At 40.3% G+C, this 57,671-nt stretch carries 53 protein-coding genes (2 of these 53 only partly in view); 29 read left to right on the forward strand and 24 right to left on the reverse strand.

What is annotated here, in order from left to right; all coding sequences use genetic code 11:
- From MKI85_RS01145 to proB, 4 genes are all read left to right on the forward strand, one after another.
- Positions 1–218: the 3' end of a hypothetical protein gene (locus tag MKI85_RS01145; RefSeq protein WP_241624176.1), read on the forward strand. 457 nt of this gene lie to the left of the window's left edge; the window shows 218 of its 675 coding nt (coding positions 458–675); its start codon lies beyond the left edge, outside the window; the stop codon is at positions 216–218.
- 165 nt (positions 219–383) lie between these two features.
- Positions 384–758 (forward strand): winged helix-turn-helix transcriptional regulator, encoded by a 375-nt coding sequence (locus tag MKI85_RS01150; protein WP_241624178.1) that lies wholly within the window; start codon positions 384–386, stop codon positions 756–758.
- A gap of 259 nt (positions 759–1,017) precedes the next feature.
- On the forward strand, positions 1,018–2,238 hold the full coding sequence (gene cgtA / locus MKI85_RS01155) for an Obg family GTPase CgtA (protein WP_241624180.1): 1,221 nt from the start codon (positions 1,018–1,020) through the stop codon (positions 2,236–2,238).
- 33 nt (positions 2,239–2,271) lie between these two features.
- The gene (proB, locus tag MKI85_RS01160; protein WP_241624182.1) at positions 2,272–3,405 is read left to right on the forward strand and encodes a glutamate 5-kinase; all 1,134 of its coding nucleotides are present in this window, start codon (positions 2,272–2,274) and stop codon (positions 3,403–3,405) included.
- A gap of 54 nt (positions 3,406–3,459) precedes the next feature.
- Here the strand turns inward: proB and MKI85_RS01165 are convergent, their stop codons facing one another.
- The 3 genes from MKI85_RS01165 to MKI85_RS01175 form a co-directional block, all read right to left on the reverse strand.
- The gene (locus MKI85_RS01165; RefSeq protein WP_241624184.1) at positions 3,460–4,056 is read right to left on the reverse strand and encodes a phosphatase PAP2 family protein; all 597 of its coding nucleotides are present in this window, start codon (positions 4,054–4,056) and stop codon (positions 3,460–3,462) included.
- 128 nt (positions 4,057–4,184) lie between these two features.
- Positions 4,185–6,398, reverse strand: a complete 2,214-nt coding sequence (locus tag MKI85_RS01170; protein ID WP_241624186.1) for a TonB-dependent receptor family protein — start codon at positions 6,396–6,398, stop codon at positions 4,185–4,187.
- A gap of 187 nt (positions 6,399–6,585) precedes the next feature.
- The gene (locus MKI85_RS01175; RefSeq protein WP_241624188.1) at positions 6,586–7,290 is read right to left on the reverse strand and encodes an SIMPL domain-containing protein; all 705 of its coding nucleotides are present in this window, start codon (positions 7,288–7,290) and stop codon (positions 6,586–6,588) included.
- 473 nt (positions 7,291–7,763) lie between these two features.
- Here MKI85_RS01175 and MKI85_RS01180 point away from each other — a divergent pair, with 473 nt between their 5' ends.
- Positions 7,764–9,140, forward strand: a complete 1,377-nt coding sequence (locus tag MKI85_RS01180) for a diaminobutyrate--2-oxoglutarate transaminase (RefSeq protein ID WP_142768242.1) — start codon at positions 7,764–7,766, stop codon at positions 9,138–9,140.
- Positions 9,140–10,672, forward strand: coding sequence for a pyridoxal phosphate-dependent decarboxylase family protein (locus tag MKI85_RS01185; RefSeq protein WP_241624191.1), 1,533 nt, complete (start codon positions 9,140–9,142; stop codon positions 10,670–10,672). Before MKI85_RS01180 ends, MKI85_RS01185 begins: the two co-directional genes overlap by 1 nt.
- 72 nt (positions 10,673–10,744) lie before the next feature.
- On the opposite strand, the gene MKI85_RS01190 is transcribed toward MKI85_RS01185, so the two are convergent.
- Complete coding sequence (locus MKI85_RS01190; RefSeq protein WP_100241289.1) at positions 10,745–11,236, reverse strand: Lrp/AsnC family transcriptional regulator; 492 nt, start codon at positions 11,234–11,236, stop codon at positions 10,745–10,747.
- Positions 11,237–11,370: 134 nt separating this feature from the next.
- On the opposite strand from MKI85_RS01190, the gene MKI85_RS01195 reads away from it, so the two are divergent.
- The 7 genes from MKI85_RS01195 (at position 11,371) to sohB (ending at position 21,062) form a co-directional block, all read left to right on the forward strand.
- A complete protein-coding gene (locus tag MKI85_RS01195; RefSeq protein WP_241624193.1) occupies positions 11,371–13,092 on the forward strand; it encodes an alpha-keto acid decarboxylase family protein in 1,722 nt (573 codons plus the stop codon).
- A gap of 136 nt (positions 13,093–13,228) precedes the next feature.
- Complete coding sequence (locus MKI85_RS01200) at positions 13,229–14,608, forward strand: amino acid permease (protein WP_241624195.1); 1,380 nt, start codon at positions 13,229–13,231, stop codon at positions 14,606–14,608.
- A gap of 473 nt (positions 14,609–15,081) precedes the next feature.
- Positions 15,082–16,107 (forward strand): substrate-binding domain-containing protein, encoded by a 1,026-nt coding sequence (locus MKI85_RS01205; RefSeq protein ID WP_241624197.1) that lies wholly within the window; start codon positions 15,082–15,084, stop codon positions 16,105–16,107.
- Positions 16,108–16,206: 99 nt separating this feature from the next.
- Positions 16,207–17,586, forward strand: coding sequence for a phosphate ABC transporter permease subunit PstC (gene pstC / locus MKI85_RS01210; RefSeq protein ID WP_241624198.1), 1,380 nt, complete (start codon positions 16,207–16,209; stop codon positions 17,584–17,586).
- On the forward strand, positions 17,583–18,974 hold the full coding sequence (gene pstA / locus MKI85_RS01215; RefSeq protein WP_241624201.1) for a phosphate ABC transporter permease PstA: 1,392 nt from the start codon (positions 17,583–17,585) through the stop codon (positions 18,972–18,974). The genes pstC and pstA overlap by 4 nt, the downstream gene beginning before the upstream one ends.
- Before the next feature lie 13 nt (positions 18,975–18,987).
- Positions 18,988–19,899 (forward strand): phosphate ABC transporter ATP-binding protein PstB, encoded by a 912-nt coding sequence (gene pstB / locus MKI85_RS01220; protein ID WP_241624202.1) that lies wholly within the window; start codon positions 18,988–18,990, stop codon positions 19,897–19,899.
- A gap of 200 nt (positions 19,900–20,099) precedes the next feature.
- On the forward strand, positions 20,100–21,062 hold the full coding sequence (gene sohB, locus MKI85_RS01225) for a protease SohB (RefSeq protein ID WP_241624204.1): 963 nt from the start codon (positions 20,100–20,102) through the stop codon (positions 21,060–21,062).
- A 281-nt stretch (positions 21,063–21,343) separates the two neighbouring features.
- Here the strand turns inward: sohB and MKI85_RS01230 are convergent, their stop codons facing one another.
- From MKI85_RS01230 to MKI85_RS01250, 5 genes are all read right to left on the reverse strand, one after another.
- Entirely contained in the window at positions 21,344–21,979 is a 636-nt protein-coding gene (locus MKI85_RS01230; protein ID WP_241624206.1) for a DUF2238 domain-containing protein, read from the reverse strand.
- A 78-nt stretch (positions 21,980–22,057) separates the two neighbouring features.
- Complete coding sequence (purB, locus tag MKI85_RS01235; RefSeq protein ID WP_241624208.1) at positions 22,058–23,446, reverse strand: adenylosuccinate lyase; 1,389 nt, start codon at positions 23,444–23,446, stop codon at positions 22,058–22,060.
- A 57-nt stretch (positions 23,447–23,503) separates the two neighbouring features.
- On the reverse strand, positions 23,504–24,238 hold the full coding sequence (hflD, locus tag MKI85_RS01240) for a high frequency lysogenization protein HflD (protein WP_241624210.1): 735 nt from the start codon (positions 24,236–24,238) through the stop codon (positions 23,504–23,506).
- 13 nt (positions 24,239–24,251) lie between these two features.
- A complete protein-coding gene (mnmA, locus tag MKI85_RS01245; RefSeq protein ID WP_241624212.1) occupies positions 24,252–25,388 on the reverse strand; it encodes a tRNA 2-thiouridine(34) synthase MnmA in 1,137 nt (378 codons plus the stop codon).
- 4 nt (positions 25,389–25,392) lie between these two features.
- Entirely contained in the window at positions 25,393–25,878 is a 486-nt protein-coding gene (locus tag MKI85_RS01250) for an NUDIX hydrolase (protein ID WP_241624214.1), read from the reverse strand.
- Between the two features lie 199 nt (positions 25,879–26,077).
- On the opposite strand from MKI85_RS01250, the gene MKI85_RS01255 reads away from it, so the two are divergent.
- The 3 genes from MKI85_RS01255 to acuI all read left to right on the forward strand — a co-directional run bounded on the left by MKI85_RS01255 (position 26,078) and on the right by acuI (position 28,822).
- The gene (locus MKI85_RS01255) at positions 26,078–26,869 is read left to right on the forward strand and encodes a hypothetical protein (protein ID WP_241624215.1); all 792 of its coding nucleotides are present in this window, start codon (positions 26,078–26,080) and stop codon (positions 26,867–26,869) included.
- Between the two features lie 249 nt (positions 26,870–27,118).
- The gene (locus MKI85_RS01260; protein WP_241624217.1) at positions 27,119–27,763 is read left to right on the forward strand and encodes a TetR/AcrR family transcriptional regulator; all 645 of its coding nucleotides are present in this window, start codon (positions 27,119–27,121) and stop codon (positions 27,761–27,763) included.
- Positions 27,764–27,844: 81 nt separating this feature from the next.
- Positions 27,845–28,822: an acrylyl-CoA reductase (NADPH) gene (gene acuI / locus MKI85_RS01265; RefSeq protein WP_241624219.1), complete on the forward strand. Its 978-nt coding sequence runs from the start codon at positions 27,845–27,847 to the stop codon at positions 28,820–28,822.
- Between the two features lie 187 nt (positions 28,823–29,009).
- On the opposite strand, the gene MKI85_RS01270 is transcribed toward acuI, so the two are convergent.
- From MKI85_RS01270 to MKI85_RS01285, 4 genes are all read right to left on the reverse strand, one after another.
- Entirely contained in the window at positions 29,010–29,549 is a 540-nt protein-coding gene (locus MKI85_RS01270; RefSeq protein ID WP_241624222.1) for a gamma carbonic anhydrase family protein, read from the reverse strand.
- A 100-nt stretch (positions 29,550–29,649) separates the two neighbouring features.
- Positions 29,650–30,798 (reverse strand): D-alanyl-D-alanine carboxypeptidase PBP5/6, encoded by a 1,149-nt coding sequence (gene dacC / locus MKI85_RS01275; protein ID WP_100242918.1) that lies wholly within the window; start codon positions 30,796–30,798, stop codon positions 29,650–29,652.
- Positions 30,799–30,916: 118 nt separating this feature from the next.
- Positions 30,917–31,300, reverse strand: a complete 384-nt coding sequence (locus MKI85_RS01280) for an MCR_0457 family protein (protein WP_241624223.1) — start codon at positions 31,298–31,300, stop codon at positions 30,917–30,919.
- Positions 31,301–31,478: 178 nt separating this feature from the next.
- Positions 31,479–31,853 carry an MCR_0457 family protein gene (locus MKI85_RS01285; protein WP_241624225.1) on the reverse strand — a complete coding sequence of 125 codons (375 nt, stop codon included), beginning with the start codon at positions 31,851–31,853 and terminating at the stop codon, positions 31,479–31,481.
- Positions 31,854–31,957: 104 nt separating this feature from the next.
- Here MKI85_RS01285 and surE point away from each other — a divergent pair, with 104 nt between their 5' ends.
- From surE to MKI85_RS01300, 3 genes are all read left to right on the forward strand, one after another.
- The gene (gene surE, locus MKI85_RS01290) at positions 31,958–32,725 is read left to right on the forward strand and encodes a 5'/3'-nucleotidase SurE (RefSeq protein WP_241624227.1); all 768 of its coding nucleotides are present in this window, start codon (positions 31,958–31,960) and stop codon (positions 32,723–32,725) included.
- A gap of 116 nt (positions 32,726–32,841) precedes the next feature.
- Entirely contained in the window at positions 32,842–33,651 is an 810-nt protein-coding gene (locus tag MKI85_RS01295) for a peptidoglycan DD-metalloendopeptidase family protein (protein ID WP_241624229.1), read from the forward strand.
- 95 nt (positions 33,652–33,746) lie between these two features.
- A complete protein-coding gene (locus MKI85_RS01300; protein WP_241624231.1) occupies positions 33,747–34,676 on the forward strand; it encodes a LysR family transcriptional regulator in 930 nt (309 codons plus the stop codon).
- 75 nt (positions 34,677–34,751) lie between these two features.
- Here MKI85_RS01300 and MKI85_RS01305 read toward each other — a convergent pair whose 3' ends face one another.
- Positions 34,752–35,963 (reverse strand): aspartate aminotransferase family protein, encoded by a 1,212-nt coding sequence (locus tag MKI85_RS01305; RefSeq protein WP_241624233.1) that lies wholly within the window; start codon positions 35,961–35,963, stop codon positions 34,752–34,754.
- A gap of 239 nt (positions 35,964–36,202) precedes the next feature.
- Between MKI85_RS01305 and grxD the strand changes: the two genes are divergently transcribed.
- On the forward strand, positions 36,203–36,544 hold the full coding sequence (gene grxD, locus MKI85_RS01310) for a Grx4 family monothiol glutaredoxin (protein ID WP_016166729.1): 342 nt from the start codon (positions 36,203–36,205) through the stop codon (positions 36,542–36,544).
- A gap of 79 nt (positions 36,545–36,623) precedes the next feature.
- On the opposite strand, the gene MKI85_RS01315 is transcribed toward grxD, so the two are convergent.
- A complete protein-coding gene (locus MKI85_RS01315; protein WP_241624235.1) occupies positions 36,624–37,271 on the reverse strand; it encodes an HAD-IB family hydrolase in 648 nt (215 codons plus the stop codon).
- Entirely contained in the window at positions 37,238–38,452 is a 1,215-nt protein-coding gene (locus tag MKI85_RS01320; protein WP_241624237.1) for a DUF1615 family protein, read from the reverse strand. Before MKI85_RS01320 ends, MKI85_RS01315 begins: the two co-directional genes overlap by 34 nt.
- A gap of 81 nt (positions 38,453–38,533) precedes the next feature.
- Between MKI85_RS01320 and dusB the strand changes: the two genes are divergently transcribed.
- Positions 38,534–39,556 (forward strand): tRNA dihydrouridine synthase DusB, encoded by a 1,023-nt coding sequence (dusB, locus tag MKI85_RS01325; protein ID WP_241624239.1) that lies wholly within the window; start codon positions 38,534–38,536, stop codon positions 39,554–39,556.
- A 44-nt stretch (positions 39,557–39,600) separates the two neighbouring features.
- Here dusB and MKI85_RS01330 read toward each other — a convergent pair whose 3' ends face one another.
- Entirely contained in the window at positions 39,601–40,647 is a 1,047-nt protein-coding gene (locus tag MKI85_RS01330; protein ID WP_241624241.1) for an NAD(P)H-dependent flavin oxidoreductase, read from the reverse strand.
- 198 nt (positions 40,648–40,845) lie between these two features.
- Complete coding sequence (locus MKI85_RS01335) at positions 40,846–41,190, reverse strand: hypothetical protein (RefSeq protein ID WP_241624243.1); 345 nt, start codon at positions 41,188–41,190, stop codon at positions 40,846–40,848.
- 576 nt (positions 41,191–41,766) lie between these two features.
- Here MKI85_RS01335 and MKI85_RS01340 point away from each other — a divergent pair.
- The 4 genes from MKI85_RS01340 (at position 41,767) to MKI85_RS01355 (ending at position 44,226) form a co-directional block, all read left to right on the forward strand.
- The gene (locus MKI85_RS01340; protein WP_241624245.1) at positions 41,767–42,309 is read left to right on the forward strand and encodes a GTP-binding protein; all 543 of its coding nucleotides are present in this window, start codon (positions 41,767–41,769) and stop codon (positions 42,307–42,309) included.
- 11 nt (positions 42,310–42,320) lie between these two features.
- Entirely contained in the window at positions 42,321–42,740 is a 420-nt protein-coding gene (locus MKI85_RS01345) for a roadblock/LC7 domain-containing protein (protein WP_241624247.1), read from the forward strand.
- An 82-nt stretch (positions 42,741–42,822) separates the two neighbouring features.
- Entirely contained in the window at positions 42,823–43,809 is a 987-nt protein-coding gene (locus MKI85_RS01350) for a hypothetical protein (protein ID WP_241624249.1), read from the forward strand.
- Between the two features lie 60 nt (positions 43,810–43,869).
- On the forward strand, positions 43,870–44,226 hold the full coding sequence (locus MKI85_RS01355; protein ID WP_241624251.1) for a roadblock/LC7 domain-containing protein: 357 nt from the start codon (positions 43,870–43,872) through the stop codon (positions 44,224–44,226).
- Between the two features lie 58 nt (positions 44,227–44,284).
- On the opposite strand, the gene MKI85_RS01360 is transcribed toward MKI85_RS01355, so the two are convergent.
- The 3 genes from MKI85_RS01360 to MKI85_RS01370 form a co-directional block, all read right to left on the reverse strand.
- A complete protein-coding gene (locus tag MKI85_RS01360; protein ID WP_241624253.1) occupies positions 44,285–45,160 on the reverse strand; it encodes an arginase family protein in 876 nt (291 codons plus the stop codon).
- A gap of 4 nt (positions 45,161–45,164) precedes the next feature.
- Positions 45,165–46,124 carry a hypothetical protein gene (locus MKI85_RS01365; RefSeq protein ID WP_241624255.1) on the reverse strand — a complete coding sequence of 320 codons (960 nt, stop codon included), beginning with the start codon at positions 46,122–46,124 and terminating at the stop codon, positions 45,165–45,167.
- 234 nt (positions 46,125–46,358) lie between these two features.
- The gene (locus MKI85_RS01370; protein ID WP_241624257.1) at positions 46,359–49,001 is read right to left on the reverse strand and encodes a Lon protease family protein; all 2,643 of its coding nucleotides are present in this window, start codon (positions 48,999–49,001) and stop codon (positions 46,359–46,361) included.
- A 183-nt stretch (positions 49,002–49,184) separates the two neighbouring features.
- Between MKI85_RS01370 and MKI85_RS01375 the strand changes: the two genes are divergently transcribed.
- From MKI85_RS01375 to rpmE, 4 genes are all read left to right on the forward strand, one after another.
- The gene (locus MKI85_RS01375) at positions 49,185–51,344 is read left to right on the forward strand and encodes an AmpG family muropeptide MFS transporter (RefSeq protein WP_241624259.1); all 2,160 of its coding nucleotides are present in this window, start codon (positions 49,185–49,187) and stop codon (positions 51,342–51,344) included.
- A 1-nt stretch (position 51,345) separates the two neighbouring features.
- On the forward strand, positions 51,346–51,747 hold the full coding sequence (gloA, locus tag MKI85_RS01380) for a lactoylglutathione lyase (RefSeq protein ID WP_100242898.1): 402 nt from the start codon (positions 51,346–51,348) through the stop codon (positions 51,745–51,747).
- A gap of 160 nt (positions 51,748–51,907) precedes the next feature.
- Positions 51,908–52,885: a bile acid:sodium symporter family protein gene (locus MKI85_RS01385; protein ID WP_241624261.1), complete on the forward strand. Its 978-nt coding sequence runs from the start codon at positions 51,908–51,910 to the stop codon at positions 52,883–52,885.
- Positions 52,886–53,091: 206 nt separating this feature from the next.
- Positions 53,092–53,319, forward strand: a complete 228-nt coding sequence (rpmE, locus tag MKI85_RS01390; RefSeq protein WP_241624263.1) for a 50S ribosomal protein L31 — start codon at positions 53,092–53,094, stop codon at positions 53,317–53,319.
- An 88-nt stretch (positions 53,320–53,407) separates the two neighbouring features.
- Here the strand turns inward: rpmE and MKI85_RS01395 are convergent, their stop codons facing one another.
- The 3 genes in view from MKI85_RS01395 to epmB are tightly spaced (at most 14 nt apart) and all read right to left on the reverse strand, a layout consistent with a single transcriptional unit that may run on beyond the window.
- Positions 53,408–55,522 carry an EAL domain-containing protein gene (locus MKI85_RS01395; protein WP_241624265.1) on the reverse strand — a complete coding sequence of 705 codons (2,115 nt, stop codon included), beginning with the start codon at positions 55,520–55,522 and terminating at the stop codon, positions 53,408–53,410.
- Positions 55,504–57,249 (reverse strand): GTPase, encoded by a 1,746-nt coding sequence (locus MKI85_RS01400; RefSeq protein ID WP_241624267.1) that lies wholly within the window; start codon positions 57,247–57,249, stop codon positions 55,504–55,506. The genes MKI85_RS01395 and MKI85_RS01400 overlap by 19 nt, the downstream gene beginning before the upstream one ends.
- Before the next feature lie 14 nt (positions 57,250–57,263).
- Positions 57,264–57,671, reverse strand: the 3' end of a protein-coding gene (gene epmB, locus MKI85_RS01405; protein WP_241624269.1) for an EF-P beta-lysylation protein EpmB. It continues 609 nt past the right edge of the window; the window shows 408 of its 1,017 coding nt (coding positions 610–1,017); its start codon lies off the right edge, out of view; it ends in the stop codon at positions 57,264–57,266.

The raw sequence follows: 57,671 nt of genomic DNA on the forward strand, positions 1-57,671 counted from the left end.
CTGTGAAGATTCTATTTGATGGACCTGTTTATTTTGAGTTCGATGAACGCGTAGGCTTGCATGTGGTGCATCGCTTTGCACCGAAATTACATTTGAATGATCCAATGAAAATGGATCGAATTGCTAGTTTTGATGCCACGATGTTAAATGCTGTACGACAAACATCTGCGAATTTGCAGATGAATATGCATTTACCTGTAAGAAATATTCATCCCTAATTCAGAACCTTGTTTGTATGAGGTTGAATTGACGTATTTAGATTGGGGGCTTAGTGGTTTAGGGAAAGAATGAATCGGTTTCTTGATGGTTAAAGATTAATCTGATAGCTTACCGAATGAAAGTACAGATAAGAAAAGTAAGCAGCTACTGCACAGGGGGAGTTTATGAGTACATATGCAACAAGCCATTTATTGGGGCAAGTTTTATCGACAGCTTGTCCTTCTCGCGAAATACTCGAACATCTGTCCAGTAAATGGTCGCTGTTGGTGTTGCATTGTCTAAGTGAGGGTGTGCATCGCTTTAGTGAGCTTAAAGCAAAAATTGAAGGGATTAGTGAAAAAATGTTGTCGCAAACACTGAAAACTTTGGAACAAGATGGCTTTATTTTGCGGACTGTATATCCAATTGTTCCACCGAAAGTGGAATATCAACTAACGATTTTGGGTTCGCAGGCGGCAACTAAGGTCAATGAGCTCATTTCTTGGATTGAAAGAAACATCCCTGAAATTTTGGCGAATAAGCCGAAGATAGATCTTTAAATACTTAAATTAGCAGAGTTCTGATTTTAAGTTTCCTGCAAGTAGCTGAGAACTTGAGCAATGACTTAAATGTTGAAGTATTCAATTTTATTTCTTCTATCAAATAATGTTAGCTTCTAAAAACCTAAAACAAGAATAAAAATAGGGTGATACAGAATAATAATGAGCGATTTTAATATTTAGTTGAATAATTCTATTCGAGAAATGCTTTAAAATGTGGCAGAATAAGCGGTTTTAAAGATTTTAGAGGATTGGCAGTATGCGCTTTGTTGATGAAGCAGTCATTACCGTAGAGGCTGGCGACGGTGGCAATGGCGTAGCCAGTTTTCGCCGTGAAAAATTTGTACCATTTGGTGGTCCCGATGGTGGTGATGGTGGTCGTGGCGGTAGTGTATATGTTGAGGCTGATGAAAATACCAGTACTCTTGTAGACTACCGTTATACTCGTCGCTTCCGAGCAGAACGTGCTAAAAATGGTCGTGGTGCAAACTGCGCAGGTCGTGGCGGTGAAGACACTATATTAAAGGTTCCTGTAGGTACAACCATTGTTGATACAGACTCTGGCGATATCATCGGTGACTTAGTTGAAAATGGTCAGCGTGTGCTTGTCGCTGCGGGTGGTGATGGTGGTTTGGGAAATACCCACTTTAAATCATCGACTAACCGTACACCGCGTAAATGTACTCATGGCTTTAAAGGTGAATTCCGCGAAATTCGTTTAGAGCTGAAAGTATTGGCAGACGTAGGTCTATTGGGTATGCCAAATGCAGGTAAATCAACGTTTATTCGTGCGGTTTCAGCAGCTAAACCAAAAGTTGCAGACTACCCGTTCACCACCATGGTACCAAACCTAGGTGTGGTCGATGCAGACAGCCATCGTTCATTTGTGATGGCGGATATTCCTGGTCTGATTGAAGGGGCTTCTGAAGGTGCCGGTCTTGGTATTCGTTTCCTCAAGCATTTGGCGCGTACGCGTATTTTATTGCACATTGTTGATGTGCAGCCTATTGATGGCTCAGACCCTGCCTATAATGCTAAAGCGATCTTGGCTGAGTTGAAGAAATTCTCTCCGACACTTTCAAAACTGCCAATTGTTCTTGTTTTAAACAAAGTCGATCAACTTGCAGAAGATACGCGTGATGAATGGTGTCAGCATATCTTAGATGAAATGCAGTGGGATGGACCTGTATTTAAAACTTCAGGTTTAATGTCTGAAGGGACTAAAGCTGTTGTATATCACCTGATGGATCAAATTGAACAACAACGTGAACGTGAAGTTGAAGATCCTGAATATGCAGCAGAAGTGAAAGCATTCCGTGAGCAGCTAGAAGCTGAAACACGTGAACAAACCATTGCCGCTAAAGAAGCTTATCGTGAAATGCGTCGTCAACAGCGTCTTGCTGGTTTGTTGGGCGATGATGATGAAGACGATGAAGATGGCGACGACGACAGCGATATGGAAGTGATTTACGTTCGTTAATTTCCAAGCGAACAACATGTAACTGAGGACAAGATGATAGAAGTGGTAGATGGGCAACGTCAGCTCAAGGCTTTAAAACGTATCGTTGTTAAAATCGGATCATCTTTACTCACAGCAAATGGGCAAGGTTTAGATTTAGAGGCAATTTCGCATTGGGCGAAACAAATCGCGGATCTACACAAAGCAGGGCATGAAATCATCCTTGTGTCGTCTGGTGCTGTGGCTGAAGGTATGGTTCGTATGAAGCTAGAGCATCGACCCACCGATCTACCCAGTCTTCAGGCATGTGCTGCCATTGGTCAAATGGGTTTAATCCATACTTGGTCCAGTGTATTAGAGCGACATAGCATTCAAACCGCACAAATTTTATTAACACATGATGATCTAGCAGATCGTCGTCGTTATTTAAACTCATGTGATGCTTTGCAAAATTTAATCGATTGGCGTGTCATTCCTGTGATTAACGAGAATGACACAGTTTCAACCGATGAAATTCGTTTTGGCGACAATGACACGCTAGCAGCAATGGTCGCAGGTCAGGTGCAGGCAGATTTGTTAATCATCTTAACGGATCAGCAAGGTATGTTTGATTCTGACCCGCGTTCGAATCCTAATGCGAAACTGTTCCATACCGTGCGTGCTTTAGATGAAAGCCTGTTTGATATGGCAGGTGGTGGCGGTAAATTTGGTCGTGGTGGTATGTTGACCAAAGTTCGTGCTGCACGTTTAGCCGCGAAGTCTGGCTGTCCAACCCTTATTGCCAGTGGCGAGAGTGATCAGGTACTTGCTCGTCTAATGGCGGGTGAGATGCTTGGGACATTGTTTATTACCGACAATGACCGCATTACAGCCCATCAGCAATGGTTGGCAGCACACTTACAAACTGCAGGTCGTTTGGTTTTGGACGATGGTGCGGTGAAAGCGATTAAAGACAATCACCGTAGTTTGCTACCTGTGGGGGTAAAAGCGGTTGAAGGTCATTTTGACCGTGGTGATGTGGTGGAATGTGTTGATCCATCGGGTTATCGTGTTGCGGTAGGACGTGTAAATTTTAGTTCGCGTTCTGCAGAGCTGGTTAAGGGGCTATCTTCGGATAAAGTGTATCAAGTCTTGGGTGAAGCGCGTTCACTGGAAATGATTCACCGTGACCACATGGCGATTTACTAAATTGCTGAATAAAAAATCCCGCTTTTGAGCGGGATTTTTATGTCTATAAGGATATTATTTAATATAGCCTCTTTGAATCAAAGGCTTAAATAGATAGAAGTGAACAGTCAGCACCCATTGCATCAGTTTCTCTTTGTAATGGTTCCAAAGGGTTAGACCAAACAAGTTCAGTGCGCAGGCAATCATAAATGCGCCAAGCATATCTAAGGGGAAATGTACGCCAACATAAATACGTGACCATGCGACTAGCCAAGCCATCATGAGCATGAAAATACCGAGTTTACGTTGTGCTGAGAAAAAGTATGAGAATGCAATGCTGCTAAAGATCAGCATATGGTCACTCGGGAACGAACCATTAGGTGCATGTTCAATCAGAGTTCGACCAATGCCCATGACAAATGGACGTGGGTGATAAAAAATATGGGAAATACACTGACTAATCAATAGGGCAATACTGGTAAAGATAAATGCCTTTAAGATTTGTTTTTTAATTTCATAATCACCACGTAACCAGAACCATGCAAAAAGCGCAATCATGCAATACAGCAGATCATTAGCAATAAAAATTGCAAAGTGCATGGTGCTGTTGCTAGCCTCAGGCGAGGCATTGATCAAAGAGAAAAGGGTGAGATTGAATTCTGAAAGAGACATGAAGGCGTATTGTGTATGCAAAGTGCATAGAGTGTAATAATTCTGTCATTTTGTTGAAATAAAAAAAGACTACAGAATTGTAGTCTTTTTTTAAGTCTCAAATGATGTGCGGTTACGTATTCTTCATTTTAGAAATCAAACGAAGTTTGCAGGTAGAAAGTACGCGGTTGTCCGACATATTTTCCGGCAGTTGCTGTATCGGTAGAACGAGTGAAATATTGCTTATCAAACACATTCTTGATACCACCTCCAATTTTTAAACCATGGAATTGTTCACCAAAGTCATAAGCTGTACGGACGGCAAAAGTCGAGTAACCTGGAATATCTCCATATTCACCATATTCTGATTCTACAGTTTGATAAACTCCTGATTCTTGGCTGCCTGGGGAACGCTGTTTAGATTGCGCAAACATATCGGCATTTACCGTCCATTGATTGACTTTATAACCTAAACCAACGTTAGCAGTGTGACGTGAATAGAATGGCAGGTCTTTGTCTTTAAAGTTACCTGCTTCAGCAACAGCTTTAGTGAAGGTGTAATTGCTATAAACTTTGAGACCTGCTAAAGCATCCATGAGGTAGCCAAAGTCATAGGCCAAACCTAGTTCAACACCTTTGTGGCTGGTTGTCCCTAAGTTTGTCCAATAACCATTTTTTAATGCATCACGTTCTAAAATAAGTTCTTTATCAAAATCTAAATAGAATGCGGTTAATTCAGCATTTAAACCATTTCCTAGATATTTTGTCCCGATTTCATAGTTGTTAGATTTTTCTGGTGAAAGACCATCTAAGGTCGAAATTGCAATGCCTGTTTTTATATTAGTCGTTGCTAATTGGTTGTATTGCTGGGGACCAAAAGACACGCCTGCATTGGCAAAAATATTCCAATTGTCTGTCGCTTTATACATCACAGATAGGCTTGGTAAGAATTCATCGGAGTCAATTTTTGGTGCAACAGTGTTAACGAATTTACCTTGGTTATAGGCTGTGAAGTTGTTATGTGTTTCGATGGATTCGAAGCGTACCCCTGGAGTAATCACCCATTGGCCTAAATCAAAACGGTTGTCCACATAGACTGCATGCGCTTTAGTGCCACCCTCACTTGATGTGCGCGCTTTAATTTCAGAAACAGGTGCATTAAATGCATAGGCAGAAGAGCGACCGGCATATTCAGAGCTATCCTCATCTAAATAGCGATAACCAATGGTAAATTCGCTATTAGAATTACCTAATTGGTAAGCGCGGGAGAAACGTGGCTCAATAGCAAAGACTTGGTACTCACGAGGTGAAATATCCATGCGTTTAGTTGTGGCACTGAGGTCTGTTTCTAAATTGCTGGTACGGAATGAATCGATATAATACGTAAGTAATTCGAAATTATTGTGCTCATCTTGGTGGGTGTAGCGGAAGGACACATCCGAGCGGCGCCCTGCAAAATAATTGCGAAGCTGATTGGATTGGTAAGGATTTTCCGCATATTGCTCGGGAGTTAGACCTTCGGGTATTTCACCACGACCTTCGTAATGATGCAGATTTAAAGTGATCTCGTCGGCATCGGTGAACTGATAAGCCGTTTTTAACATTACATCATCAATATCTGTCTTGTTGTTTGCTTCGCGATAACCATTACCTTTGGTGCCTGAATAGAGCAGGGCAAGACCTAAGCCATTATCTAAAGTTCCACCGACAAATAAACTTGGACTCAATTTGGTTTGATCAGTGCCAGATGCATATTCAGTGGTTAAGCTGACATTACCAGCAAAATCTTTCGGAATAGCACGAGTTGCGAAATTGATAATACCGCCCACGTTTTGTGGTCCAAAGCGTACAGAACCGGCACCACGGACTACATCAACAGATTCGATATTACCCAGTGAAACAGGGGCAAGTGAAAGCTGCGGTTGACCATAAGGCGCAAAAGATAAAGGTACACCATCCAGTAATACAGTTGAACGTGGAGATAGACGTGAAGTTAAACCGCGAACACCAATATTCAAAGAGACATCACTACCACCAGTACCATTATTCTCTTGGACTTGTACACCTGGAACTTGCTTGAGTGCATCTTTAATAGAAGTTGCAGCAACTTCATCAAGGCGTTTACGGTCAATAATAGTTCGTGCACCTGCATGCTTTTGTACTTTTTCTGCATTGGCATTTTCTAACCAGTTACCTTGAGCTTGTAAGGTAATGGTTTGTAGCGTGCTGACAGCATTGCTATCTGATTCTGCTGCAAAAGCGCTCTGCGTAGCAAGACATGCTAATGCAAGCTGAACAGCTAAAGTTAAAGGCGAAATTTTTGTGGGCTTGTAAGTGCCAGATTGAATCAAGTGATTTGACATGGGAAATAAGATTTGCGAATTTGGCAGTATCTTATAGGGTCTATGCAAATAATTGAATAATAATGGTTATCATTAATTACCATTATTTTTTAATATCATTGTAATATTTCGATCTTAAATATGACGTAAATCAAAATAAAATGAAAAAAACCGTGTCAAGAACACGGTTTTAGTCCGCTACTACAAATTATTTAAACTGCACAGTTCCGTTTGCATTCACGGTAATCTTAGATTCTCCAGCAGCAACATCAGGAACTGGTGCGGCTTCAACATCGGCAAATTTCGCCATCGTGTTGCGCATCATTACAGGTTGAGGATAAGAGTTGCTTGTATTGAGGTTTAGGTTGACGAGACTGTATCCAGATTTATTCCAAGATTGGCTCAGCAGTTGTGCGCGTTGCTGGAAGTTTTTCGAGGCTTCAACCATGAGCTCATTTTCAACTTTTTTACGTTGAGCATCCGACACAGTGAAGTTGATAGATTGGGTTTGGAAGTTTTGCTGCAATTCACTGATGAGCTGGCTCGTGGCTTTAAAATCAGTGCTTTCAATTTGAATTTCTGCACGACCACGCCATTCTTTTAATTTACGGCTATCGTTGTCATAAATTGGGTAAGTGGTTTGTGAACCTGTTTCAACTTTGACATTCGGGTATTTGCGTGAAGTGGCAATCGCCTGATTCATCAATTGTGTAATTTGGCTTGCCAGTTCAGCAGGTTGTTTGTTGCTTTTTTCAATATAAAGTACAGCATGCATTTCGTCATTGGAAACTTGACGTGATGCTTCGGCTTGGACATTAACTAAATTGTAGTTTAAAGCTTCTGTTTGCTGTGCAAAAACATTACTGCTGAATAAGCCACCCAAGAGCAGCGAAGAAAGTACAATATGACGCATAAGAAGTAACCTTTATTTGAATTTTCAAATTAATTTAATTCTGTTTATGGTAAAGGGGCTTCATGTGAAACTTTTGCAGGAATTGTGGTGAGTTTGTAATTTTTTAGAGTGAAACCGCACATAGAATAATTCAATAAAAATATATTAAATCAGTAGGTTAATTTTAAAATAATTTACTGGTAAGCGAGGGGATACATGAAATCTAAAAAAAGTTAAAAAAATCATATTTTCTTGCGCTTGTCACAATGTAAGATGATAATAGATGAACAAGTTAACAGTAGATTTTTTTTCGATAAAATTAGGGCGGAAATTTGCTAAAAGTTGTTTATTTTCCTGAAAAATTCGGTATCATGCCGCACCTAGTTTTTAAATAGATACACACTGTCTAACTAGATTCTATAAAGCACCGAGTCAAAGGACCGCAAGTCACCAGACTTATTTCTTTCAACCCATATCAGAGATGGTAATTCGATATGAGCGTTTCTTCTGTAAACCCTGCCACTAATTCTACTAACGAATACTATTTGACTCGCCAAAGTCAGATGGAATCCAATGTTCGTAGCTATCCACGTAAATTACCGTTAGCGATAGCCAAAGCATTAGGTTGCTGGGTTACTGATGTTGAAGGTACAGAGTACCTTGATTGTTTAGCTGGGGCAGGAACATTGGCATTGGGCCATAATCATCCTGCGGTCGTTCAAAGTATTCAAGATACACTTACAAGTGGTATTCCATTACATACTTTAGATTTAACCACACCGTTGAAAGATGCTTTCACGGAAGCTTTGCTTTCGTATCTTCCAGGTGGAAAAGAAGAGTACTGCTTACAGTTCTGTGGTCCATCTGGTGCAGATGCGACTGAAGCAGCGATTAAACTGGCGAAGACATATACAGGTCGTAGCTCAGTCATCAGCTTCTCTGGTGGTTATCACGGTATGACTCACGGTTCTTTAGCAATGACAGGTAACTTGTCTGCTAAAAATGCGGTGAATAGTTTAATGCCAGGCGTACAGTTTATGCCTTATCCGCATGAATACCGTTGCCCACTTGGTTTAGGTGGTGAGGCTGGTGTTGATGCATTAACTTACTTCTTTGAAAACTTCATTGAAGATGTTGAAAGCGGTGTAACTAAGCCTGCTGCGGTGATTCTTGAAGCGATTCAAGGTGAAGGCGGTGTCGTAACTGCTCCAACCAAATGGTTGAAGAAAATCCGTGAAGTCACTGAAAAGCACAACATCGTATTAATTCTTGACGAAGTTCAAGCGGGCTTTGCACGTTCGGGTAAAATGTTTGCCTTTGAACATGCGGGTATCGAGCCAGATGTTGTTGTAATGTCTAAAGCTGTTGGTGGTGGCTTACCACTTGCTGTACTTGGTATTAAACGTAAGTTTGATGCATGGCAACCAGCGGGTCACACGGGTACTTTCCGTGGTAACCAATTGGCAATGGGTACTGGTCTAGTGGTATTAAAAACCATTACTGAACAGAACTTGGCACAAAATGCGCAAGAGCGTGGTGATTTCTTACAAGCTGAATTTAAAAAATTAGCGCAAGAATTCCCATGTATCGGTAACGTTCGTGGTCGTGGCTTAATGATCGGCGTTGAAATCGTTGATGAGCGTAAACCAGCGGATCATATGGGTTCTTTACCTGCTGATGGTCAATTGGCTGCAGCGATCCAAGCGGCATGTTTTGATAACAAGTTATTGTTAGAAAAAGGTGGTCGTAACGGTACAGTGATTCGTTTACTTTGCCCATTAATCATCAAGCAAGAAGAATGTGTGGAAGTGATTGCTCGCTTTAAGAAAGCAATTGCTGAAGCGCTTGTTGCTGTGCGAGGCGCTCAATAATGGTTGATTTTGCAGAACACCGTAAAGCGTTACTCTGCAATGATGCCCAATCTATTGCTGACTACGAGTCAGCAATGGAACAAGCTACCAAAGCGGTAGCGGCATGGTTGCAAAATGACAAAATGTACACAGGCGGCAGCATCAAAGATTTACGTGATGCGATTGCTTTTCACCCGAGTAAAGAAGGTTTAGGTGTACAAAAGTCATTAGATCGTATGGTTGAGCTTTTCTTAAATAAAAGCTTGAAAGTACATCACCCTCACTCGTTAGCACATTTGCATTGCCCAACTATGGTTGCAAGCCAAATTGCTGAAGTTTTGATTAATGCAACCAACCAATCTATGGACTCTTGGGATCAAAGCCCAGCGGGTTCGTTGATGGAAGTTCAATTGATTGATTGGCTTCGTCAAAAAGTCGGTTATGGTGCAGGTCAAGCAGGCGTGTTCACTTCAGGTGGTACACAATCTAACTTGATGGGTGTGCTCCTTGCGCGTGATGCTTGCATCTCGAAAAACTGGAAAGATGAAAACGGTAATCCGTGGTCTGTTCAGCGCGATGGTATTCCTGCGGAAGCTATGAAAAACGTTAAAGTCATTTGTTCTGAAAATGCACACTTCTCTGTGCAAAAGAACATGGCAATGATGGGTATGGGCTTCCAGTCAGTAGTCACTGTGCCTGTGAACGAAAATGCTCAAATGGATGTTGATGCCCTAGAAAAAACTATGGTGCATTTACAGTCAGAAGGCAAAATCGTGGCATGTGTGGTTGCAACTGCGGGTACAACCGATGCGGGTGCAATTGATCCATTGAAGAAAATTCGTGAAATCACCAACAAGTTTGGCGCGTGGATGCATATCGATGCGGCATGGGGTGGTGCACTGATTTTATCGAATGATTACCGTTCGATGTTAGATGGTATTGAGTTGTCTGACTCGATCACGCTTGACTTCCATAAGCACTATTTCCAAACCATTTCATGTGGTGCGTTCTTACTGAAAGATGAAGCGAACTATCGTTTCATGCACTATGAAGCTGAATACTTAAACTCAGCTTATGATGAAGAACATGGTGTTCCAAACCTTGTATCGAAGTCTTTGCAAACTACGCGTCGTTTTGATGCGTTGAAATTGTGGATGACGGTTGAAGCATTAGGTGAAGAGCTGTATGGTTCAATGATCGATCACGGTGTTAAATTAACACGTGATGTTGCGGATTATATTAAAGCAACTGATGGTCTTGAGCTTTTGGTTGAGCCGCAATTTGCTTCTGTCTTGTTCCGTGTAGTACCAGCAGGCTACCCTGTAGAGTTGTTGGATACATTGAACCAAAACGTTGCAGACGAATTGTTTGCACGTGGTGAAGCGAATATTGGTGTAACCAAGGTTGGACAAGTGCAATCATTGAAAATGACGACACTGAGCCCTGTAGCTACATTAGAAAACGTACAGAACTTGTTGTCGCTTGTTCTTGCTGAAGCAGACCGTATCAAAGGTCCAATTCAAGCAGGCACGTATACGCCAGCAATTGACTAATCGTCATGTTGTTCGAAAAAGCCTGGAAATTTCCAGGCTTTTTTTATTGTTGAATTTTGATGGATGAAACACTTAAGCGGAATGGGCATGATGATAGTTGAACCCTTTGGGTTTCAGCAGAAAATGATTCTGTTCCTTCACTTTTTTCAAAACGATGTAAGATTTAATATGTCCAATAAATGGGTAAGTCAGTAAACGTTCCGTTACAAAATGCGAAAGCTGTTCTAAGTTTTCAGCCACAACCTTCAAAATAAAATCTGCATCCCCGCTAATAGAAAAAGCATCCTGAATATTGTCTTCGGCTTCAATGAGCTCTTGGAATGCTGTTTGAGATGTTGCTTCATGGGTTCTTAAATTAATGTGAATCATCGCAGTGACTTCCATGCCTAAGGCTTGTTGCTGAATTCTTGCGGTATAACCTAAGATGATGCCTTTTTGTTCCAGTAATTGGCGTCGTCTGGAACATTGCGATGCTGATAAACCAATTAAATCTCCAATCTCCTGATTGGTGAGACGTCCATTTTTTTGTAGTGCCTGTATGATTTGCCAGTCGAACTTATCCATGCATAAAATCCTTTTGTGATACACAAATCTTGTATTTTTATTCAAATTCGTTTTCATTATGCACGAAATTCACCCGTCAAATGAAATATTATTTTTTCTATGGAATAAAAATTGGTCTCAAAGGATTTCGAGCAATGTTCATGGAAATTGGTGAATTTTTAAATCTTCGTTTAAAGCAAATAGGTATACAGCATCTGTTTGGTGTCCCTGGTGATTTTAACCTGTCTTATCTTGAGCAAGTCGAAGCAGATGCTCAGCTTGAATTTATTGGCAATTGTAATGAGTTAAATGCAGCCTATGCAGCCGATGGCTATGCACGCATTAACGGTTTTGCCGCACTAGCGACCACCTATGGCGTAGGTGATTTAAGTGCGATCAATGGTATTGCAGGCGCTTATGCGGAAAATGTGCCGATGGTACATATTTCAGGCATTCCACCTTTGCATGTGGTACAAAAAGGCATTTTGGTACATCACACGTTGGTGGATGGCAACTACGACAACATTATGAACTGCATGAAGGAGTTCACCGTTGCACAGACTCGCTTAACGCCAGCCAATGCAGCATCTGAAATTGATCGTGTGTTACGTCAGTGTTTTATCGAGCGTCGTCCTGTACATATTCAACTGGCATCAGATATTACCCATGTGAAAATTGAGGTAGATACTCGTCCTCTTGAGCTTCGTTATCCAGCTGTTGAGCCAGATTTACTGCGTAGTGTGGTTGATCAACTGTGCTGCATTCTTGCCAAAGCCAAAAGCCCCGCATTGTTGATTGATAATGAAGCTGCGGTATTTGGCGTAACGGCTCTACTGCATGATCTATCGAACAAATGCTCGATTCCTTTTGCCAGTATGAATACCGCAAAAAACATTATGGATGAGGGTTCACCGCGTTATGTCGGAACCTATGTAGGCGGGGCAAGTCAGCCGCATGTAAAAAATGTGATTGAACAATCGGACTGTTTAATTGGTATTGGGGTGCGTTTTACCGATGTAGGCTCAGCAGTTTTTACCCACCAAATTGCGACTAAAAATTATATTGAAATTAAACCTTATGGTTTGAATATATTTGGTCAGGATGTACCGGGTATTGAAATCGGGCAATTATTGGCTGAGTTAAATAAAAAAGTCGCTCCACGCAAAGCTCCACAACCAGTTTTGACCCAGCAGCCTGTCCAACGTATCGAAGTGCCTGAACAGCAGAAACTTAGTCAAGAACTACTTTGGAATGCGATTGCAGGATTTTTAAAAGAGCATGATGTGATTATTGGGGAAGTGGGAACATCAAATTCTGCATTGTCTGGATTAAAACTGCCTGCGTCTGCTAAATATATTGCACAACCACTTTGGGGTTCTATCGGTTATACCTTACCAGCCTTGTTAGGCAGCTTGCTCGCTGCACCTGAACGTCGACAAATTTTGTTTATTGGCGATGGTTCATTCCAATTAACGGTACAAGAACTGTCGACCATTATCCGTCATGGCTTAAAGCCAATTATCTTCTTGTTGAATAATGGCGGTTATACCATTGAACGCTTAATTATGGGTGAAAATGCTGCCTATAACGATATTCAAAACTGGAACTATGCTGAAATTCCAGCAGTGTTTAATGGAAGCAAAGCTTATCAATCGCATGTGGTTGAAACGATTGGGCAACTGAAACAGGTGTTGGAAAATGTACAGCAGCAAGATGGACTAACTTTTGTGGAGTTAAAACTCCCAGCTATGGATGCCCCTATGAGTTTGAAAAAATTTGCCAACGTGATTGCGCGTTTTGATTATGGCGATCGTGGCTATGACATTTTAACTCAGCGTTCCCAAGCCATTGAATGTAAGAATGCAAGTTCATTTTAAGCAGAAACAGGATCTATCTGCTTAAAAGATAAAAGGAATGAATTAAAGCAAATTTAGTCTGAAGGTCGATTGTGACCTTCAGTGCAGTTGCTGAATAAAGGTGTACAGGAAGTGACACCAATAACGGAGAAAATGTATGGATGAACACAATCAGCATGCTTTGAAGCAGGGCTTATCCAATCGGCATATTCAGCTGATCGCCTTAGGTGGCGCGATTGGGACAGGATTATTTTTAGGTCTCTCACAAACCATTAAACTTGCAGGTCCCTCAATCTTATTGGGATATGCGATTGCAGGGATCATCGCATTTTTAATTATGCGCCAGTTGGGGGAGATGGTAGTGGAAGAGCCTGTCAGTGGTTCATTTAGTCATTTTGCTAATAAGTATTGGGGCAAAATGGCAGGCTTTATGTCGGGCTGGAACTATTGGGTACTGTATGTACTGGTCAGTATGGCAGAATTAAGTGCGATAGGGACCTTTATTCAGTTCTGGTGGCCCGAAATCCCGACATGGATGACAGCACTATTCTTCTTCATCTTAATGAACGGCATTAATTTAGTGAATGTCCGCTTTTTCGGTGAATCAGAGTTTATCTTTTCCTGTATTAAAATTATTGCCATTCTGAGTATGATTGGTTTTGGTGCTTATTTACTGTTCTCAGGTTCAGCTGGTCCGCAAGCAGGCATTGCCAACTTATGGCAGCATGGTGGCTTTTTCCCACATGGTTTGCATGGTTTTGTTATGGCATTGGCGGTAATTATGTTTGCCTTTGGTGGTCTGGAATTGATCGGGATTACAGCGGCTGAAACCAAACAACCTGAGACCACCATTCCGAAAGCGGTCAATCAAATTGTCTATCGCATCCTGATTTTCTATATTGGTGCGATTGGTATTTTACTTTGTCTGTATCCGTGGAATATGGTGGCAGAAGGCGGTAGCCCATTTGTGTTAATTTTCCAGTCATTAAATAGTAATGGTGTTGCTAATGTTTTGAACTTTGTGGTGTTGATTGCTGCCATTTCAGTATATAACAGCTGTATTTACTGTAATAGCCGTATGCTGCATGGCTTGGCAGAACAGGGTAATGCACCTGCGATCTTGAAGAAAGTCAACAGCCGCGGTATTCCAATGACTGCTGCGATGGTTTCAGCAGGCATAACTGCGGTGTGTGTACTGGTGAATTATCTTATTCCGGGGCAAGCTTTCCAGTTATTTATGATGTTGGTGGTTGCTGCCTTGGTGATTAACTGGCTGATGATTTCAGTCACGCATTTGAAATTTAGTAAAGCCATGAAACTGCAAGGACGTCAGACCAAGTTTCAAAGTATTCTGAGTCCGTGGACCAACTACTTAACTATCGCTTTTGTCTGCATGATTCTGATTATTATGGCATTGACACCAGATATGCGTTTGGCTGTGATTTTAGGTCCAATCTGGATGGTGGCTTTAGCCATTTTATATGTGCTCAAATATCGGAAAAAAATGTCGGTATTGCCTGAAGCACAATCGAATTAATCGCTTAAAAGTTTCATCATTTGGAGGCTACCTAACGAACGTGAGGTAGCCTTTTTGTATTTAAGATTGGTTCGCTAAAATAAAAGTTGATGTCATTTCTACAGGGAGGCGTATCTTTTGATGTTGAAAGTCAGGATTAAAATACAATTTATTCGAAACAAAAGACGAATGTTTATACGATAGCAAAGCACAGGTTGGTGCGCTTTATAGCGTATTAAAATGACATCAGGATGAATTGTTACACTTTAACTCTAGGAATCAAATCATAAAAATAAGAATATAATTTATGTTACATGTTGAATATAAAAGAATTTTAAATAAATCATCAATCAATATTCAAATATCATAAAAGCGTCATATTGCTGTAACTTATTTGTCATATTTTAAAATCAAAATGCATATATCGAAAAAAGTACAAAACTGAATAAAAAAGTGGCGTACTTCACATTGCATACATATTAAGAGAGATGAGCATGCGCTTAAACCACATCGCACTTGCATTGGCAGTAACAGGGGCAGCTGTAGCAACAACTGCAAATGCAGCACGTGACACAATCCAAATCGCTGGTTCTTCAACAGTATTGCCATATGCAAGTATTGTGGCTGAAGAGTTTGGTAATACTTTCCCTCAATTCAAAACTCCAGTTGTGGGTTCTGGTGGTACTTCTGGTGGTTTAAAACAGTTCTGTGCGGGTGTTGGTGACAATACGATTGATGTAGCAAATGCATCTCGTAAAATTAAAGATTCTGAATTAGCTGCTTGTAAAAAAGCAGGCGTAAACAAAATTCAAGAAATTAAAATTGGTTATGACGGTATTGTTTTTGCTTCAAATTCAAACAAAGCTGCATTTAAATTAAAGCCTTACCATGTATTTGCTGCTTTGGCTGAAAAATTACCATCAAATGGCAAATTAGTTCCGAACCCGTATACTCGTTGGAACCAAATTGACAAAACACTTCCAAACGAACCAATTACTTTAGTGATTCCTGCATCTAACCACGGTACACGTGAAGTGTTCCAAGAGAAAATGGTTGAAGCGGGTTGTGAATCTTACGATTACTTCAAGAAGTTAGATAAAGATGCTCAAAAGAAAGCATGTTCAACTTTCCGTAAAGATGGCAAAGTGATCGAAATTTCTGGTGACTACACTGAAACTTTAGCTCGCTTGAAAACTTCGCCAAGCGCTGTTGGTGTATTTGGTTTAGGTTTCTATGACCAAAACCGTGACAAATTACGTGTAGCAACAGTAAACAACGTAGCACCATCTGAGAAAACAATTTTGAATGGTTCTTACCCTGTATCACGCCCATTGTTTTTCTACGTGAAAGGTGAACACCTTCAATCAATCAAAGGCTTACAACAATACACAGAATATTTCTTGAGCAAGAAAGTATCTGGTAAAGGTTCTAAGTTAGAAAAAGTAGGCTTGATTTCTATGTCAGACAAAGAGCGTGCAAAAATCCTTGCTGACTTTAAAGCAGGCAAAGCGGTTAAGTAATTCAGTGAAATAGGCGAATGGTGGGATCTCCCACCATTGGCTTTTTGTACTTAGTGAGTTTTTTCAAAGAATGAAAATTGAAAAAACGGTGGAGAATACATGAATCTGCTACTTATAGGCGTGTTACTGGCTTTAATTGCGATAGCCTACCAAATTGGTCTCGCAAAAAGTCGTAACTTAGCAGGTAAGGGAAATAACTCAGCAATGCTACATTCGCGCCCAGGTTATTATGGGGCATTGGTTGCGCTGTGGTGTGGTATCCCTGCTTTTTTAATTTTGATTGTTTGGAATATTGTTGAACCAAATATTTTGCGTCACATTGTGATGAACAATGTACCAGCAAATATTTTAAATGGTTTAGATGCAGCTGGCGTTGAAGTGCTGATTGATCGTGTACAAGCACTCGCTTCAGGATTTGGGGTAAGTGACCAAGCTGCACCATATGAAATTGCAGCGGCACAGCAATTGGCAAAGATAGAAAGTATTGGTTCTTTTGCAAAACTGGCGGTCGTAATTTGTGTAGCTTTAGCTGGTTTGGTTTGGGCGAAAAAACGTATTGAAGGTCAGTACCGTGCACGTAATCAGGTCGAAAAAATTATCAATGTGGGGCTAGCATTGTGTTCGGGCGTTGCTATTTTGACAACAGTCGGCATTGTCATGTCAATGTTCAGTGAAGCGGTACATTTTTTCCATTTTGTTAATCCAATGGATTTCTTCTTTGGTACAGAATGGAACCCTGGCTTTAGCACATCAGGGACTGCAGAAGGGAACTATGGCTTACTTCCATTAATCTGGGGCACGCTCATGGTGAGTGGTATTGCCTTATTGGTTGCCGTTCCTGTGGGTTTGATGATTGCAATTTACCTTGCTGAATATGCATCCTCTGGGTTCCGTTCTTGGGCAAAGCCTGCCATTGAAGTCCTCGCAGGGATCCCGACCATCGTTTACGGCGTATTTGCCTTAATGGTGATTGGTCCCTTCTTCAAAATGCTTGGTGATTCTATTGGCCTCAACATTAATGCAACCAGTGCCTTAACAGCCGGTTTTGTCATGGGGGTGATGATCATCCCATTTGTATCTTCATTGTCGGATGACATCATTACTCAAGTTCCTCGTGCTTTACGTGATGGTTCTTTAGGGCTTGGCGCAACAAAATCAGAAACCATTCGTCAGGTGGTTATCCCAGCGGCATTACCAGGCATCATCGGGGCATTCTTGTTGGCGGCTTCGCGTGCAATTGGTGAAACCATGATTGTGGTTTTAGCAGCGGGGAATAGCCCTTTATTACACATGAACCCTTTAGAAGCTGTTTCTACGGTGACAGTAACGATTGTGAACCAGTTGACGGGTGATACAGACTTTGCGAGTCCACAAGCATTGGTCGCCTTTGCATTGGGTCTGACGCTGTTTGTTATTACATTAGGTCTGAACATTGTTGCACTGTACATCGTGCGTAAATATCGCGAGCAATACGAATGAGTAGATCAAATATTTCTCCTATAGATCAAAATTTTGACGCACAAGCTGCTGCTGAATTACGCGAAAAACGTAAAAAGACAATTGAAAATTCATTGGCTAAACGTCATCGCAAAGAAAATACATTCCGTATTTTTGGTTTTGCCGCAGTCATTTCAGGTCTATTTTTTGTAGTATTGCTGTTCGGTAGTATCTTAATAAAAGGTCTACCTGCATTCTGGCAAACCAGTATTACTGTTCCTGTGTTTTTTGATCCTAGTATTATTAATGCAGGTCCAAAACCAGTGCAGCGTGCAGGTGAATCTCCAGCACAGTTTCAAGAACGTTATGTGGCTTGGCAAACTGAAATGGGCATGGTGGATTGGGATGCACTGATTGTAAATGGCATGATTAAGAAAGATCCAAATCTTGCTGCACAGCGCGATGATTTAACCAGTATCTACACAGGTTCTGAATCATACAGACTACGTGACATGGTCTTTGCTAATCCAGCTTTGGTGGGCAAAACTGAAGACATTAAAATCTTGACTGAAGCGAATGTTGACGTGTGGTTAGCTGGAAATATTGATCGTGATCTCCCAGATGATCAACAACAGCTAAGCCCTGAAGTTCGTCAACTCGCTGATTCTATGGAAGCGAAGGGTATTATTGAAAATACGTTCAACACTAAAATTTTCACCAATCCAGACTCACGTAGTGCACCAGCAACAGCCGGTTTAGCAGGTGCGTTCATGGGATCATTATTCATGATGATGATTGTGATTTTTATCTCGATTCCAATCGGGGTAGCATCAGCCATCTATCTGGAAGAATTTGCACCCAAAAATATCCTTACCGATATTATTGAAGTGAACATTAACAACCTTGCTGCTGTACCTTCAATTGTATTTGGTTTGTTAGGCGCTGCAATCTTTATTGGTTGGATGCATTTACCAATTTCAGCACCTGTTGTAGGTGGTTTGGTTCTGAGCTTAATGACCTTACCTACCGTAATTATTACGACACGTGCTTCTTTAAAAGCTGTTCCACCTTCGATCCGTCAAGCGGCATTAGGTTTGGGCGCATCACGTGTGCAAACTGTTTTCCATCATGTATTGCCATTGGCTTTACCAGGGATTTTAACAGGTGCAATTATTGGTGTTGCACAAGCTTTAGGTGAAACTGCACCATTATTATTGATTGGTATGAGTGCCTTCGTTGCCAGTGTACCAACAACTCCATTAGATCAATCGACCGCCTTACCTGTGCAAATTTTCTTATGGCAGGGTAATGAGTTGCGTAACTTCTTTGAAGGGCGTACTGCGGCAGCCATTATCGTACTTCTTGCATTAATGATTGGATTAAACAGTCTTGCAATTTGGTTACGTAAGAAATTTGAAGTCCGTTGGTAATTGAGGGCAATATATGAATACTGTAGTAAATAACTCTTTAGAGCAGGGCAAGTCAGTGAATCCACAACAGACTCAATTTACATCTCCTGAAGCTGATTCCAAGCGCCAAACTTCATTTATTTCACAGTTTGATACGCAGGCTTCTGCAAAAAAAGAAAATGAAACTGCCAAAGTAAAACTTAGCACCTCTGATGTTCATGTCTACTATGGTGAAGCTGAAGCGATTAAAGGGATTGATTTACAAATTTACCAAAATGAAGTGATCGCCTTTATTGGTCCTTCAGGTTGTGGTAAATCAACCTTTTTGCGTACCTTAAACCGCATGAATGATACAATTGATACTTGCCGTGTAACTGGTAAAGTTCTACTAGACAATCAGGATATTTATGATCCGAACCTAGATGTAGTGTTACTGCGTGCGCAAGTGGGTATGGTATTCCAAAAGCCAAACCCATTTCCGAAGTCTATTTTTGACAACGTTGCCTATGGTCCGAAATTACATGGATTGGCACGTGATAAATACGACTTGGAAGAAATTGTTGAAAACAGCTTACGTAAAGCAGGTCTATGGGATGAAGTCAAAGATCGTTTGAATCAACCAGGTACAGGTTTATCGGGTGGTCAGCAACAACGATTATGTATTGCGCGTACCATTGCAGTCAGCCCTGAAGTGATCTTGATGGATGAGCCATGTTCGGCACTCGATCCAATTGCGACAGCAAAAGTGGAAGAGTTGATTTCTGAGCTTTCAACGCAATATACCATTGCCATTGTGACTCACTCGATGCAACAAGCTGCGCGTGTTTCAGATCGTACCGCTTACTTCCATTTGGGTGACTTGATTGAAGTGAACTCGACTGAAAAAGTCTTTACTCAGCCTGATCATCAATTAACTGAAGCTTACATTACAGGTCGTTTTGGTTAATCAAAGCTACTGTACGCAAACCGCAAATTTGAATTTGCGGTTTTTTTTGCCTTGAATGATTTGTGCTTACTTTAAGTGAAGAAAGTGAATGATTTTAAGGCAATTTTTTATCTTTATATTCTTGCAAAAACCATATTGAATTTTTGCGATAAAAGCCCCATCTTATAGTCAGTCTAAACAAAATTGAGAATTACTTACATATGTTATTTCAATTGCCGAAGTTGCCTGCGGAAATACGAGTTAGTCACTTAAACGCACGCGTAAATGAACAAAGAAAAAAAATTGCGCAAACCACTGCTTCAAAGTTAGAGTTTTTACAGCTTACGCAACAATTGGCGAAAGAAGCGCGTGCACGTAAAAAGAACAATCAAAAAGTCTATGTCTTGGACTTTAAAGGCGATACCGCAGCATCTGCGGTGGATAATATCCGTGAAGAAATCACCCTCATTTTAGCAACCGCTAAGGCAGGTCGTGACCGTGTTGTTGTGCGACTTGAAAGCCCTGGTGGCATGGTACATGGTTATGGTCTAGCTGCGGCACAACTTGTGCGTTTACGCGATGCAGGCTTTCATTTGACCATTTGTGTAGATAAGGTTGCTGCGAGCGGTGGCTATATGATGGCATGTATTGGCAGTGAAATTATTGCTGCACCTTTTGCTGTGGTCGGTTCAATAGGTGTGGTGGCGCAAGTACCAAACTTTAACCGCTTATTGAAAGAACATCATGTGGATTTTGACTTGTATACCGCGGGTCAATTCAAACGCACGGTGACCATGTTTGGTGAAAATACCCCTGAAGGTAAAGCGAAGTTTGAAGAAGAACTGCAACAAACGCATGAATTGTTTAAGCACTTTGTAGAGAAATATCGCCCACAACTGAATATGGAAAAGGTTGCGACAGGCGAGCACTGGTATGGTCGTGATGCACTTAGCTTAAACTTGGTGGATAAGTTGCAAACTTCAGACGAGTACTTGCTGGGTTTGTTGCCACAGCATGATATTTATGTGATTCAAACTCGTCGTAAGCCAACCTTAGGTGAGAAGATTGGATTGCAAGCAGCTCAAATTGCTGACCAACTGGTTCCAACTGTGATGAACAAAGTGATGGAAAGTTTGAGTAAGGCTAATGCCAATCTCGTCCAAATGCGCGATCCTAAGTTATAGGATTGTATAAAGATATGCATGGATAAGCTCACTTTGGTGGGCTTTTTTATTGCTATAAAACACTATATTGGTTTACGTGGATCACAACACCTTGACCTTGGTTAAATGAACTTATTTTATAAAATAGATGCGATCAAACATGATCATTTTGAGCGCATAACCATTCAATGTGAGCCTTCTTAATATAGTCGACATCTATGATTTGATAAAAAATGCTCAGAAAATTCAAAGAAGAATATGTAAGCTTTAAATATTTGGATAAGTTGAAATATCATAAATGCTTAGTCTTGAGTTTTAGCTGGTTGTATTAAATAAATAAAACCTGTAATTAAGGTACCAGCCGTTGCCAGCAGCATGTCCATGTGTGCATCCCAAATATCACCTTGCTGCCCATTGTAATTCTCTGCATCTTCAGGGGAAAGCTGGATAGCAATGAGCCATTCTACCCATTCATAAATGAGACTGGTTGCCATTACAAACTGAATGACCAATAGAAACAGTACATAGGGCTTGAGCTTAGGTATCCAGATCTGAAAGAGGCGATAGAAAAATGGATATAGAAATAGTCCATAGACCAAATGAACCAATCGATCATACATATTCCGTGTCCAACCCATTAATTGGTTCAAATCGAAATTGAAAAGTTGTTGTATCCATTCGTTATAAGGCACATAAGAATATAAATAATGTGCAGCTAGAACATGAATCAGCAGAAAACTTAAATACAAAGCAAAAGTGATAAAGTCTAATCCTATCTTTTTTAATGTAATTATTAGAGTAATCAGCATAAATACAGTGCCTGCTTGATGCAGTAGATAGGACTCGAATTCTAGGGGTTGAATACTGGCGATGATAATGGCGACGGTAATGAGTGCAAGACAAATCCAGTGTTTAAACGTCAGTTGATATTCAATCATGTTGTTATATTCGTATCTGTTATAAAGCAGGGCATAAAAAAGCGAAGCCTAAGCTTCGCCTTTCAAATTAACAGCTAATTAGATTTTAGCAATTAAATCTTTAATTTGTTTTGCTTGTTCTGCTGCATTACCAGTATAGCTAGCAGGTGTCATTTCAGCTAAACGAGCACGATCAGCTGCAGGTACAGCTTCAAGTTCAGTTCCGTTTACGAAGTCAACCATCATGTCACGTGTCATTGCTTGACCACGAGTAAGGGCTTTCAATTTTTCGTATGGTTTTTCGATGTTATAACGACGCATAACAGTTTGAATAGGTTCTGCTAATACTTCTTGAGCATTGTCTAAATCTTCAAGAATACGTGCAGCATTCAGTTCAAGTTTACCAATACCTTTTAAGCAAGCTTCAAAAGCAATTAAGCTTTGCGCAAAACCGACACCCATGTTACGAAGAACAGTTGAGTCAGTTAAGTCACGCTGCCAGCGAGAAACTGGTAATTTTTCACCCAAGTGCGCCAATACTGCATTAGCAAGTCCTAAATTACCTTCTGAGTTTTCGAAGTCAATCGGATTCACTTTGTGCGGCATAGTTGAAGAACCGACTTCACCATCTTTCAGTTTTTGCTTGAAGAAACCTAAAGAGATGTAGCCCCATACGTCACGGTTAAAATCGATCAAAATCGTGTTGTAACGACGTAACGCATCAAAAAGTTCCGCCATATAGTCATGTGGTTCAATTTGCGTGGTGTACGGGTTAAAGTCTAAACCTAAAGATTCCACAAAAGCTTGTGAATGCGCAGGCCAGTTGATGTCTGGGTAAGCTGACAAGTGTGCGTTGTAGTTACCCACAGCACCATTGATTTTGCCCAGTAATTCCACATTTTGGAATTGCTTGATTTGGCGTGCTAAACGGTACGCCACATTTGCCATTTCTTTACCCAAAGTAGTTGGGCTTGCAGTTTGACCGTGGGTACGAGAAAGCATTGGTTGTTCAGCATGCTTTTCAGCCAATGCCACAATCGCGTCAATAATTTGCTGCATAGAAGCAACCAATACATCACGACCATTTTTCAACATTAATGCATGTGACAAGTTGTTGATGTCTTCAGATGTACATGCAAAGTGAATGAATTCACCTGCATTTTTTAGTTCATCAATGTTGGCAATTTTTTCTTTTAAGAAATATTCAACCGCTTTTACGTCATGGTTGGTTGTACGTTCAATTTCTTTAATGCGATTCGCATCTTCTTCAGAAAATTGAGCAACGATAGCATCTAAAGCTGCATTTGTTTCAGCGGTAAATGCTGGAACTTCAACAATTTCAGGGTGGTTCGCAAGCGCTTGCAACCAACGCACTTCAACAGTCACACGAGCATGGATTAAACCAAACTCAGAGAGGAAAGGACGCAAAGCATCACATTTGCTAGCGTAACGTCCATCTAATGGAGAAAGTGCAGTTAAAGCGTTCATGGTGATTCCTTAAACTTTGGAATAAAACGTAAAACGAAAGTTTCGTGCAACATCAGGTTAGACCACCTGATACTGCAAACGAGCGAGATCTTGAATATCTTGGAGCAGTTTGCGTTTGCTAAAAATCATGCCCCAAGAACTTCCTCCTAGCTGACGCCACAAATGTGCCATTTGTAGCCCAGTAAAGAGGGCAGCGCGAATGCGGTTGGTATGAGCTGCATCTTTAAAAGCTTCTGCATTGCCACGTACCATAATCCGAGGATTGATTTGTCCTGCGGTATCGACATAGGTTTGGGCTAAGTTGGCGAGAATGCTTGGATGCGTATAGTTATTATCGAAAAATGAGAGTTGTTTCAGAATTTTTTGTTGTGATTTTTCAATAATTTCCACAAATTTGGGATTGCTATAGACTTTCTTTTCTAATTGTAATAATGCCATGGCATAAGACATGGGAAGCTTGGCATTGGAAAGTTTAGGTAAACGAGACTTGGGTGCTGGATTAAACGGTTGGGTAATACTACTTTCCAGTGTTTTTAATCCTAAGGAGATATCCGCGAGCTGATTAAAAAAATCTAAAGTTTGACAAGAATGGTTAGAGGTCGGACGGATATTCAGGCTGGCTTTAATGAGCTGCTCTAAATAGAAATTCCCGCTATCTCCGATGCTTTGTCGCCCAGAAATAGCGGTCATATGGGTAAGTTGTGTAGCCTGAAACACAGCCGCAAGTGCCAAAGCTCGATTTTGGCGTTGGCTCAAAGTTTGATGAGGCTGTTGAAACGGTAACTCAACCATACCGAACAATCCTTTATTCAATAAAATCTGGCTTAGGGGCATTGGTATGATGAATCACGCCACCACCTAAACACACATCATCTAGATAAAACACAACACTTTGACCAGGGGTTACAGCACGTTGCGCTTCATCAAACTCAACCCGAACACCATTTGGCATCGAGTCATCTTTATATAATACGCAAGCTTGGTCGGGTTGGCGATAACGGGTCTTTGCTGTACAGCGGAAACCTGTTTCTGGAATTTCTTGTTCACCTGCAACCCAGTCAATTGCTTCACTCCAAAGCATAGTGCTTTGGATTAATGGGTGATCATGACCTTGACCGACCACGAGGCGGTTATTTTCAATATCTTTGTGTAATACGAACCAAGCACCTTCTTCAGCACCTTTCATACCACCAATGCCAATACCGCCACGCTGACCGAGCGTATAGTACATTAAGCCGTGATGTTCACCAACCTCTTTCCCGTTATCGAGGACAATTTTCCCAGGTTGAGCAGGTAAGTATTGCTTCAAGAAGTCATTAAAACGACGTTCGCCAATAAAACAAATGCCTGTTGAGTCTTTTTTCTTCGCCGTGATTAAACCTAGTTCTTCAGCAATGCGACGAACTTCAGGCTTTTCAATTTCACCAACAGGGAATAAGGTTTTATTAATTTCACGTCCATGTACGGCATGTAAGAAATAGGTTTGGTCTTTGTTCTGATCTAAACCACGCAGCAGAGGTGCGTATTCTTCACCACGAGAATTGGTCATGGTTTCACCACGACGGCAATAATGACCCGTCGCAATAAAGTCTGCGCCTAAATTCACAGCATGGTCGAGGAAAGCGCGGAATTTAATTTCTTTATTACACAGGATATCTGGGTTTGGGGTACGACCTGCGGCATATTCAGCAAGAAAGTGCTCAAACACACGATCCCAATATTCCATCGCGAAATTGGCGGTATGTAATTTAATCCCGATTTTATCGCAGACAGCTTGAGCATCAGCCAAATCTTCCATGGCAGTGCAGTATTCCGTGCCGTCATCCTCTTCCCAGTTTTTCATGAAAAGTCCTTCAACCTGATATCCTTGTTGAAGAAGAAGCGCTGCAGATACAGATGAATCTACACCACCAGACATACCGACGATGACACGTTGTTGCATAGGATTAAGCATCCAGATTTGAAATTAAAGGAGAGTTTTGGTGCTCATAAATGAGCGATAACGGGTATTGCTGCCCAGCAAGCGCATCTTTCACCGCTTTAATCACTAAAGGGCTTCGTGCGCGAGCGGTTTCTTGAAGTTCATCAAAGGTCATCCATTTTGGACCGACAATCCCTTGATCGAGTTCAGCTTCAGGAAAATACTCTAAGACATGCGCTAAAAAACAAAATCTAAAATAAGTACGGTCAGGGAACATAGGCGGGGTGTAGGTATAAATACCTAACAAGGCGTCTACTTCAACCGCATGACCTGTTTCTTCCATGGTTTCACGAACTGCTGCTTGAATAATACTTTCACCACATTCAACATGCCCAGCTGGTTGGTTAAACACGGTATGTGCCATACCTTCGCTGTGTTCTTCGACAAACAGAAATTTTCCGTCTTTTTCAACGACAGTGGCTACGGTGACATGAGCTGCCCAAGCGGTCATAAAAAAGTACCATGGAGTAAAAGGCATATTCTACAAAATTTAGGGGGGGATGGCTATGTTGACAGGCAGTTTTCTTTGGGGTAGCTATTTCACAATTTCTTTCATCCTAAGATTTATTTTTTTAAGCGGTATTGTGTTAATTTTAGAAAAAATAAATTGATTGAAACTAAAAAAATAAGATTAATCAAAGATAAGATTAATGCCAAAAACGATAGTGATTTCTTTATGTTTGATTTTCCTCACAGGATGTTTCCAGCGAGAGGAACCAGTGCTTCCCCAAGAGGGAGAGATTGTGACATGGAAACAAAATGATCATTTAGTTGTTAAAGCTAAATTAGGTGAAAGACGAAAACATATAGTTGATACACATTGTAGACGATGTGAGGCTGAATTTTATCAACCAGAGCATGAGCATTATTTGGGACAGTTTCCAATAGATTATGTTCCTGAGACATTTCCACCTATTAGTAAAAAAGAAGCAGATAGTCTCCCGATCCCTCTTGCAATTAATCAACTTGAATTTAATTTAGTTTTAAATGGTTCAATTATGCAAGCAATAGATGAATCAATTTATGTTGAGGATGGTTTAGATGGTGAAGATCAAGTAAAAGTCATGGTTTTTAATGAAATAATAAAAAATAGAACAAGTAAAATTTATGAATATTCTCAAAAATCTAATTATTCTGATTTTGAATTTTCAGATGCTAAAAAATGGAAGAATAAATATGGATTAGATTGTTGGTTATTTTTAAAAACAAATAGTATTCATTGTTACGGGAAGTCTAGTTATGACAAATCAACCGGAGTTTTGTTGAAGCAAATGAATGCAAATTGGATATTTGCAGAATCATTTGAACCAATATATGGAGGGATACGAGTAATATGGAGAGTTGATAAACGTAATTTACACCATTGGCGTGAAATAGACTCGGCAATTTGGCGCTTGTTAGAAACGTGGAATGTCTCTCCAATTTCGGTTTCACGTCAGTAAATTAGTTCATTAAAAGCCTTACCAATGTGCAAAATTATGAGTTGTCTTGTTAAATAATTTTAGTAAGTGAAATGTTGATTCTCTTATATCGGTATTTAGTATTGATTTAAAAACTAAATTTCTGAAAGAGAAAGTTATTGATTCTTGGGAAAATGACTGGTCTTATATTCCCCAAATTTACATATGCTAGAAAAACAATTCGAATTTAACACTCTTGCTATTTCTAGATGCTAAGTCTATTTTCATTATATGAATTATTCTTCTTTACCGAAACGACCTCGCGGCAGACCAACCAAACATGGTGGTAACTATGCAGACACGAAAGATGTGTTAATCCGCAGAGGGATCGAGTTACTGACTGAACGTGGTATGAATGCCATGAGCTTGGACGATCTGATGAAATCAGTCCAAGTGCCTAAAGGGTCTTTCTACCATTATTTTGCAAATAAAGAGGCTTTTATTTTAGAAGTCTTAAATGCGTATGAGCTTTATTTTGTGAAGCGATTAAAGCAGTTCTTAAGCCAACCCGATCTTTCTCCATTAGAAAGGCTGCAAAATTTTGTAAAAGATGCTGGTGAAAAACTGCAAAAATACGATTTTAAACGCGGTTGTATTTTAGGCAACTTAGGGCAAGAAGTTTCGTATTTACCACCTGAGATTATCGCCCGAATCGAAAGTATCTTTAAGGTCTGGGAGAAATTAGTTTCAGATTGTTTGTATCAGTCAGATGCAAAATATAGCGTAGTTGATTGTGATGAGGCTGCTTATCAGTTTTGGATTGGGTGGGAAGGCGCGGTACTGAGAGCACGCTTGGTCAAATCTACTAGTCCTTTAGATGCATTTTATCGCTTGTTTGCGGTCGGTGTAGAGCAACTAACTCATGTTCAAAATTAAGTAAAAAATAAATGCAGATGTATGCATTTATTTTTTACTTAATTCTAGGCAAGTGGTCTAATTAAATAAAGAGGAAGTTTTATGTACAAGGGTATTCAAATCACTAAAGATGATGCGGGTTACAGCTCAAAAATTACAGAGATTGCCGTAAAACCTTTGCAAGAAGGAGAGGTTAGAGTCGAAGTAAAGTATTCAACATTAAATTATAAAGATGCATTGGCGATTACTGGGCGTTCTCCAGTGGTGCGTAGCTTTCCGTTGACCCCGGGCATCGATTTTTCAGGTGTCGTAATTGAATCAACACATCCAGCATGGACAGAGGGAGATGAGGTTATATTGAATGGTTGGGGCGTGGGTGAAAAATATTCTGGAGGACTGGCTGAGCAAGTGACGGTTTCAGGTGATTGGCTTATCAGAAAACCTTCAGCCTTTTCTTTTAAGGATACGATGATTATTGGCACAGCAGGTTATACCGCTATGCTATGTGTTATGGCTTTACAAAAGCACGGTATCCAGCCGAGTGATGGAAAAATTTTAGTGACGGGTGCAAATGGCGGCGTGGGTAGTATCGCTATTATGCTTTTGAAGCATCTTGGTTATGAGATAACCGCTTCAACAGGTCGACCTCAAGAATCAGAATATTTAACCTATTTGGGTGCGAGTGAAATTATTGATCGTGCTGAATTATCTTCGTCAGGAAAGCCATTGAGCAAAGAAGTTTGGGCTGGTGTGATTGATACTGTCGGTAGCCATACTTTGGCAAATGCGTGTGCTGGAACCCAATATCGCGGTGCTGTTGCTGCGTGTGGTTTAGCTGGTGGTATGGATTTCCCTGCTACAGTTGCTCCGTTTATTTTGAGAGGAATCACGTTATATGGAATTGATAGTGTGATGGCCCCAATTGAATTAAGAAAAGAAGCTTGGCAGCGTTTGGCTAAAGAATTAGATCAAACAAAATTGGAAACAGTAACGACTGAAATTCAGTTAACGGATGCTATCAATATTTCAAATGATATTTTAGATGGAAAAGTCAGAGGTCGAGTCGTTGTAAAACTATAATCTGAAAAATTCATCCATAAGGACTTATTTATGAATAAGACTGACAGATAAATATGAATACGCGTTTTGGTAAAGGGGTATCATTTTAGTCCTCTAGAGCCACCTTTCTTAATCATAATGGTTCATCTGTAAAGCATAAAAAAGCCCCAATTTAAGGGGCTATTTAAAATAAACTTTATGCTGAATATTAATCTTGTTCTCGGTAATTGTTTGCTACTTTCACATAATGGCGCGCAGAGTATGTTAGAAACTCTTTTTCTTTCTCGGTTAATGGGCGTGCTTTTTGGACTGGGCTACCAACATAGAGAAAGCCACTTTCAAGACGTTTACGCGGCGGCACAAGACTACCAGCGCCAATCATTACGTCATCTTCGATAATTACATCATCCAATACAATACTATTAATTCCGACCAAAACACGATTGCCAATCGTACAACCATGCAAAGTTACATGATGTCCAATGGTGACATCTTCCCCGATAATAAGGGGAGAGCCATTTGGTTTGGCATCATTTTTATGGCTCACATGCAGCATACAGTGATCTTGCACATTGCTGTATTTACCAATGCGAATACTATTCACATCACCGCGAATTACGGCAAAAGGCCAGACGGAAACATGATCAGCCAGAACGACGTCTCCAATTACAACAGAGGCATCATCAACATAGCAGCTCGCATCAATCTTTGGTTTGCTATCGAGATAAGGTCGGATATTTTTTTTCATGTTGTTACAGCATCATTCAGCAATTTACATCAGAGTATAAAAGAAAAAAGCACTCGTATTTGCATACGAATGCTTTAACTTTAGTTTAAGCAGTTAAGGCTTAAAATAAGTTTGCGAAGAATTGTTTAATATGGTCGATTAAACGAGAGAAGAAACCCGCTTCTTCAACTGCTTGTAATGCAACCAATGGTTTTTCAGAAATTACTTTGCCGTCTAAGCTTGCAACGTATTTACCAATCACTTGACCTTTTTGTAACGGTGCAGTGAGTTTAGGCTGAACGACCAATTGAGTTTTGATGGCATCAGCTTTGCCTTTAGGCATTGTCACGTTGAAGTTTTCAGCCAAGCCAATTTGAACTTCGTTTTCTTTACCAAAATAAACTTTTGCTTTCGCCAAAACTTGGTTCGCAGGTTGAACTTTAACAGTTTCGAAGTTTGCAAAGCCCCATGCCAATAAAGTACGTGTTTGGGTTGCACGCTCTTGGATAGTTGGTGTGCCAAATACCACAGAGATCAAACGCATTGGACCACGTTTTGAAGACGTCGTGACACAGTAACCTGCTTCTTCAGTATGACCAGTTTTTAAACCGTCAACACTTGGGTCTGTATACAACAGGGCATTACGGTTGCCTTGTTTAATGCCATTGAAGGTAAATTCTTTTTCAGAATAGATTGGGTAGTATTTTGAACTGTCATGAATGATATGTTGCGCAAGCATTGCCATATCTTTGGCAGTTGAATAGTGACCGTCTGCAGGCATACCTGTTGAGTTAATGAAGTGGGTGTTGGTCATCCCCATACGCTTCGCTTCTTCATTCATCATGTAAGCGAAAGTGCCCTCATTACCTGCAATGTGTTCTGCCATTGCTTTAGATGCATCGTTACCAGACTGAATAATAATACCACGCAACATTTCTAAAGCAGTCGCAGTACCATTTAAAGGAACATACATACATGATTCTGTGCTACTACCACGACACCATGCAGATTCGTTCATGCGGACTTTTTCATCTTCAGTCAGCTCGCCCTTCAACAGTTTTTGTTCAATGATGTAACTGGTCATCATTTTTGTCATTGAAGCAGGTGCTAACTTTTCATTTTCATTTTTTGCTGCAAGGATTTGCCCCGTCTCATAGTCCATCAAAACATAAGATTTATTATTGAGTTCTGGTGGCGTAGATAAGACAGTTGCTGCGAAAGAGAAACTTGGTAATAGTAATGTTGCAGCAAGGGCGCTTTTACGGATCATTTCTAGCGGGTTCCAATATCTTGATGTAAGCACAAAGAGCTTAGCATTCTAGGATAAAGCATAGCCGACTTCTACCTGTGAAATCGGCTTATTTCAAAAGTATTGTAACCAATTTGTTTCAATTGCTATAGGTGGTCAATTCTTGACAGATTTCTTTATTTTTATCATCGCCAGCACTTTTAGCATCAGATTTTGCTTCAGCTAAAATAGGTTTAAAGTTTTTAGATTTACTTAATTTCATTAAAGCACTTACTGCATCTTTTTCTTCAGGAAGATGTTCTTGTGCCAACTTGCTATAGCCTTGTTCAAAGCCATCTTTATTGTCGACTAACTTTGGGCAAATCTCTGACAAAACATAAATAGCAGCAAGTTCTTGTTGAGTAACCGTCTGGTTTGGTGTGACTTCAATATTTTCATCTTTACTTTCATCAGCATGAGCGAAAGAAAAAGTCAAAGCAGTTAGTATAGCTAATGATGTTGTTTTTAAAGCGGCAAATTTCATAAACAATAAACTCAAAAAAGATCAATCGACTTGAGCTAAGGTTAACTCGATTGAGCAGAAATGGAAGAGGGGAAATGTATATAAATGGTTGAAAGGATGAAGAAGATATGCATGTTGGTATAATTAATGAAGTGCTTACGAATGACTTAATATAAAGTCATTCGTAAGCGTTTTAGAATTATGCTTGATATTCAGCAACATCCACACACACGGTGTGTTGCTCTTCTTTACTGGTTTCTTGAGCAGCTTTGCGTGTTTCTTGCAAAATTGATTTGTATTCTGGATCGGCTTGTAATTTATCTAAAGTCATCGATGCATCAGAATATTCTTTTAAATACATCTGCGTTAGTGTTTGAACATTCGCATCGAGTTTTGCATTTTTACCAATCACAGCAGGACAAACTTCAGCCATAATTTGGGTAGAGGCAATTTCTTCTTTTATGATGCTGTTGGCTTCTTCTTGGGTTAAGCCTTCGTTGGCACTGACTGCTTGAGCAAATAAAACTGCAAAACCCAACCCCAAAACACGACGAAATGATAAAGTTTTAATCATTGTAAGATACTCATTTAATGATAGATATTGTGCGCTAATATATATAATTTCACATATAATTCAATGAAATGTTCTAGTCAGTCACTTTTAAAAGCGAGTTTTTTGTGAATATTCTAATTGCCAATGATGACGGTGTTTTCGCGCCAGGGATACAAGCTTTAGCACGTGCGTTAAAACCATTGGGTCGTGTTGTCATTGTGGCTCCTGAAAGTGAGCGAAGTGGTTTTTCAAGTGCTTTAACTTTAGACCGTCCTTTGCGACCAATCTCGATTGCACCAGATGTCTGGGCGGTGAATGGAACGCCAGCAGATTGTGTTTATTTGTCTATGAATGGTCTGTTTGATTTTGAGTTTGATTTGGTTGTAAGCGGCATTAATAGCGGTGCTAATTTGGGTGATGACGTGCTGTATTCAGGTACCGTGGGTGCCGCATTTGAAGGACGTCTCATGAAACAGCCAGCAATTGCTGTGTCTTTAGCTGGCAGTAATGTACGTAGCTATGATCACCCAGACGATTATGCTGTAGCGGCACAATGGGTACATGATTTTATTCAGGCTGGGCTACCAGCATTACCGCCACGTCATATTTTTAATATTAATATTCCAGATGTAGCTGAACTTCAGGGGCAGAAAATTACCTATCAAGGTCGCCGTCATCAATCTAAACCAATTACCAGTCATGTTGATCCGCGTGGACGCCAAGTGTATTGGATTGGGCTCTCTGGGGAGGCGGTCTCTGAGCCTCAACGAGGTCTGATGGGGATTGAATCTGACTTTTTTGCGGTTGCGAATGGTTTTGTCAGCATTACTCCCATTCAAATGGATGCGACCAATTATGAAATTTTGCAGAGTTTGCATGAACAGTGCCGCTAAATGCCTAGTAAATGTTGTAACTTTGTGAAAAAGTCCGTGAATGCGGATTTTTTCAAAATATTTTTGCTACTCTTACGCGCATGAAAACCAATAAAGACATATAGAGAGGAAGATTAATGCCTGCGATGTCGCAAAATCGGATCTTTGCTACGCCAACAGCATTGTTGAAAACCCTAGTGATCTCAACTGCTATTGTTACCACGGTCATTTTAAGTGGATGTGCATCCAAACCCCAAATTAATAATCCGACCCGTTACGCGACGGCACCTGACTATTACACTGTTCGTTCAGGTGATACTTTAAGTGGAATTGCGGCACGTTACGGGTTGAGTTATATCAGCATTGCTGACATGAATGATATTGCACCGCCGTATCGTATTTATGTGGGGCAGTCAATTAAACTGAGAGGTTCTGGTAATAAACGTACGGCAACTACACAGGCAGTCACACAAGCTGCGCCGATTCAACGTCAGGCGATTACTTTACCAAGCACTCCTGCAGTGACAGCAACGACCACGACTACAAATACTGCACCAGTTACTCCGACTCAAGCCAGTGCTTTACGTTGGGTGAAGCCGTCGAATGGGGCAGTAATCGAAAACTTCAATTTGACCAATAATGTCAAAGGTATTCGCTATGGTGGTAATGTAGGCGATGCAATTTTTGCTGCCGCCAATGGTCAAGTGGTATATGCTGCTGATGGTCTAAAAGAATATGGCAATCTTATTCTGGTGAAGCATATTAGTGGCTATATCACTGCGTATGCGCATAACAGCAAGATGTTGGTGAAAAGCGGAGATAATGTAACGGCTGGTCAAAAAATTGCAGAGATGGGTTCATCAGGTGCAAGCCGTACCATGCTTGAGTTTCAGGTACGCTTAAATGGTAAACCAATCAATCCGACGAATGTTTTACCAATAAATTAAATTAAGATCATTACAACTTTTAAATTTCACCGTATAATCCAATGAGTTGCTTTTATCGAAAGGTAGGAGCATCTCATAAGTTTAGAGGGAAATTTATGTTAGATCAACTTCGAGCAATGGGAGTGTTTGCTTGTGTTGTGGAAAAATGTTCGTTTAGCGGAGCCGCACGAGAGTTAGGAATTACTACAAGTGCTGTAAGCCAGCAGATTCGTTCTTTAGAACAAGAGATGGAAGTGATCCTTCTGCATCGTTCGACACGAAAATTGAGTTTGACTGAAGCTGGACAAGCTTTTTTTCATAGCTGCCAAGAGATGCTTGCTGCTGCAGAACGTGGGAAAATTCGTCTTAACGAGTTACGTGATGATCTAGTCGGAGAGTTGCGTATAGCAACCACTCCTGAATTAGGTGCAAATCATGTTATTCCTGCATTATCACATTGGATATCGGCCCATCGAGGTTTAGCTGTTCATTTGGAAGCGGATAATCATTATATTGATTTGATTGAAGGTCGAATTGATATTGCGCTACGCATGAGTCCGAAAATTGAAGATCAGAGTTTATATGCGGTTCCATTGGCCCGCGTAGAACAAGTGTTAGTTGCTTCGCCTAGTTATTTAAATCAGACGGCACCGATTTCGCGTCCAGAAGATTTAAAGAATCATGATCTGATTCCCGTTAACTTAATGAAAAACTATGAAAGTTTTGCTTTCCAACATGGCATGTCTGGCGAAACGGTGAGTATAGAAATGAACTCGCGTTTAACCACCAATAATGTGTTGGTTGCCAAGTCTTTATGTCTGCAAGGACATGGAATTTCTCGAATTTTATATCTAGATGTTCAAAAAGATTTAGTCAATGGTGCATTGGTAGAGGTCTTACCAGAGTGGAAATTACCTAATTTCTATTTATATGCTATTACATCTAAGCGTGAACAACAGCCTATGAAAATTCACCGCTGTTTAGATGCATTGAAACAATATTTCTGCCAATTACCCGGTGGTAGAATTTATCAAGAAGCTTCATAAAAAGCTGAAATAAAAAAGCCGCTAAACGCGGCTTTTTTTGTTAAGCGATGTAATGAGTATTACATCGCGCTGTGCTTAAGCAAGGTAAACTTGAATCATAGTCACTAAGCGTTGAATCAATTGATCTGCTTGCTCTTGAGTGATGTTTAACGGTGGTAATAAACGTACTACTGAACCTGCAGTGACATTAATAATTAACTGATGTTCATCACGTGCAATATGCACTAATTCAGCACACGGTTTTGGCAAATCAATACCAATCATTAAACCAAAACCACGAACTGCAACTTTTTGATCAGATAATTTCTGTGCCAATTGCTGCACAATATAGCTACCCATTTTCGCAGCATTTTCGACCAGATTTTCTTTCTGAATCACGTCAATGACTGTGTATACCACACGTGAACCTAAAGCTGTACCACTATATGTTGAACCATGGTTTCCAGCAGTAAGTACACCCACAGCACGACCTTGAGTCATTACTGCACCAATAGGGAAGCCATTGCCCAAGCCTTTTGCTGTTGTCAGTACATCAGGCACAATATTGGTGTGTTGATAAGCAAAGAATTGACCTGTACGACCATTCCCTGTTTGAACTTCGTCTAGCATCATCAACCAGTTGTGTTGGTTACAAAGACGACGAATATCTTCTAAATAGCTAAAGCCTTGTGGTGCAGTATTAACACCACCTTCACCTTGAATCGGTTCAACGAGAATAGCCACAATATCAGGATGCTGAATAGCCGCTTCTTCAATTGCTTCAATATCACCAAAAGGGACGCGAATAAAACCTTCGACCAAAGGTTCAAATCCTTCTTGGACCTTTTTATTGCCTGTTGCAGAGAGTGTCGCTAAGGTACGACCATGAAAAGAGTGGTCTGCAACGATAATTTTGGGTGTGCTAATGCCTTGCAAATGCGCGAATTTACGTGCAATTTTAATAGCACCTTCATTTGATTCGGCTCCACTATTGGAGAAAAAAACTTCTTCCATGCCTGCAACTTGTGCCAATTTTTGAGCAGCGGCAGTTTGCCAAGGCACTTCAAATAAATTACTGGTGTGAATCAGTGTTCCAGCCTGCTCAGCAATAGCTTGAGTAATTTCAGGATGTGAATGACCTAAGCCACAAACGGCAATCCCTGTTAATGCATCTAAATATTCAGTTCCGTCTGCGGTATATAAATACGCACCTCGGCCTCGGACAAAGCTGATCGGCTGACGGCCAAATACAGGCATCAAATGAGATGGTTGATCAGTTTGTATTGGGGCTTGAGTAAAGGTATTCATAACTAACTCGTATTTGAAAAGAAATAATAGACTTCACTAGCATCGGCTTACCGAAAGTAGGGGGACGATAGTGGATTGATTTTACAATTCTAGGTAGAACTACAAAACAAACCCTATATAAGCAAAATCTCATCTAGAATTAAAGCCTGAATGTAAATAAAACTGGAAATATTGCTTTAACCATACTGTTTTGTTGTGTTTTGGGTATAATGCAAGGCAGATTAGTTGAGGATTCATCAATGACTGAACAAACACGCGATACAGAAGCGTTAATTCGTGACCAGATTGCTAAACACGCAGTTCTTCTTTACATGAAAGGCACTCCGCAATTTCCACAGTGTGGTTTTTCTGCTCGTGCGGTAGAAGCACTCAGTCAAATTGGTCGTCCGTTTGCTTACGTTAATATTCTAGAAAATCCAGATATTCGTGCAACATTACCGCGTATTGCGAACTGGCCAACATTCCCGCAATTGTGGATTAACGGTGAGTTAATCGGTGGTAGCGATATTATGCTAGATATGTTCCAAAAAGGTGAGTTAAAGCCTTTAGTTGAACAATATAGCCCTGCACCAGAAGCTTAATTTGTTTCTGCTGTAAGTAAAAAAGCCAACATGATGTTGGCTTTTTTTTATGCTTGAAAATTAAAACTGATATTAGACCTTAAGCCATTTTTAAATGAGCTGGCAAAGCTGGAAGTTTCTGGTCTTTTCCCACCATGTACGTGTATTGGGCAAGGCTAAACATTTCTAGATCTTCTTCACTATTGCCATAGGCATAGATTGTGGAGTAATTGGCTATAGGGTACTGCTCACTCACGCGAATTTTCTTTTCCATTCGGCTGCAGTCGGCAGATTGATAATATCCTGTGAGTCGACCATCGCGAATTTCAGTTTTGGTACAAATGAGATCAATCTCTAATAATTGACACAGTGGTTTTAAATACAAATCGACTGAGGCAGAAACTAACACCACATCATGACCTAAGTCTTTATGTTGTCGTAGTTGCTCGATAAATTTTGGGTCTAAGTCATGGATCAGACGCTGTGCATATTCTTCAGCAATATGCTGAATTTCCGTGAAATCCGTGTCTTTAAACATGCCATAAAACAGTTTTGGTCGCATGGCATGAGCAGGATAGACATTGAAATAGTAGGCTTGAATCCATGGCAGGAGTTTCAAGCCCTGTTTGACAATATGTCGCTTTGATAGTGCATAAAAAATGAAGCCAGTAAAACTGTCTTTTTTACACAAAGTGCCATCAAAGTCGAATAATGCTAGATTTTTATGCGTTTCGCCCGTTGCATACATGTTTCATAACGTCCATTCACGCGGCTGGCAAACCAGTTGGTATTATAATCACGGCTTAATTTCGGTCCTGAAATGACCACTTGAGGCATCATGGCATAGAATGCCTTTTTGCCTGATTTTTCTTCATAGAGTTTTGTTACTGCACGATAAGTTGCAGTATCTTCAAAATCTTTCTCTTTTTCTTTCTTCAAGTCACTACGAATTTGGCGAGGGGTGACTAAAACATTATTTTGAGCAAATACATTAATTAATTCACGTTCAGACTCGCTCTTTGCTGAACGAATAGAGCCATCTTTATTATAAAGCAACAAGTCGCCATCAAGGCTAAGATCGGCTGCCGTCAAATCATTCAGCATGCTTTGGAAGGCTGCATTACGGCTTGAATACATACCCGAATTATAATCTGCAAAACGATAAATGGCTTTGTCATACTCGGTTGAGTACATCATTAATCGGTGTATACCGTAATACAAACCACCATATTGACTATATAAATCGGTGCGTAATTCAGCAATACTGCCGCCTTGGCGTTTATGGGCTTTGGCATAGCCAATATGTACTTGCATAGAACCCAAAGTCGTAATTGGATTCATTTTCTCACCGACATCTTGCCCAACCAGTTTGGCTGCACCCGTTAATGCGCTGACATGGTAATGCTTCGCCATATAGTCGAAAATTTCACGATAAAGTTCATCCAATTGTCGCTCAGTTTGCACGCGGCGCATTTGGCTTAAGTAGTTATCTTCTGGGCTAGGCTGAGTTTTTAGAACTTCCTCAAAATAACCTGCCACTGTGCCGCCAATGGTTTCACCCAATTTATCGGTAAATTTTTCAGTCAGTCGATCTTGAACCTCTTTGACTGCTTTCTCACCTAAACCAGGGACTTTTGGATCGGCAACAAAATTTGACTCTTGATCAACCACGGCAACAATACTGCAAATATTGTCTTTGGTTTGCGGAATGCCGAGCTGCTCGGTAATGTCAAAAATATCTTTTGCCCATGAACTGCGATCATTCACGCGAGACGGAATAACACGTTTAATTTGATCACTGTCTAAGGTTGGCTCATCATCTTTCCACCACGAATGATCCCCACACGCAACAAGGCTGAATGAGAGTGCTAATACGCTGAATGGTTTGAGTGATTGAATTAGGGATGCAGGAAAAGCAGTTTTTCTCATAGTCTCGGGGCAATAGGTAAGGGATGAGCAAATAGAGCAGATGCAGTATACTATGCTGGTGATTAAAAGTTATGAATATATATGTATATTGGTCCCTATCAACTGTCAAATAATTTAATCGTTGCACCTATGGCAGGTGTGACAGATCGTCCATTTCGTACACTGTGTAAATACTTTGGTGCTGGTCATGCAGTCAGTGAAATGATGACGTCTGATAAAACCTTACGTATGAGTAAAAAAAGCTTGTATCGGGCGAATTTTGATGGGGAACTGGCACCAATTTCTGCGCAAATTGCAGGATCTGATCCGAAAGATTTGGCTGAGGCTGCACGTTATCAAGTCGCCAATGGGGCACAAATTGTCGATATTAATATGGGCTGTCCTGCCAAGAAAGTCTGTAATAAGCTCGCGGGTTCCGCTTTGCTACAAGATGAAGACTTGGTCGCACGCATTTTAGATGAGGTTGTTGCTGCGGTTGATGTGCCTGTCACACTGAAAACACGGTTAGGTTTCTTAAACGGGCATGAAAATATTATGCGTGTGGCACAAAGAGCAGAGCAGGCGGGAATTGCAGCTTTGGCTTTACATGGGCGTACCCGTGAGGATATGTATTTAAATACTGCACGTTATGGCTTAATTAAAGAAGTTAAACAGCTACTTAGTATTCCAGTCATTGCCAATGGTGATATTGATAGCCCAGAGAAAGCCAAATACGTATTGGACTATACGGGTGCAGATGCCATTATGATTGGGCGAGCTGCGCAGGGTCGACCTTGGATTTTTAGAGAAATCGCACATTATTTAACAACGGGGCAGCACATGGCTGCGCCACAAATTGCTGAAGTTAAAGAGGTTCTACTCGGACATTTAGCGGAACTATATCAGTTTTACGGTGAATATTCGGGTTGCCGAATTGCGCGTAAACATATTGCTTGGTACACCAAAGGTCTACGTGCGAGCAATGAGTTTCGTCAAAATATGTACAAAGTTGAAACCACAGCAGCACAGGCAAAAGTGGTTGAAGAGTATTTCAATCTACTCTTAAGCGAAGGGCAAACCATGCATGATGTGCAAATCGAGCAAATCAATTTACTTGATGTTTAAACGTTATCACATATTCAAAGCCCAGCAATTGCTGGGCTTTTTCTTTATTGAGTCTGGCTTAATTCTAATGCCAGTTGATTGATAAGATCAGCCGCTTCCAGTTCACGAATTTGCGCCACATTAGAGCCTGCCCAATATGCGCCATAGCCATGTTCGCCTTGTTGGCTGGCAGCAGCATGTAATTGTTTGGCAAGATCATAGGTATATGGATAGGCAGGTACAGCAGGGCGAAGTGGTAGATCAATTTCGGTATGCCATTGATTAATTAAGCCACGTGCAGGACGACCTGAAATACTGTCCGTAATTTGGGTAATTGGCGAATTAAAAAGAGCTTTGCGATATGCAGCATTGGCATTTGAACTTTTACATTGTACAAAGGCTGTACCTAGTTGTACGGCTTGAGCACCAAGTTGTAACATTTGACGGGCTTGAACACCAGTCATAATTCCACCCGCGGCAATAACGGGAATATCACATTTTTTGCTGAGCAATTGAACCAGATCTGAAGTTTTAATTGCACTGTCGATATGCTGATTGAAAATTCCACGATGCCCACCCGCCTCAATCCCTTGGGCAATAATCATGTCTATGCCAGCAGCTTCAATGGCTTGTGCTTCAGGTAAGTTGGTGGCAGAAACCATAGTCAGAATACCTGCCGCTTTTAAGGTCGTAATTTGATGAGCATTTGGAATACCGAAATGAAAGCTCACAGCTTTCGGGCGGGTTTCAAGAACGAGATTTAAAAAATCATCATTGTCTAAAAAACTTGGGTATATACATTCGAGCTCTGCTGGAACTGATACATTGAAGCGCTCAAATTGCGGGGCTAAGTAGTCAAGCCATTGTGCTGTAATTTCACGATCTAATTTTTGACTGTCGTGACAGAAAAAGTTGACTTGGAAAGGTGCATCCGTCAAAGCTTGAGTGGCGAGTATCTGCCCGCGTGCTGCAGTAATGCTACTTGCACCTAAGCCTAAAGAACCCAATCCGCCTTGGTTAGAAACCTCTGCTGCGAGTGCAGGAGTAGAAACGCCTGCCATAGGGGCTAAAAAAAACGGATGTTTAATTTCTAGTCGTTCTAATAAAGACATCATCAGGCTCCTTATGTTTATTTTACTGTGCCTAAGTGCTTCAAAATATGCAAATAATATTCATTATTTAATCGAGAAATATGTCTCAATATTATCTAAGTTCGAAGTATGAAATTATCTTTCCATACTTTTCTTTTTGTTTTCAAATTTTAAATACTAAAAAACACCCTGATCAGGGTGTTTTTTAGATCAGTAGACTTACTGTTGTGCTTTTTCTTTCACATCGCCAGCACCTTGTTCAACAGCGCCCGCTACATGTGCTGTTGCATCTTTAGCTGCATCTTTTACATCATTCGCAGCTGCTTCCGTTTTGGCAGCAGCTTCGTCTGTAGCGGCATCAATTTTATTCGCAGCTTCATTTGCAGCAGCTTCAGTTTGTGCGGCAGCCTCACTCGCAGCATTTTGCATGTCATGACCTGCTTGTTCAGCGGCATTTTCTAAATGTTCACCTGTGGTGGCACCCGTTTCAGGTGGTTTTTCTTTACTACATCCAACTAGAGTAACAGCAGCAGCAAGACCTAAAGCAACAAGTAATTTATTCATAAGAAGTTTCCTTTTAGTTGTTTTATCCACATCGGGATAGACAAAATATAAAGTAAAAATGAATAAATAATGATCTTAAAATGTTAAGTATATGTAATTGTTGGTAAAAAAATTATATGAAAGTGCAATTAAAACTTGAGAAATTAAAGTACGCACATTTGATGAACTTAAAAATTTTAAAATAGGATTCGATGCCGAGGTGGACTTTAAAATGTGTTGAGATGGAAGTAGGTTTTAAGTTGGTTGAATAATAGTTTAATAAAGATAAATAATTTCATTTATATTTTAATCCATCTAATAAATGCAGTAGCTTAAATTTGATAGATGCCAAATGAGCAATAATGCCAATTGCTTATAACCTTGATTGAATCAATCATTACTAATTAATTGTATTTAAAAACAGTTATTTATGATGTTTTATAAATTTGGTTTTACTATAAGATGAGAAGTTAAAACCTTATAAAAATTAAGGAAATATGTAACAAAAAATTTATAAAATGGTTGAATAATGATGTTTTAAACAAATTAATTTGGATATAATGTGAAACAAATCACACTTTAATTGACGGCTGATCTATGATTTTGCAACAGTACAAAATTGTTTTTGGTGGAACGATGGGGGCTGGGAAGTCGGCTGCAATTAAGGCGATCTCTGACGTAAATGTCATTAGTACTGAAGCCGTCAATACCGATGTTGAAGCGCACACTAAACTTTTAACGACTGTTGGCATTGATTATGGCGAAATTGGTTTAGAGGATGGCACGCTGATTGGTTTATATGGCACCCCAGGGCAAGACCGATTTGATTTTATGTGGTCAATTGTCTGTAAAGGTGCAATTGGCATCGTGGTGTTAATTGATCATAGTCGTGCAGAACGATTGCTAGATCTCGAATTCTATTTAAGTGCATTTGAAAAATATGGTTCCAGTATTGTGATTGGAATTACTCATATGGATCAGGTAGACGACTTAAAGCTCAAGGTTTATCGAGACTGGATGCAGATCCATCATAAAAACTATCCTGTTTTTGCTGTAGATGCACGTGTAAAAGATGATGTTTTGCTGCTAATCGAATCCTTGATTGCCATGCTTGAATGTCAAATGCTGGCTGTGAATTAAGGGGAGGAGTAATGTCGTTTTCACGTGAAATACCGCAAGCAATGAAAGAGCGAAGCCGTGTGGCAGTGCAAAACTTCTTGCATGAAATCAGTGGAATTGAATTTGTCATGCTGTGTTCTTCCGATGGCTTTGAGTTGGCAACAGCTTCAAAAAAGAACTTGGATAATCACGGCAAAATTGCGGCAGTCAGTAGTTCCATCATGGCGATGGTTGCAGCGTTTATTTCCGAAATTCAATTAGTCGGTTGTCAAGCAATCACGCTGGATGCGGAAAGTGGAAAAGTGTTTCTATCTGCGGTGAACCATCCTCAATTTCCAATGGTGCTAATAGCAGTGACTGACCATGACCTATTAATTGGGCAAATGCGCTATCACTTCCAGAAATTAAGTGAAGCGTTGGCTCAAATGGATTTCGCTCTGGCATCTATTTGAATGAGATGAATGATGTACCTAGAGATGGGGTCAGTAGTGCATGGATGTGTTTTTAAATCTTGAAAATTATGGTTAATTGGGAATGAAGAACATCTTAAATATTGCGGTATTCGGATTAAATCTAAGTACATTAGATCAGATTAAAACTCAGGTATTACTCGCACTTCCTTCATCAATTCAGGTGAAATGGGTCAATTTGGCTGAAAATAAAATTGATTTGTTGCTAGTGAATGATGTGTTCTTTAATGCACCAGGCATTCAAAAGGTGCTAAACGATCAACGCATTGCTTATCTGCGTCTCGTCAAAAAAGTTGAACATGCGGGGCGTATTATTGGTGATCAACTCTTTTATCCTTTTTCAGATTTAGAGCATTTACATGAATGGTTATCTGACAAGTTGGTGCCTGAAGGCTCCATGAGGTTTGCTTTGCCAAGCATAGAGCTGAAAAAAACGTTTGTATCATCGTCTTATATGCCTCAAGTCGAAGTGCCGCTTGAACGGGTGATGGCTGAGATTTTTACGCCTCGAAATGGCTTTATTCAATTGTATGATGCACACGGCTTTTTGGCTTTGATTGATACGCGCACAGAACGTGTCTGGGTTGAAGCAGGTGAAACCATTCTGTTTAATGCAAGCCTTAATCAGACCTATGCGACAGCCCAGTTTGTTCAAGATATAACGCAAAATAAAGAAGTGCATGATTTAAGAGCTTGGTTATGGAAAGTATTAAGTCAATCAACTGCTTTAGAATTACCAAATGTTGAGCTCAAGCAAAATTTTAAACTGGATATTTGGCCGCAATTTGAACGCGATCTGAAGCGTAAAGAATACTTAAAAATGGCTGCTTGTTTCTCATGTGGTGCAAAAATAAGCGATGTAAAACAGTTTTTAGATTTAAGTCATGATCGGATATTGAATTTTGTATCTTGTGCTGTTTTACTGCAACTGGGGCGTTTTGTAGATCAAAATGAAGTGAAATTTCAGGAAGATACAAAACAAGTAGAATCTGGCCAACGTCATAAATTACGTAGCTTTATTGGAAAATTACGCAAAAAACTTGGCTTATAAATAATCTGCGCCTTGTAATAATATTAACGGGGTAATTCCCATATCAAGAGGAAACAAGAAATGGCACGTGTTAGTCTAGATGCGTTAACAAGTTTAGATGGTTTTGTCGCAGCGGCATTGGTCGATAGCGACAGTGGTCTTGCTTTGGCTACTCAGGGGACTGGTGTAGATTTAGAACTTGCTTCTGCAGGTAATACAGAAGTTATTCGTTCTAAGCGTAAAGTGGCAAAAGCTTTGCAACTAAATGATAATATTGAAGATATTTTGATTACTTTGGGCAAGCAATACCACTTGATCCGCCCATTAGACACCAATGAGACTTTATTCTTGTATTTGGTTCTTGATCGTTCTAAATCAAACTTGGCGATGGCGCGTTATGAATTGAAAGGTTTTGAAAAAGGTCTAGATTTTTCTTAATAAAATCTGAGATTTTTAAATGCCAATGTGTTTTCACATTGGCATTTTTATTTGTGGCTTATGGCTTTGTATAATAGGTTGTATACGCTGTTTTAAAAGTACTGACATGCAGTTCTACCAATTCTGGTAAAGCCTGATAGCCACCAGCCAAGACAAACATTAGCGGGATATTGTTCTTTTTTGCCAGTCGAAAAATCATTTCATCACGTTTTTCAATCAGTTCAGTGCTAAACCAAGAAGATCCACAAGGGTCATCCTGATGACAATCCATGCCTGCTTGATAGACAATCAGATCAGCATTCCATTCCATAGCGCGTTTGAACGCATCATGAATCGCCAAAATATACTGGCTAAAGTTCCCGTTATGTTTATGGATGTGACTTGTCTCGGCACGTTCATAAGTCGGGCAACCAAATGCCAGCCCATAAATACTGTAGTTAAATAGGTTGTCGTAGCGTTTGGTGAATTCAGCTGTACCATTGCCGCCGTGCTGATCACAATCCAAGACAAAGATGCGTTTATTTGGAAATTGCTCTGCAATAAGGGCTAAGCCATTAAAGGTGCAAAATGAACTGCCAAACTCATACACAGCATGATGAAAACCTTGGGCAATATTGGCTGAAACTTGGTGTTTCCACGCCAGTTCTGCGGCAAGAAGTTGTCCAGCATTAATTTGATAAACTGCATCACGCAGTTGAGTATTCCAAGGTTTGAAACCTTGAAAGGTCGCCATTTTTTCAGGAGTCCCTGTATGAAATGCATCTACATATTCAGGCGCATGTAGTTGCTTAAAAATTTCTATCGGCAGATGCTCAGGTACATGAAACTGTGCAATACCCAACGGTTTTAATGCCTCAGCAACCGCCGTTAGTTTTTCCATACTATTGGTATGGGTTTGCGCATAATACTGAGGAGAGTAACAGACCTGTAGCATGGGGCTAACCTTGAATTTGCATTAAAGCAATATCCTGTAATTGTTGAAGTTGGGTCGTTCCTGGGCTAAATAATCCATTATCGACTTGCTGTTGGTAATGGGTAGTAAATGCACGTGCACGGTTTTCTGGAGAAACTGCAAGCGTGGTCAGACGTAAAAACCAGAATCCATTAATCGCAGAATAAGGCAACACAAAACCCTTAAACTTCTGGTTTGGAATTTTGTCTGTAATCAAGTCACGATCATAATCGACAGAAAACAAAGAACCTGCAGGTAAACACACGCCATTCATCAATACAGGCTTTAAACTGATACAGGAGTGGTTGTCACCCATATTCAGTTTTTCTAACAAAATAGGCTGCTGCTGCTCATCGACAAAAATATTGATTTCACCCTGTCTCAGCATACGACCATGGGCAATTTTCAGGAAAAAATTTTCCGCCATAGGGCATGAGCCAACCTTGGGCTTCTCGGATAGGGCAGTTAATTCTACCAAGCCTGTCTGAGTGTTGCTTCTTGGCAAAATAATATCGCTAATCAGGTCACACAGCAGTTTGCTTTCTTCGAGCTGTGCATGTGTAGAAATATTTCGCAATTGTTGCTGAAGCGAGATGTGCTGTTGAATTTCGTTCTTTAATTCTGATGCAGTCGAGTCGGGTAGCGCTTGAGCCGCTGGATTTTGATCGAGATTATGCCAATCTGAGATCTGAAACTGTGATTGCTCAAGGAGAGTTTTCAGTGTTTTGCTATCAAACTGGTCAAATAATTTTAAGTCAACAAAGTCTTGCGACAATCTGGGGCTATTAATATAGTCTGCCAACACACGAGTCGCTTGGGTGTAGCCACAGCCTCTGCGTTCTGTTTGGTGGGAAAAATGTTCATTCAACATTTCAGTAAGTTTGGATGATAGAGGATGAACATGTTGTTTGAATAATTGAATAATTTCGTGATTGGTTTCGCGCATCCTTGCCTCATTTTACGCAGTCATATGTTTGTGATGTACATTGTTAAAAGTATAAATGTACATTTTATTCTCAAGTTTCATTTGGGTTTTCGCATCCTACAATAGCAAAAAAATGTTTAAATAAAATAGCTTATCGATTTTACATTGCTTATTTGCATATTTTATACTCGCTTGCTTTCTGTAAAATAAAAAACCAGCCACGAGAGCTGGTTTCATATTCTTCACAGTACCGAATTAATGATTAAGATTGGATTGACTGGCTGAAACTTCGACCGCTTCACTACCTTCTTTCAATAATTCATCAGTTAATTCCGTTGGTGCTTTGACTTTTTTCTTGCCCTTTTTAGCTTTTTTCTTTTTCTTCTTCGGCTCTTCTTCAATTTCCGCACCATCTTCGATGGCTTGCCAATATTCTAGTTGCTCCATGACCGCTGCGTAAATTGAGCCTTTGCTATAACGACCTTTTTTATCCAGTGTCCCTACAGGGCGCGCCATTAAGATTTCAAGGGCTTGATCAATGATATCAATCGCATGAATGTGGAATTGACCTTGCTCAACAGCTTCACGAACATCTAGACGTAACATTAAATGTTGCATGTTTTGACGTGGAATAATTACTCCTTGTTTACCTGTAAGACCTTGTAATTTACATGCATCGAAGAAGCCTTCGATTTTGGCATTTACACCGCCAATAGGTTGTACTTGACCCAATTGGTTCATCGATCCAGTAATTGCCCATGATTGGTCAATTGGTAATTGGCTAATTGCAGAAATCAGTGCGGAGAGTTCAGCCACAGTTGCACTGTCTCCATCGACCTGACCATAGCTTTGTTCAAAAGCAAGCGCCGCAGAGAAATGTAGGATTTGCTCACGACCAAAATGCGCTTTTAAGAAGCTGGACATTAACAGTATGCCTTTGGCATGCAATGAACCACCGAGTTCTACACTACGCTCAATATCGAGGATGTCACCACCACCTTGATAGACAGAGGCGGTTAGGCGAGAAGGTAAACCAAACTCAACATCGGCATAGTGAATAACAGACAGAGCATTGATTTGTCCAAGACGATGACCTCGGGTTTCAATCAGTTGTGTACCACGTGAAAGGTCCTGCCAATAGAGCTCACGCAAATAGCCCAAGCGGTATTGGCGATGCTGTAGCGCGGTATTAATGTGCTTGTCAGCCACCATCTTGTCACCTGCTTGCGCGGCATGATGATGTGCTTCACGGATCAAATCGCCTAAGGTTAAGGCATGCAGGGATAGCGAGCTTTGGTCTTCCGCTTGACGGCTGGAATCCGTGAGTAGGGCAGCTAAAGCTGAACGATCAAAAGGCAATAATTTGTCGGCTTGAACATAGTCGGCAATGAGCTGCATATAGGCTTGTTCATTGTCGTCATTACGTTGCAGCGTATCGGTAAAGTCTGCACGAATTTTAAACACACTGCCGAGCTCTGGTTCAAGTTCCAGAATCTCGTAATAGATTTCTGGTTCAGCCAATAAAATGACTTTAATATTCAGCGGAATCGCAGCAGGCTCAATTGAAATGCTGCCTGTGAGCGTCAACATATGTTCTAAAGAAGACAGTTTCAACTTGCCAGATTTGAGCGCACGTTTTAAACCTTGCCAAGCATAAGGTTGCTCAAGCAATTGCTCCGCTTCAAGCATCAAGAAGCCGCCATTGGCTTTGTGTAGCGCACCTGGGCGAATTAGTGTGAAATCTGTGGTAATGGTGCCATTTTGCGTGAGCTGTTCGACGTGTCCCAACAGGTTGTAATGTGTTGGGAAGTCTTCAAAGATGACAGGGGCGCCACTATTCGGCTTGTAAGTAACAATAATATTGGCTTGATAGCGCGCAGGTACTCGGCTAAAAAGACCAGGGCTGAAATCATCTTCTTCTTGCTCAAGCACGATTTCGACATTGTTAATAATGTCTTCCGCATAATATTTAAGGTAATCCGCCAGACCTTCAACTTTTGAAAATTTATTCAAGAGTAGGTCAATGCGCGGCATCACCACTTGGTTGGCAATTTCCCGATTCAGCTCTTGGACTTTGTCACGGGCATCATCTTCAAGATCGCCCAAATGCAGTCCTAAACGCTCGAGTTTTTTATCCATATAGCGCATATGGGAGACAATTTCAGCACGCTGCTTACTGCTCAGCGCATCAATGTCCTGTTGCGACATTTCAACCAGTTGATCATCTTTTATATGAACTGGGATAAAGCAATGTTCATCATTGCGTGTCACCAGTTTTAAATCAAGTTCTGCACCTTCTTTGGTTAAATCGACCAAAGCTTGCTGTTGTTCATCGCCTGTTTGTTGCTGAATTAGCTCAATACGATTGTGATAAGTTTCCGCGGTAAAGCGACGTTCAAGTTGCTTTAAGATAGTCTGCCATGTTTGATGCAACATGCTTTGGAATTTAGGTGCTTGTCCCGCAGGTAGTTGTAGTGCGATGGGTTGGCGTGGTGACTTGAAGTTGTTGACATAAATCCAGTCATTTGGTGTCGGCATGGTCTTGGCATGTTGCTGTAACAAGCGTTTAACCATGGTGCGTTTACCTAAACCCGCAGTCCCGACCGCAAAAATATTATAGCCAGAATAAGGCAGGGCAATTCCAGCTTCGACTGAAGCACGGGCACGGTCTTGACCAAGAAAATTATTCAGAGGTTTGATGCGTTTGGTTGAAGTAGGAATATTGGTTAAATTCGGAATATGTGTCAGCTGTTCCGGTTTTAAACGGGTTTGATTTAAAGTGTTCTGAATTTCTGCTTGCTCGAAGGCTGTCATCAGATGGTTTTTAGGATCTCGTGAATTATTATTTGAAAGGTTGGTAGATAAAGATGAATTCATCTGTTCAAGTTTTTGGGTCACTGTGAAATCCAAAACGAAATATTGCGGTAGAGATTTAAGGTATACAGGTTTGGCGTAAAAATTCAAGCAATGCCGCTGTATTTATCATCAAAATAGCGTAATGATTTCATAAATACTGTTGAAACCCGAGTACTTAAACGGTTGAATAGCACACATGATTTTTTTGTAGAAAATAATAACCGAATGACAACTCAAGCAAATGGATGGAAAGCTGCATTTCAGGCATTTATAGATCGGCGAGCTGCAATTATGCTGTTCCTCGGTTTTTCTGCGGGTATCCCAATCTTGCTCATCTTTTCTAGCCTTTCATTATGGTTAGGCGAAGCTGGGATTGATAAAAGTGCGGTGACTTTTTTCAGTTGGGCAGCACTTGGCTATTCCTTTAAGTTTGTTTGGGCGCCTTTAATTGATGAATTACCTGTTCCATTTTTGACCCAGCGCTTGGGGCGTCGTCGCGCTTGGTTATTGATTGCGCAGTGTCTGATTATTTGTGCTATTTGTATTATGGCATTTTCCGACCCTGCTTTAGGGCAGAGCTATTTATATCAAATGGCTGCTGGGGCAGTGTTATTGGGTTTCTCTGCGGCAACGCAAGATATTGTGATTGATGCTTACCGTATTGAATTGGCTGAAACCGAAATGCAGACGGTTTTAGCATCGACCTATAATGCGGGTTATCGTATCGGCATGATTGTGGCAGGTGCCGGAGCTTTGTTTCTGGCGGCCTCATTAGGTACAGCCAAAGGCAATTATATTTACAGTGCTTGGAAAATCACCTATCTCGCCATGGCAGCAGTAATGTTGGTGGGTATTGTGACCACTTTGATTATCCGTGAGCCGAAGGTCAATCGTATTTATAAAGATTATCAACGCTCAGATTACTACCGTTTAGTGATGGTGTTCTTTGTCGCGGTGATCAGCTTTGTACTCTCTTATATCTATTCAGGGGCCTTGATTGAAGCTTTGACAGCATCTTTAGCGATAAAAGATTCATTTTTATTGTTTTGCTTTGAGGCATTACGTTTTATCGCTTCTGCTGTAATTGCACTGCTGATTGGTACACTGTTGGTCAAGATGGGTGCCGTCAATAAGCAAATGGCGTTTGAAACTTGGGTAAATCCAATTGCAGATTTCTTTAAACGCTATGGCGTAAAGTTAGCTTTAGTGCTGTTACTGCTGATTGGTTTTTACCGTATTTCTGACATTATCGCGGGTGTGATTTCTAATGTTTTTTATCAGGACTTGAATTTTACCAAAGAGCAGATTGCGGAAGCCGTAAAAATATATGGGGTGATTTTTAGTCTTTTAGGGGGATTTTTAGGGGGTTTACTGGCACAGCGCATGAACATCATGAAACTGATGTTTGTAGGGGCTATTCTTGCCAGTTCAACCAACTTAATCTTTATCGGTTTGGTAAAATCTGGTCAGCCTTTACAGCCCGTTGAAGTATCTATTGGGGAACAGAAATATCAGGTACAAGCAGATGAGGTGGGGTATTGGAAGCTGCATGTTCCTGCTCAGGTACTGAATCAGTCTAATCAAATTCAAGCTTCGGTTGCGTATACAGACCAACCTGAAGAAAAAACATCGGTAGATATGCCTTATTTAACAGGTACTACCTCTCAATCGATGATCTTATTCCCTCTAACTGCGGATAATGCCTTAAGTCCGAAAGAAGCCAAGCAATCTGTAGTAGTCAAAGGTCAAGTTCAGGGTGTCGATATCGGCCAATTGCAGGCGGATCAACCTGTCAGCATATGGTTGGATGGTCAATCCTATCCAGCCAAACTCGATGCACAGGGCATTTTCAGTGCTGCTATAGAGGGTAAATTACTGCAAAATGCAAAAAATAAACAACTTACAGCCCAATTAAATGAACTGCATGCAGATTCGTCACTCAAGGTCAGCCATGTGTATCAAGTGTCTAATCAACAGTCTGCTCTAGAGTTGACAGTTGATCCAATTAGCGCACCTACCGATGCTCAACAAGACGTATTGATTACAGGTAAAGTCATTAAGCCATACAGTTCTTTGTGGTTATATTTTGCGATTATTGTTGATAATTTGGCTTCAGGTTTGGCGGGTGCGGCATTCATTGCCTTCCTCTCTAGCTTGACCAGCGTTTCATTTACCGCAGTACAGTATGCTATTTTTAGTTCATTGATGACCCTGACACCTAAAATATTAGGCGGTTATTCGGGTACGATAGTAACTAATATTGGTTATCCAAATTTTTTCCTTATGACCACTCTAATTGGGATTCCGATTTTAATTTTGGTGGTTTGGGTCGCGAAATTACTCCGTGATCATCAACACACACAACTTCAACAGAAGGATGAATAATATGCGAATGCTCCATACCATGCTACGTGTAGGCAATTTAGAACAATCTTTAAAGTTCTATACCGAAGTGCTCGGTATGACTTTGCTTCGTAAACGTGATTATGAAGAAGGTCGTTTCACATTGGCTTTTGTTGGTTATGGTGATGAAGACAGCACCACAGTGCTTGAATTGACACATAACTGGGATACAGATCAGTATGATTTAGGCAATGCTTATGGTCATATCGCGATTGGTGTAGAAGATGCCTATAAAGCGTGCGAAGAGATTAAAGCGCGTGGGGGTAAGGTTGTGCGTGAAGCAGGTCCAATGAAAGGTGGTGTCACCGTCATTGCTTTTGTTGAAGACCCTGATGGTTATAAAGTGGAGTTGATTCAGCAAGATTCAAACGCACGTAATAACTAAGCCTCGTGTTATTGATTAACTAAATATTGAATATAGCCCTTGAACAGCTAGCAATATTTGTACAGCCCAGTAAGATGAAGTTGACCTGCGGGTAAAATTTGTCTACTGGGTTTTATTTCATCTTTACTTTTTTAAAATAGATATAACAGGATGTTAAGCAATGAACATGCTCAAGCTTCTTGCCTTGGATCGCTTTACTTTACTTTTAGTTGCCATGGTTGTACTGGCTTCTTTTCTCCCTGTCTCTGGTTCAGCTGCCCATTTTTTTAATGTCATCACCACGATTGCAATCGCTATTTTATTCTTTTTACACGGTGCAAAATTATCCCGTGAAGCAATCGTTCAGGGGATTATGCACTGGAAATTTCATGTACTGGTCTTTGCCTTTACCTTTGCGGTATTTCCTATTTTAGGCTTGTTGGCAAAACCTGTATTGTTACCCATGCTAGGGCAAGAACTTTATTGGGGCTTCTTGTTCATGTGTTTTTTGCCTTCAACAGTACAATCTTCAATCGCATTTACGTCAGTAGCCAAAGGGAATGTCGCCAGTGCAGTGTGTAGCGCCTCATTCTCGAATATCATCGGGATGTTTATTACTCCGGTCTTGGTGAGTGTGTTTATTCTAGGGAAATCGGAACATGGGTTTGATCCGACATCCTCGATCATTCAAATTACCTTATTGCTGCTATTACCATTTGTGTTGGGGCAACTGTTTCGTCCGCTGGTTTACCCTCATATGATGAAAGTGCCACGACTGGTTAAAAGTTTTGATCAAGGCTCCATTTTGATGGTGGTTTATGGCGCATTTAGTAGTGCGGTTGTTGCAGGGTTGTGGAATGAAGTGAGTTGGCAGACCCTGTTGCTTTTGGTACTGGCATGTTCGGTCTTTTTAACAGTCATTATGCTATTGGCGTATTATCTGCCGAAGTTATTTGGCTTTAACCGCAAAGACCAAATCGCGATTTTTTTCTGTAGTTCTAAAAAGACGCTCGCAAGTGGTGTTCCAATGGCGCAGATTTTATTTATTGGTCAGCCCTTAGGGATGATTGTTTTGCCGATTATGATTTTTCACCAAATTCAGCTGATGGTGTGTGGCATTATTGCGAATCGGTGGTCAAAACAAAATCCTGATGAATGAAATGAAGAGAATAGTTCGCTATCTTAATTTATTTACCGTATAATAGTGCCCACTTGTTGTGCTTAGCTCTGACGGTATCCGTCTCGGTGGGCCAAAAGAATGGTCTGTTGTGGTGTTGGCCTGCTTTTTAGCTTTCCTTGCGATTTGCAAGAGTGGTCAATTGCGATGACAGCATAAGCCTTTCTTACACTTAGGAGTAATCGACGATGCGCGCCGATATTCACCCAAAATATGAAAAATTAGTAGCAACTTGTTCTTGCGGTAACGTAATCGAAACTCGTTCATCTGTTGGTAAGGAAACTCTTTACCTAGACGTATGTTCTGCATGCCACCCATTCTACACTGGTAAGCAAAAGAACGTTGACACTGGTGGTCGTATCGACAAATTCAAGCAACGTTTTGCTGGTATGTCTCGTTCTATCAAACGCGACTAATACCCCAGTTGTAAAAAAACGAGCCAATGGCTCGTTTTTTTATGTCTTTAGATTATTAAATGTAGCAATTGGTAGCAGTGTACAAGACCTATTGGTCTTGTACATCAATCAAATGGTCCAGTTTTTTCTGGAAATAATCACCTTGCAGATAACGCGCTTCGACGTTCCATGCATTTGCGAACATGGTCATATTGTTTAGCTCACGCAATAGCATCTGTATTGGCTTGATTTCATGGAAGTGATTAATCTGTTCTTGTAAATCTTCCGTAGATTTGTCTGAATCCAACATTTTCGCTAACTGAGAGTGCAAGGTGACTTGGTGGACATTCATTTGATTCAAGATAGACTCGCTGTAGATGGAATGACCAAAATCACGTAAAGAAATTTCTGCACCACTTTGAATTAATTGAGCGGTAAATTTCTGCGCATCATTTAGATTTTTGGAAATGTCTTCTTCCGAGAACTGGAGCACTAAAGGATGAGCTTGCTTACTGCCCACAATGGTAATTAATTTGGCAATAAACTCAGGGAAGCTACGGTCAGAGAAGAGGACTTCCTTGTTCAAATTGACAATAATTTTGGCATCTGGATATTGGGTAATAAAGTTATGCAATTGTTTGCATGCTTCAACCAAAATCCAGCGATCCAGTTTAATTGAAAACTCAGGATCGTCAGCTAACTCTCGAATCGCTGTAATATCTTGCCATGTATTCTTGTAAATGAAGCCGCTGGTGACTTCGTAAGTGTATAAATTGCTGTCTTGCTTGTCATAGAGCTGTTGATATTTAAGGTGAATTTCACCTCGTTCCAAGCTTTTTTGTAAGGCATTGAGCAGGCTAGTCTCTCCTTGATGATTGAGGTCTAGACTGTGATCAACTAGCTCGATATTGCTCGGTGAAGATGCAGCAAGTTCAATACTATTTTCTTGCTGCGCAGGTAAAGGTGTATTGTATGCACGTTCTGTATATTGCTCAAATTGCTGCTCATCTTTAATTTCTTTATTGATGAGGGTGTAGCCAATGCGTAAATTTAATGGGAACGTTTGCTGATTGACACCTAATAATTGCGGTTTGCTTAATGGGCTTAAGCCGATTAGTTTAGACTGAAGCACATCCTCGCTTGCACCTTGGAATAGTCCTATATACAAGGCATGGTTGATTTTAAATAATGGTACATTGGTTTGTTCTTTTAGAAAATTTTGTATATTCGAAAAATAGGCATTTGACGTAGACCAATCTTGCTGGAAGACTGATTCAGGGCAAGCAGCGAGCGAGAACAAAACCAAGGCATTAAAATCAGAAGGTTGTTTCGCAATAGTGCGGTTGATTTGTTGATATGTATTGGGTTTTTGAGGAGTTATTTCGGCTACTGGTGTGCTAACTAATGGCGTAGCAATGACTTCATTTGCTGCTAATTCAATGGTGATTTGTAAGGCATCATCTTCACTTGCAGGTAAAAATTCAATCTTGAGTGGATTCAGTTTTACATGATCATTCAGCGTCGTAATTTCTAAACGTGCTTGATCAAATTGACCTTGCGATATTTTTTTAAAGCGTACTTTGAAATCATTCAAATCTTTGGGTTGTAGGATATCAAGCAAAGGCAAGCCAATAATGTCATCTTCACTTTTTAAGCCAAATAAGTCGAGATAATCCTGATTGGCTTCAATATGAATACCTTCTTGGATAATCGCAACGGCTTTATTGCTGTCAGCAACCAAAGCCTGCGCTTGCGTTTGTATATTCTCCAATTCCTGCATTAAATGCAGCTGCCCTTGGTTAAGGCGGCTAAAGGAAAGCGCACGCAATAAGGAAAGATAGAAGCGATCAGGATAATCTAGATTGGTGACATCGTAGATTCCTTTTCGAATATAAGTCGCATATTGATTTGGCTCATAATTGTCAGGTTTGAGTAAAATGAGCGGAAGTTCAGGCTGTTTAGATAAGCGAATTAAACTTAATGCTTGCTCATACTTTAAATCGTAAGCACGACCAAAAATGACGATGTCCCAATTTAAATGAAGCTGTTTTTCGAAGGTCTGTAGATCATCCAGCAAAAATGCATGGACTTGATGTTCGCTTGCTGTCAAAAGCTCACAAATTTTATTAAAACGAATTTGGTTATCATCGATAATGAGTAAACGAGTTTCCGTACGTTTTAACTTTTTGGACAATAGTGGATTTCTCACTTCAATGCTTCCCATAAATCATGATTTTTTATTTCATTGGATTGTTTTTGAATAAAGTTTTCGACCAGATGCTCTTGCTGATCATTCAATAATTCAAAATCAAATCGCATAAAACTTTGTGTTATTAAATGTGCTTTTAATAGATAAACTTTTAGTTCGTCTTGCCCTAAACGTAAATGGATAGTTTGCTTTTCTCTAAATAAATGTGAGCCTGGCAGAATCAGCGTGGTTGATACCTCATTGAGTTCCGAAGTCTGAACCAGTAAAGCAGGGTAGTAATTGCCTGTATTACGGTCATTTTTGACATAAACAGCACATGGGAAAATATCCTGAGCGAGCATTTCCAGACCAAGTTCAAGACTTTTTTCAGTTGATTGCTTGATCCAGCGGACTACGCCACCACGCCATTCACTTTGCGCATTTTCCTGCACTAGAATAAATTCGCCCGTTTTTAGATGTTTTGGTGTATTGCCTGACCACTTAATTCGATAGCCATTCACACTAATATCCAGTACTTCAGCAGGGTAAATTTGTTTGGCTTCTCGATCTAAGGCTTTGACGTTATTGGTACTGAGTAAATTATTGTCACTCATAGAGCTAAAAATATTACTCTCAGACTGTAAGCCGTAGTGGGCATCAAGCTCTAAGGTCTCGTTAAAGTTTCGACCTTTGGATAAATAGAAGTGAGCTACGCTCAGACCGAAGCAAATATGCAATTGAGCAGAGTATTCATAACGTTCATGACGTCGTTCAGCATTACTAGTGAGCAAACTATGAATATGAAAGTGTAAAGCTGGTGTTAGAAAAATTTTCTCATTACGAGATAGATATTCGCCATGTTTGCCTTGGGCTTCAGTAAGATGGTCCAATAAGTTTTGTGTAGAGATATAAATCGACGGTTTAAAACTACTATTCTGATGCGCATTAAATACAGGCGGAAGATCCAAAGAAGTATCTACGACATAGCGTGATAAAGTAGTTTCTTTAGGCAGAATTTGAATGAGTTTTGCCCAATCATTGCTACACAAAAACAGTCCTTGAATTTCAGAAGGTCGAATCTGATGCGGATTTAAAATATCTAACAGAATAATTTGTGCATAGACCTGACTGATTGTCTGAAGTTGGTGTTGAGTACCTTGTAACTGATTGATATTGGTCTGGTTAAAGTTGTGTTGTATGGCACTTTGCATCAGCTGGTGGGTTACTAACCACTGACCCGATAAAGGGTGGGTATACAGAATTTGCTGTTGATACAACAGTTGAGCAAGTTGTTGCAATCCGTAATAACTTGCCAAAATGCGAGCAGTTTGCAAGTTTTTCTTTTGATTAAAGGCAAAAATTGAAAATTTCTGCTGATCTAGTAACTGATCACATCGTTTTGCAATATCAATATAAGTTTTTGCAAAGCAGCTGCGTAACAACATCGCCAATTCAATAATATGATCATTACGATCAGTGGTAATGAGTCCCTGATTGAAAAAATGTTTTTCTAAACTGGTTAATACATTCTCTATAGTCGGATGAATGGCGTGAATAAGATCAAAACGTAATGTTTCGCTGCATTGAAGTTCTGAAACTTCGAGTAGAGCATTGAAAAGCGCGCGGGAAGAATCACCTAATTGCAAAATAGATAAATTGGACACCCAATCTTGAATGTCCGTCACCGTGCTTTGGCAAAAGCTCAATTTATCCAACTTTAATTCAGTTGGTGTTTGAAACATTTCTGCGGTGCTCATGTTCATAATTGTTATTTAACTCAGAAAGTTGAAACTCCAAAAAGCGGTGTTTTGTTTTTTTCGCCCGCAATTTCCCTGACAAGTTTAGGTACCAAATATCCTGGCAAGTTCGCTAAAACCTCTTTGTAAATTTCATCAATTTCGTTTGAAGCTAAATCGAAGTGCTGAGCACCTTTGACCTTATCAAGAACATGCAGATAATAAGGTAAGACGCCAGCTTCAAACAGTCGATAACTTAAATCGACTAAAACCTGTACAGAATTATTAACCCCATTTAATAAGACTGACTGATTTAAAACGGTGATTTGATTCTGAACCAATGTTGCAAGTTTGGCACAAGTAAAATCATCTAATTCTGCTGCATGATTTGAGTGTACCACCAGAATAATGCGTAGCCTACTGTTTTTTAATAAAGAAACTAGCTCTTC

Origin of the sequence: Acinetobacter zhairuonensis, assembly GCF_022601715.1 — a bacterium.
GTDB lineage: Bacteria > Pseudomonadota > Gammaproteobacteria > Pseudomonadales > Moraxellaceae > Acinetobacter.

Bases quoted from the DNA above. Each gene is read 5' to 3' on its own strand.
- MKI85_RS01300 (WP_241624231.1), top strand. From the start codon at position 33,747: ATGTTAGATCAACTTCGAGCAATGGGAGTGTTTGCTTGTGTTGTGGAA.
- dusB (WP_241624239.1), top strand. From the start codon at position 38,534: ATGTATATTGGTCCCTATCAACTGTCAAATAATTTAATCGTTGCACCT.
- grxD (WP_016166729.1), top strand. From the start codon at position 36,203: ATGACTGAACAAACACGCGATACAGAAGCGTTAATTCGTGACCAGATT.
- gloA (WP_100242898.1), top strand. From the start codon at position 51,346: ATGCGAATGCTCCATACCATGCTACGTGTAGGCAATTTAGAACAATCT.
- MKI85_RS01345 (WP_241624247.1), top strand. From the start codon at position 42,321: ATGTCGTTTTCACGTGAAATACCGCAAGCAATGAAAGAGCGAAGCCGT.
- MKI85_RS01255 (WP_241624215.1), top strand. From the start codon at position 26,078: ATGCCAAAAACGATAGTGATTTCTTTATGTTTGATTTTCCTCACAGGA.
- MKI85_RS01250 (WP_241624214.1), bottom strand. From the start codon at position 25,878: ATGACCGCTTGGGCAGCTCATGTCACCGTAGCCACTGTCGTTGAAAAA.
- MKI85_RS01360 (WP_241624253.1), bottom strand. From the start codon at position 45,160: ATGCTACAGGTCTGTTACTCTCCTCAGTATTATGCGCAAACCCATACC.
- MKI85_RS01185 (WP_241624191.1), top strand. From the start codon at position 9,140: ATGGTTGATTTTGCAGAACACCGTAAAGCGTTACTCTGCAATGATGCC.
- MKI85_RS01195 (WP_241624193.1), top strand. From the start codon at position 11,371: ATGTTCATGGAAATTGGTGAATTTTTAAATCTTCGTTTAAAGCAAATA.
- MKI85_RS01285 (WP_241624225.1), bottom strand. From the start codon at position 31,853: ATGATTAAAACTTTATCATTTCGTCGTGTTTTGGGGTTGGGTTTTGCA.
- MKI85_RS01165 (WP_241624184.1), bottom strand. From the start codon at position 4,056: ATGTCTCTTTCAGAATTCAATCTCACCCTTTTCTCTTTGATCAATGCC.
- MKI85_RS01200 (WP_241624195.1), top strand. From the start codon at position 13,229: ATGGATGAACACAATCAGCATGCTTTGAAGCAGGGCTTATCCAATCGG.
- MKI85_RS01295 (WP_241624229.1), top strand. From the start codon at position 32,842: ATGCCTGCGATGTCGCAAAATCGGATCTTTGCTACGCCAACAGCATTG.
- MKI85_RS01395 (WP_241624265.1), bottom strand. From the start codon at position 55,522: ATGGGAAGCATTGAAGTGAGAAATCCACTATTGTCCAAAAAGTTAAAA.
- MKI85_RS01365 (WP_241624255.1), bottom strand. From the start codon at position 46,124: ATGCGCGAAACCAATCACGAAATTATTCAATTATTCAAACAACATGTT.
- MKI85_RS01230 (WP_241624206.1), bottom strand. From the start codon at position 21,979: ATGATTGAATATCAACTGACGTTTAAACACTGGATTTGTCTTGCACTC.
- rpmE (WP_241624263.1), top strand. From the start codon at position 53,092: ATGCGCGCCGATATTCACCCAAAATATGAAAAATTAGTAGCAACTTGT.
- MKI85_RS01150 (WP_241624178.1), top strand. From the start codon at position 384: ATGAGTACATATGCAACAAGCCATTTATTGGGGCAAGTTTTATCGACA.
- sohB (WP_241624204.1), top strand. From the start codon at position 20,100: ATGTTATTTCAATTGCCGAAGTTGCCTGCGGAAATACGAGTTAGTCAC.
- MKI85_RS01355 (WP_241624251.1), top strand. From the start codon at position 43,870: ATGGCACGTGTTAGTCTAGATGCGTTAACAAGTTTAGATGGTTTTGTC.
- hflD (WP_241624210.1), bottom strand. From the start codon at position 24,238: ATGGTTGAGTTACCGTTTCAACAGCCTCATCAAACTTTGAGCCAACGC.
- MKI85_RS01205 (WP_241624197.1), top strand. From the start codon at position 15,082: ATGCGCTTAAACCACATCGCACTTGCATTGGCAGTAACAGGGGCAGCT.
- MKI85_RS01400 (WP_241624267.1), bottom strand. From the start codon at position 57,249: ATGAACATGAGCACCGCAGAAATGTTTCAAACACCAACTGAATTAAAG.
- pstA (WP_241624201.1), top strand. From the start codon at position 17,583: ATGAGTAGATCAAATATTTCTCCTATAGATCAAAATTTTGACGCACAA.
- MKI85_RS01270 (WP_241624222.1), bottom strand. From the start codon at position 29,549: ATGAAAAAAAATATCCGACCTTATCTCGATAGCAAACCAAAGATTGAT.
- MKI85_RS01320 (WP_241624237.1), bottom strand. From the start codon at position 38,452: ATGAGAAAAACTGCTTTTCCTGCATCCCTAATTCAATCACTCAAACCA.
- MKI85_RS01260 (WP_241624217.1), top strand. From the start codon at position 27,119: ATGAATTATTCTTCTTTACCGAAACGACCTCGCGGCAGACCAACCAAA.
- dacC (WP_100242918.1), bottom strand. From the start codon at position 30,798: ATGATCCGTAAAAGCGCCCTTGCTGCAACATTACTATTACCAAGTTTC.
- MKI85_RS01330 (WP_241624241.1), bottom strand. From the start codon at position 40,647: ATGTCTTTATTAGAACGACTAGAAATTAAACATCCGTTTTTTTTAGCC.
- cgtA (WP_241624180.1), top strand. From the start codon at position 1,018: ATGCGCTTTGTTGATGAAGCAGTCATTACCGTAGAGGCTGGCGACGGT.
- MKI85_RS01180 (WP_142768242.1), top strand. From the start codon at position 7,764: ATGAGCGTTTCTTCTGTAAACCCTGCCACTAATTCTACTAACGAATAC.
- proB (WP_241624182.1), top strand. From the start codon at position 2,272: ATGATAGAAGTGGTAGATGGGCAACGTCAGCTCAAGGCTTTAAAACGT.
- MKI85_RS01385 (WP_241624261.1), top strand. From the start codon at position 51,908: ATGAACATGCTCAAGCTTCTTGCCTTGGATCGCTTTACTTTACTTTTA.
- mnmA (WP_241624212.1), bottom strand. From the start codon at position 25,388: ATGCAACAACGTGTCATCGTCGGTATGTCTGGTGGTGTAGATTCATCT.
- MKI85_RS01190 (WP_100241289.1), bottom strand. From the start codon at position 11,236: ATGGATAAGTTCGACTGGCAAATCATACAGGCACTACAAAAAAATGGA.
- MKI85_RS01170 (WP_241624186.1), bottom strand. From the start codon at position 6,398: ATGTCAAATCACTTGATTCAATCTGGCACTTACAAGCCCACAAAAATT.
- MKI85_RS01315 (WP_241624235.1), bottom strand. From the start codon at position 37,271: ATGTATGCAACGGGCGAAACGCATAAAAATCTAGCATTATTCGACTTT.
- MKI85_RS01335 (WP_241624243.1), bottom strand. From the start codon at position 41,190: ATGAATAAATTACTTGTTGCTTTAGGTCTTGCTGCTGCTGTTACTCTA.
- MKI85_RS01340 (WP_241624245.1), top strand. From the start codon at position 41,767: ATGATTTTGCAACAGTACAAAATTGTTTTTGGTGGAACGATGGGGGCT.
- MKI85_RS01305 (WP_241624233.1), bottom strand. From the start codon at position 35,963: ATGAATACCTTTACTCAAGCCCCAATACAAACTGATCAACCATCTCAT.
- pstB (WP_241624202.1), top strand. From the start codon at position 18,988: ATGAATACTGTAGTAAATAACTCTTTAGAGCAGGGCAAGTCAGTGAAT.
- purB (WP_241624208.1), bottom strand. From the start codon at position 23,446: ATGAACGCTTTAACTGCACTTTCTCCATTAGATGGACGTTACGCTAGC.
- MKI85_RS01350 (WP_241624249.1), top strand. From the start codon at position 42,823: ATGAAGAACATCTTAAATATTGCGGTATTCGGATTAAATCTAAGTACA.
- MKI85_RS01175 (WP_241624188.1), bottom strand. From the start codon at position 7,290: ATGCGTCATATTGTACTTTCTTCGCTGCTCTTGGGTGGCTTATTCAGC.
- acuI (WP_241624219.1), top strand. From the start codon at position 27,845: ATGTACAAGGGTATTCAAATCACTAAAGATGATGCGGGTTACAGCTCA.
- pstC (WP_241624198.1), top strand. From the start codon at position 16,207: ATGAATCTGCTACTTATAGGCGTGTTACTGGCTTTAATTGCGATAGCC.
- MKI85_RS01375 (WP_241624259.1), top strand. From the start codon at position 49,185: ATGACAACTCAAGCAAATGGATGGAAAGCTGCATTTCAGGCATTTATA.
- MKI85_RS01280 (WP_241624223.1), bottom strand. From the start codon at position 31,300: ATGAAATTTGCCGCTTTAAAAACAACATCATTAGCTATACTAACTGCT.